Here is a 56,642-nt window from a genome sequence, read left to right as displayed (position 1 = left end):
ATCGTCACGTCGCCGATCACGACCGCGCTCGGGTCGAGGTACGCGGACGGATCGACGCGCGGCCGCATCCCGTTGAATTCGAACAGCGGCATCGTCAGAGCGCCGCGACCGCTTCCGGCACGAGCGTGAACAGGTCGCCGACGACACCGTAATCGGCCACGCTGAAGATCGGTGCTTCGGGATCCTTGTTGATCGCGACGATCACCTTCGAATCCTTCATGCCGGCCAGGTGCTGGATCGCACCCGAAATGCCGACCGCGACGTACAGCTGCGGCGCGACGATCTTGCCGGTCTGGCCGACCTGGTAATCGTTCGGCACGTAGCCGGCGTCGACTGCCGCGCGCGATGCGCCGAGCGCGGCCTGCAGCTTGTCGGCCAGCGGCTCGAGCACCTTCGTGTAGTTCTCGCTGCTGCCCAATCCGCGGCCGCCCGACACGACGATGTTCGCGCTGGTGAGTTCCGGCCGATCCAGTTTCGTCACTTCACGGCTCACGAAGTGCGACGTGCCGACGTCTGCCGCTGCGTCGATCCTCTCGACCGTCGCATTGCCGCCTTCCGCCGAAACCGGATCGAAGCCGGTCGCCCGCACCGTGACGACCTTGACCGGATCGCCCGACTGCACGGTCGCGATCGCGTTGCCCGCGTAGATCGGGCGCTCGAACGTGTCGGCCGATACAACGGCCGTGATCTCGGAAATCTGTGCGACATCCAGTTTCGCGGCGATACGCGGCGCGACGTTCTTGCCGTACGCGGTGGCCGGCGCGAGGATGTGCGAGTAGTCCTTCGCGATGTTCAGCGCAGTCGCTTCGACGTTTTCCGCCAGGCCTTCGGCCAGATGCGGCGCATCGGCCAGCAGCACCTTCGAAACGCCCGCGATCTTTGCCGCTGCATCGGCCGCCGCTTGCGCGTGGTGGCCCGCGACCAGCACGTGAACATCGCCGACGCCCGCGGCATCCAGCGCCCGTGCCGCGGCCACCGCATTCAACGTCGCGGCCTTGATCGACACGTTGTCGTGCTCGGCCATTACCAGAATCGTCATGTCGTTGCGTTCCCTGTTACAGCACCTTGGCTTCGGTCTTCAGCTTGCCGACCAGCGTCTGCACGTCCGGCACCTTCACGCCGGCCGCGCGCTTCGGCGGCTCGCTCACCTTCAGCGTCTTCAGACGCGGCGCGACGTCCACACCGAGGTCTTCCGGCTTCACCGTTTCCAGCGGCTTCTTCTTTGCCTTCATGATGTTCGGCAGCGTCACGTAGCGTGGCTCGTTCAGGCGCAGGTCGGTCGTCACGACCGCGGGCAGTCGAAGCGACAGCGTCTGCGCGCCGCCGTCGACTTCGCGCGCCACCGTCGCATGGCTGTCGGCGATCACGACTTTCGACGCGAACGTCGCCTGCGGCAGACCGGCCAGCGCGGCGAGCATCTGGCCCGTCTGGTTCGCATCGTCGTCGATCGCCTGCTTGCCGAGAATCACCAATTGCGGCTGCTCCCGGTCGACCAGCGCCTTCAACACCTTCGCGACGCCCAGCGGTTCGACGCCTTCATTCGACTCGACGAGAATCGCGCGATCCGCGCCGATCGCCAGCGCCGTGCGCAGCGTTTCCTGCGCCTGCGCGACACCCACCGATACCGCGACCACTTCGGTCGCGACTCCAGCCTCCTTCAACCGCACCGCTTCTTCCACCGCGATTTCGTCGAACGGGTTCATCGACATCTTCGCGTTCGCGATATCGACGCCCGTCCGGTCGGATTTCACGCCGACCTTCACGTTCGCGTCGACCACGCGTTTCACTGCCACGAGCACTTTCAACTGCCTGTCTCCTGTTCCGTTGCGCGAGCGCGCCGTATCAGCGCGCGGTAAACCCGCCGTCGATCACGAGCTCCGCGCCCGTCACGTAGCGGCCTGCCGGCGACACGAGATACAGGATGCCGGCCGCGATATCGCGCGGATTGCCGATCTTCGCCATCGGCACGTGCGTCTGCATGTACTCGAACGCGCGATCGGGGTCCTGGCCCATCTGGCGAAACGCGTCCTCGAGCATCGGCGTGCGGATATAGCCGGGATGCACCGAGTTCGCGCGGATGTTCTTCGCCGCGTACAGCATCGCGTCGACCTTTGCCATCATCCGCACCGCGGCCTTCGACGCGTGATACGCGGGCACGTCGGGGCCGCCGACGATCCCGTACATCGACGACAGGTTCACGATCGATCCGCCGCCGGCTGCGTCGATATGCGGAATCGCCGCGCGCGTGCACAGGAACACGCCGTTGACGTTCACGTCCTGCACGCGCTGCCATTGCGCGAGCGTGAGCTCGTGCGTCGGCACGTTGTGCCCTTCGATGCCCGCGTTGTTCACGAGCACGTCGAGGCGCCCGAAGCGCGCGACGATCTCGTCGAACACGCGCGCCACATCCGCCTCGTGCGTGACGTCGAGCGACCAGAATGCGGCCTGGCCGCCCTGTGCGCGGATGTCCTCGACCAGCGCTTGCGCCGGCTGCGACAGCACGTCGAGAATCGCGACGCTCGCGCCGGCCGCGGCCAGCGTACGCGCCGTCTCGGCGCCGATACCGCGCGCGCCGCCGGTGATCGCGGCCACCTTGCCGCGCAGGTCGAACAGTTCTTCGATGAGTTTCATGTCGTCTCCTTGTATTCGGATGGGCGCCTGCGAGCGCATCCGGCGTTATCGCGTATTCCGCGCCGCAAGAAAATCGAGGCATTCCCGATTGAAATAATCGGCGTGCTCCACCATCACCCAATGGCCGCAGCGGTTCATCAGCACGAAGCGCGCATCGCGGCAGCGTTCGAGGAAGGTCAGCGCGCCGCCGACCGGATTGAAGCGATCGTCCGTACCCCAGAAACCGAGCACCGGGCTGCGCAGATCGCCGAGCGCCGCGGTCAGGTTCGGCACGCTCATCGTCGACAGCACTTCGGTCGGCTGCTCGACGCATACCTTCATCCGCTCGGCGACGAGCGCGTCGGTGACGATCGCCGGATCGTGCACGAGCAGCGTCAGCAGTTCGCGCATCGTGTCGTCATTCATCTGGCGATGGGTGAACAGCTTCACCATCCGCTGAATCCCTTCCATCCGGAAATAGGTGTCGCGATCCTCGACGCCGCCGGGCGCCATCATGATCAGCCCGTCCACTTCGTCCGGGTAGTCGAGTGCGTATTTCAGCGCGATCGCGCCGCCGAGCGAATTGCCGAGCAGGACGGCCGGCCCGATCCCGAGCGCGGCGAGTTGCGCATGCAGCGCACCGACGAAGAAATCGAGCGTATAGGCGACGTCGGACGGCTTCGACGACTGCCCGTAGCCGGGCAGGTCGACGACGATCGCGCGATGGCCGGCCGCCGCGAACGCCGGATAGTTGTGCTTGAAGTTGCTGAAGCCGCTGGCGCCCGGCCCGCTGCCGTGAATGAACACCACCGGCCGGCCCTCGCCCGCCTCGAAATGATGCAGGCGCATGCCGCCCGGTACGTCGGTGAAGATGCCGGCCGGCGGCGTCGTGGGGGTCGTCATCGCGGGTTGTCTCCTTCGTCGTTCGATGGATGCCTGCCACGATGATTGCGCCGCCGGCGCCGGCCGGCATCATCCTTTCAGACTACGAAGCCGCGCGCACTTGTTCCTATCATCGGTCCACCGAAACGGAGGCGACGATGAACGGATTCGACTACAGCGGCAAGACGGTGCTCGTGACGGGCGGCACCAAGGGCATCGGGCGGCGCATCGCCGAACGGTTTCTCGCGGCCGGGGCGCGCGTGTTCGTCTGTGGACGCAGCGCGCCCGATACGCCGCCGTCGGCGAATGGCCGCACGGCTGCCTTCGTCGCGGCCGACCTGCGCGACATCGAGCAGGTCGACGCGATGCTCGCGACGATTCGCGACATGGCCGGCGGCCTCGACGTGCTCGTCAACAACGCGGGCGGCTCGCCGTTCGCGCTCGCGGCCGATGCGTCGCCGCGCTTCACCGAATCGATCGTGCGGCTGAACCTGATCGCGCCGCTGCAACTCGCGCAACGCGTGAACGCGATCATGCAGCCGCAATCCACGGGCGGCGTGATGTTGTTCATCGCGAGCGTCAGCGCATCGCGACCGTCGCCCGGCACGGCCGCGTACGGCGCCGCGAAAGCCGGCCTCGTCAACGCGGTCACGTCGCTCGCGGTCGAGTGGGCGCCGCGCGTGCGCGTGTGCGCGATCAGCCCGAGCCTCGTGCAGACCGACGCGGCGACCGAAGGCCACTACGGCGACGATGCCGCGCTCGACGCGATTCGCGCGACGATTCCCGCCGGCCGGCTCGCGACACCCGACGACGTCGCCGCCGCCTGCCTGTTCCTCGCATCGCCCGACGCGTCGTACACGTCGGGCGCGAACCTGCGACTCGACGGCGGCGGCGAACGGCCCGCGTTCCTGTCGGCCGCACGGACGGACGCGCGCTGAACCATGCGACGCACACGGTGCGCAGCCGGTCGTTGCCGATGCTAGGGAAGTCCTCTAGTTCATTTTGACGATTCCCTGCTACCGCGATCTCCCTACTCTGCCTCTCACGACAACACACAGAGTCGACCGTCGTCGATACCCCAAGAGGAGACACCATGCATCAACGGATTTCGCGCCGTACCGACAAGCGGGCCGCCGCCACGCTGTCGACGCTGGCCGCCGCGCTGCTGACGTGCGCCGTTCCGGACGCACACGCCGGCAGCACGATCGCGCTCGGCGCCGACACGACGCTGGACTCTACGTTCACGCTCAGTTACGGCCTCGGCATGCGCACCCGTGCGCCGAGCGGCAATCTGCTGACGCCGGCGAACATCAACGGTGACGACGGCGATCGCAACTTCGCGAAGAACAAGCTGATCGAGAACCAGGTCAGCCTGCTCGGCGAAGTGAACCTGAAGCATGACGACTGGGGGATATTCGTTCGCGCGGACACGTTCTACGACCAGGCGTATCGGCGCCCGAACTACAACGACGCGCCGGGCACCGTGAACCACTCCGGCCAGTACAACGACTTCACGAGCGACGCGCGCTACTGGTCGGGCGGCCACACGACGCTGCTCGCCGCGTACGCGTACAACACGTTCCATCTCGGTTCGACGAGCCTGAACGTGAAGGTCGGCGATCAGGTGGTCGCCTGGGGCGAAAGCCTGTTCTTCCCGAACATCGCGGGCGCACAGGGGCCGTCCGACGCGACCAAGTCGTACATGGCCGGCGCCGAGGTCAAGGACATCCTGCTGCCGGTGCCGCAGATCTCGACGCAGTGGCAGATCACGCCGAACTTCAGCCTGCTCGGCTACTACCAGTTCTCGTACCAGCAGAACCGGCTGACCGCGCCCGGCACGTACTGGAGCTACTCCGACGTCACGGGCCCCGGCGCGCAATACATCATCGGCCCGGGCGGGATGATCATTCCGCGCGGCCCGGACGACAAGCCGAGCGCACGCAACCAGTGGGGGATCGGCGCGCGCTTTCGCATACTCGGCGACACCGAGCTCGGCGTGTACCACCTGCACTACAACGACATGAACCCGAGCGTCGTCACGACGTACTTCCCGACGCTGCAGTACCAGCAGAAGTATTTCAGCAACATCAAGCTGACCGGCGCGAGCTTCTCGACGCAGGTCGGCCCGGTGAACGTCGCGGGCGAAGTGTCGTACCGCCAGGGCGCGGCCGTGCTGGTCAATACGGCGACCGGCCCGCAGTCGACCCGCGCGAACGTGCTGCAGACCAATCTGTCCGGCATCTACTCGATCGGGCCGAGCTTCCTCGCGAACTCGCAATCGCTGATCGGCGAACTCACGTACGTGCACGCAGGCAGCATCTCGGCGCTCGACGGCTCGACCACGCTGTCGAATTCGCGCAACGCGCTCGCGATGGAGATCGCGTGGACGCTCAGCTACAAGAACGTGTTCAACGGCTGGGATCTCGACGTGCCGCTGACCTACACGCACGACCTGACGGGCACGTCGCCGCTCGCCGGCGCACTCGGCTCGCTGACGGGCCAGGGCGATCACCGCGTGACGGCCGGGCTGACCTTCACGCGCCTGAGCAACCTGCAGCTGTCGCTCGTCTATGCCAAGTTCCTCGGCTCGCCGAACCTGGTCACGCGTCCACTCTCGGATCGCGACTACGTACTGGCCACGGCGACCTATCACTTCTGAGCGGCCCGGCCGCTCGTCACTCAGCAACAAGAGGATTGATATGAAACGCATTCATCTCCCCCTCCTTCGCGCCTCGGTGATGGCCGCGTGCGCGGTCGTCGCGACGGCGTCGTTCCCGAAGGTCACGCCGGACGACCTGAAGGCGCTCGACGGCCCGCTGACGCCGATGGGCGCGCTGCGCGCCGCGAGCAAGGACAACGGCGTGCCGGAGTGGTCGGGCAAGTGGCTCGGCACGCCGCCCGACGTGCAGTACAAGCGCGGCGGCCGCTACCCCGATCCGTTCGCGAACGAGAAGCCGATCGCGACGATCACCGCGGACAACATGGCGCAGTATGCGGAGCATCTGACCGACGGTCAGAAGGCGATGTTCAAGCGCTATCCGGCCACGTTCAAGATCAACGTCTACCCGAGTCATCGCGATTTCCGCTACACCGATTCCGTCTACAAGGACATCCGCACGTACGCGCCCGATTCGACGATGACGTCCGACGCGAACGGGCTGACCAACGCGCCGCCGCAGGTGCCCTATCCGATCCCGAAGACGGCGGCCGAGCTGCTGTGGAATCAGCGCATGTCGTCGGCGATCGGTGCAGAACAGGCAACCTACGACCAGGCGGTCGTCTATTCCGACGGCAACATCGCGTGGGGCAAGGTGCGCTACGACATCTACTCGCCGCGCAACGTCGGCAAGTACGACGTGAAGAATGACCTGAACAACCGCACGTTCTACCGCAACGCGACGGAGCTGCCGCTGTCCGACCGCGGCTCGCTGATCGTCGGCTTCCAGAACTGGGACAAGGCCGGCGCGGACAACGCGTCGCGCACGTGGATGTACAACCCCGGCACCCGGCGCGTGCGCCAGGCGCCGGAATACGGCTATGACCAGCCGCAGGGCCCGGGCGGCTTTCGCACCGTCGACGACGATCGCCTGTACAACGGCCCCGGCGACCGCTACGACTGGAAGATCGTCGGCAAGCGCGAGATCTACGTGCCGTACGACAACTACAAGGCGATGGACAGCTCGGTCAAGTATGCGGACCTGCTGACCAAGGGGCATGAAAACCCGGCGTACATCCGCTACGAACTGCATCGCGTGTGGGTGCTGCAGGCGACGCTGAAGAGCAACTACCGTCATCAGTATGCGAAGCGCGTGCTGTACATCGACGAGGATTCCTGGATGACGCTGCTCGCCGACAACTACGACGCGCGCGGACAGCTGTGGCGCACCAACGTCGCGACGACGCTGTATGCGTACGACGCGAAGACGTTCTATCCGGGCGTCGTGTTCTTCCACGACCTGATCTCCGGCGCATACATGGCCGACCGCCTCACCAACGAAGGCCCGATGCCGAAGCTCGACAACAGCCCGCAGTTCAGCGAAGCGTACTTCTCGCCGGACGCGATCCGTAGTTCGGGTAACTGATCGATCGACGCGGCCTGCCCGCGCTCCACGCGCCGGAGCCCCGCTCCGGCGCACGACGCCGCCCGCGACGGCGGCCTTTTTCCATTCGAGGGCCCTTTCATGTCTTCCCGCCTGCATACGACGCTCGGCGACGAGCTGTACGCCGCGTGGCACGCGCGCGCGCCGGTCGCGCCGCTGTCGAGCCGCCCGCGCCGTCTGTCGCTCGACGATGCCTATCTCATCCAGCAGCGCTTCATCGAACGCCGCGTCGAACACGGCGAAGCGGTCGTCGGCAAGAAGATCGGCGTGACGAGCCAGGCCGTGCAGGACATGCTCAACGTGCGCCAGCCCGATTTCGGCATCCTGCTGTCCGGCATGCACCATGCGGCCGGCGAAGCGATCGCGACCGACTCGCTGATCGCGCCGCGCGCCGAGGGCGAGATCGCGTTCATCCTCGCGCACGACCTGCGCGGCCCCGGCATCGACCGCACCGACGTGATCGCCGCGACGGCCGCCGTCGCGCCCTGCTTCGAGATCGTCGATTCGCGCATCCGCGACTGGGCGATCCGGATCGAGGACACCGTCGCCGACAACGCTTCGTGCGGTGTGTACGTACTCGGCGATGCGCGCGTCGATCCGCGCACGCTCGATCTCGCCGCCTGCGAGATGACGATCGAGAAAAACGGCGAGCCCGTCGCGCGCGGTCGCGGCGATGCGGCGCTCGGCCATCCCGCCGATGCGGTCGCGTGGCTCGCAAACACGCTCGCCGCCTACGACGTGCCGCTGCTTGCCGGCGAGATCGTGCTGTCCGGCTCGCTCGCGAAACTGATTCCGGTCACGGCCGGCGACACGCTGTCGATGCACATCGCCGGCATCGGCGGCTGCGACGTCCGCTTTATCTAAAGGAACACTCCCGATGAAGAAAATCAAATGCGCATTGATCGGGCCGGGCAACATCGGCACCGATCTGTTGTACAAGCTGCGCCGTTCGCCGGTGCTCGAACCCGTGTGGATGGTCGGCGTCGACCCGGCATCCGACGGCCTCGCACGCGCGCGCGAGTTCGGCCTGAAAACCACCGACAAGGGGGTCGACGGGCTGCTGCCGCACGTCGTCGGCGACGAGATCCGCATCGCATTCGACGCGACGTCGGCATACGTGCATCGCGACAATTCCGACAAGCTCACCGCGCTCGGCGTGAAGATGATCGACCTGACGCCCGCGGCGATCGGGCCGTATTGCGTGCCGCCGGTGAACCTCGATGCGCATCTCGACAGCGCGCAGACGAACGTGAACATGGTGACCTGCGGCGGCCAGGCGACGATTCCGATGGTGTATGCGGTGTCGCGCGTACAGCCGGTCGCGTACGGCGAGATCGTCGCGACCGTGTCGTCGCGCTCGGTCGGCCCCGGCACGCGCAAGAACATCGACGAGTTCACGCGCACGACGTCCGGCGCGATCGAACAGGTCGGCGGCGCACGCAAGGGCAAGGCGATCATCGTCATCAACCCGGCCGAGCCGCCGCTGATCATGCGCGACACGATCCACTGCCTGACCGACGGGCCGCCCGACGTCGACGCGATCACCGCGTCCGTGCATGCGATGGTCAAGGAAGTGCAACGCTACGTGCCCGGCTACACGTTGAAGAACGGCCCGGTGTTCGACGGCAATCGCGTGTCGGTGTTCATGGAAGTCGAGGGGCTCGGGGACTACCTGCCGAAGTACGCGGGCAACCTCGACATCATGACCGCCGCCGCGGCCGCCACGGCCGAGCGTTTCGCCGAACAGATGCTGGCCGCGACGGCCGCCACCGCTTGAGCCGAGGAGCCACACGATGTCACTTGCAGGCAAGAAGATCACCGTCCACGACATGTCGCTGCGCGACGGGATGCACCCGAAGCGCCACCAGATCACGCTCGACCAGATGCGCGACATCGCGCGCGGGCTCGACGCGGCCGGCGTGCCGCTGATCGAGGTCACGCACGGCGACGGCCTCGGCGGCGCGTCGGTCAACTACGGGTTTCCCGCGCACACCGACGAGGCGTACCTGAGCGCCGTGATTCCGGAGCTGAAACAGGCCCGGGTGTCCGCGCTGCTGCTGCCCGGCATCGGCACCGTCGAGCACCTGCGCATGGCGCACGCACTCGGCGTCGGCACGATCCGCGTCGCGACGCACTGCACCGAGGCCGACGTGTCCGAGCAGCATATCGGCCTCGCACGCACGCTCGGGCTCGACACGGTCGGCTTCCTGATGATGGCGCACATGTCGTCGCCGGCACAGCTCGTCGTACAGGCGAAGCTGATGGAGTCGTACGGCGCGAACTGCATCTACATCACCGATTCGGCCGGCCACATGCTGCCCGACGACGTGACCGCGCGAATCGGCCAGGTGCGCGACGCGCTGAAGCCGGAGACGGAGCTCGGCTTCCACGGCCACCACAACCTCGCGATGGGCGTCGCAAATTCGGTCGCGGCGGTCGCCGCCGGCGCGAACCGGATCGACGCGGCGGCGGCCGGCCTCGGCGCCGGCGCGGGCAACACGCCGATGGAAGTGTTCGTCGCGGTGTGCGACCGGATGGGGATCGAAACGGGCGTCGACGTATTCGCGATTTCCGACGTCGCCGAGGATCTCGTCGTGCCGATCATGGATGCGCCGATCCGTCTCGACCGCGACGCGCTGACGCTCGGCTATGCGGGCGTCTACTCGTCGTTCCTGCTGTTCGCGAAGCGTGCGGAAGCGAAGTACGGAATTCCGGCGCGCGACATCCTCGTCGAGCTGGGCCGTCAGCGGCTCGTCGGCGGGCAGGAGGACATGATCGAGGACGCGGCGCTGACGATGGTGCGGGCGCGGGAGGTGGCGGCGTAGGCGACGCGGTCGTTCACGGCCAACCAACGGAAACGGGGCGCAAGCCCCGTTCGTCGTTGGATGCACGGGCATGTCGATTGCGCGCGCCCGGGGCGCCCGCCTGCTGACACCACGCTGTCAGCAGGCGGCCCCTAAGCTCGAACGTCCGACACCCGAGGAGCATCGCCCGTGGCCCATACCGGAGAACTGGCCGCACTGGCCGAGCGCGCCGTCAAACGGCGCGGCGTCACCCTGCTGACCCTGTGCCTCGCCGTACTCGTCGCGCAGGTCGACACGGCCGTCGTCAATCTCGCGACGCGCGCCATCGGCGCCTATTTCCACGCCGGTGTCGGTGCATTGCAATGGGTCGTCGACAGCTACAACCTCACGTACGCGGTGCTGCTGCTGACCGGCGGCCTGCTCGCCGACCTGTACGGCCGGCGCCGCATCTTCATGGCCGGCACGGCCGTTTTCACGCTTGCGTCGCTGCTGTGCGCGCTCGCGCCATCGGTATCGGTGCTGATCGCCGCACGTGCGCTGGCCGGCGTCGGCGCGGCGTTGTTACTGCCGGCGTCGCTTGCGATCGTGCGCGTCGTGTGGCGCGATCCGGTCGCGCGCGGCCGCGCGCTCGGCATCTGGGCCGCGTGCAACGGCGTCGCGATGGCGCTCGGCCCGACGCTCGGCGGCGTGCTGATCCGGCACTTCGGCTGGCGCAGCATCTTTTTCGTCGTCGTGCCGCTGAGCGTCGCCGCGATGCTGCTCGCGATTCCGGCCGTGCCCGAATCGTCCGATCCGCACGGCCGTCATTTCGACGGTGCGGCGCAAGTCGCGGGCGCACTCGCGCTCGGCGCGCTCGCGTATGCGGCGATCGTGTTCCGCGACGCACCGGTCGCCGGCACGATCGCCGGCTGCATCGCGGTCGCGTCGTTCGCCGCGTTCGTGGCGATCGAGCGCCGCCACGGCGAATCCGCGCTGGTGCCGCTGGACCTCTTCCGGATCAGCGCATTTCGCGGCGCGATCGCCGCGACCACCGGCATGACGTTCGGAATGTACGGCGTGCTGTTCCTGCTGCCGCTGACGTGGCAAAGCGTCGGCCGCCTCGATTCGACCGGCGCGGGGCTCGCGCTGCTGCCGATGGCGCTCGTGTTCGTCGTCGTGTCGCCGTGGTCGGGGCCGTTGTCGGAGCGTATCGGCACGCGTGCGACGACGGCCGGTGGTGTCGCGGTGATCGCGAGCGGGCTCGCCGCGATCGGCGCATCGGCCGAGTCAGCCAGCCTGCTCGGCGCCGAAATCGGGCTGGCGTTGACGGGGCTCGGGATGGGGATCGCGACGGGCCCGCTGATGACCGTCGCGGTCGGTGCGGTCGACGCGGCGCGTTCAGGCACCGCCAGCGCGCTCGTCAACGTCGCGCGAATGACCGGCGCGACGCTCGGCATCGCGGTGCTCGGCACGGCGTTCGCAGCCGCGCATGGCGGCGCGGCCGGCCTGCGCGTCGCGATGCTCGCCGGCGCGGCGGTTCAACTGACGGGCGCGGCGGTATCGGCGGTCAGCGTGCAGCGGGCGGCATGACGCGACACATGCGCACCCGCCGTTCGCTCAATGGTGCTTCCCGCCATGTTTGCGCGCCCGGTGCTCGGCGCGCTTGCGCAGCAGCACCGGCATCAGTTCCTCGATGTACTGGCTGTACTGGCGCGCCTGCCCGCGCGTGACGATCTCGCTGAAGCGCTGATGCGCGTGATCCTGGCCAACCAGCGCCGCATGCGCTTTCCTCAGGATGTGCAGATAGGCGATCAGGCTCGTGCCATCGCGCACGGGCAGTGCATCGCGCGGGTCCGGCGTCGGGGCGGTACTCATGCTCGGATCCTTTGTGGACAATCGGTCCGGCAGGTTGTCGTGACGAGCCCGCACCGAAGGGATTGAAAGCCGCGTGCGGGCCGCGAATTGCCGACGAGTGTACGACCGCGCCGGCCCGCGCGTAAAGCCGCAGGCGAACGACGTCGCAACGGGTGCGTTCAGTCGCCGGCCGATGCGGACGACGATGCGTTTCGCCCGGCTCGTGCGGTTCGGAACGGGGAGACTTGCTGCAGGACGCGGCCGCCTGAGCGTGGTACACGCACGGCGCCGGCAAAGGCGGGAGAAGCCGCCGCGGCGCGATGGCGCCGCCGGCGACCGGCGAACGGCACACCGTGCGCCGCTCAGCCGGTTCGTCCGGCCGTGCGGCCGGACGGGTGTCGATCGGTGCGCGCTGCGGCGCACCGATGGTGGCCGCTTAGCGGCGCGGCTGCCCGCTTCGCGGCGGACGCGGCGAATTCGCGTCCTTGTGCCGGAAGTTGATGCGGCCCTTGGTGAGGTCGTACACCGACAGTTCGAGCGTCACGCGATCGCCCGCGAGAATGCGGATGTGGTTCTTGCGCATGCGGCCCGACGCATATGCGCCGACCACGACGCCGTTTTCCAGCGTGACACGGTATTTGCTGTCCGGCAGCACTTCGTCGACGATTCCGTCCAGTTCCAGCAGTTCTTCTTTTGCCAAACCAATTCCTCCAGACAAGGTGATTGACCGCGGCCGGCGACTGCCCGGCGCCGATTCCCGCAAACGGGACGGCGGCCGGCAGGCTGCCGGGATCGGTTCGTTCAGACGGGCCTCGGGCCTGTCTTGCGATCGGAGCCCGGCGCGTTGCGACGTTCGGGCGGTCGGTGGCTGCGGCGCCAGCAGCGCCGCGCAAGTCGGGACCGCGCCAGCTACGGCATGGCGGCGGTCTGCTCGGGTTGATGCGTTGAAGCGGTGATGCGCTCGCAAAACGGCTTGCGCTTCGCGAGGGCGTTGCGTCGCATGCGGTTCAGGCATGCGATGAGGGAGGCGTCACGACCGATGCATCGTGAATGTCGCGATGCATCGGTCGTGCGCATCGGAACGCACAGGCCGCCGTCAGGCAGCGCCCCGCGCGATACTCCATCCGGCACCGGCCGCCGATCGGCGACCGCTGCCGATGCGGCTTACTGCGGCGTGATGTTCGACGCTTGCAGACCCTTCGGGCCACGCTTCACTTCGAAGCTGACCTTCTGGCCTTCGGCCAGGGTCTTGAAGCCCGTGCCGCGAATTTCCGAGAAATGGGCGAACAGATCGTCGCCGCCGTTGTCCGGGGAAATGAAACCAAAGCCCTTGGTTTCGTTGAACCACTTGACGGTACCGGTATCCACAAATACTTCCTTAATACAAATGACGAATGGTGAACATGCGCCCGCGACGGGCACAGAAAGAATCAAAGAGGGAGAGACCAACGACTGCCGCACGGTGTGCGGCCAATGATGAGCAATCGAACTTCTTGACGACTTCGGTCTCGGACACTACGCGGTAGCGACCGTTTCGTCAAGTTCTTTTGGTGCGGCGCACAAGCGCAGGCGCCCGGCGCGCCTTCTGCGGCGGGTGTTGCCGGCCGATCGACGCGCTTTCGATGCGCCCCTCTTTTCCGGCCAGCCTGCCCCTTTCTTACTGCGGCTCGAACACGTGATGCAGCGCCGGCGGCGCGTCGCCTTCGCGAATGCGCATCTCGAACGCCTTGCGCGCGACGCTCGCGGGCCGCACGTCGGCCACGTCCAGGTAGAACTGCGAATACCAGTCGCGCATCTGGTACAGCGGGCCGTCGCCTTCGCACAGCAGCGGGTTGTCGATCCGCGTCTTGCTGTGCCAGATGTCCACGTCCTCGTAGAACGCGCGCTGCGCTTCCTTCACGTACGCATTCGCGATCTCCATGTTCTGCTCGTCGGACAGTCCGGCCACCTTCTTCACGATCACGCCGTACCGCAGCTCGAAGCTGTTCATGTCGATCGGCACGTGGCAGTTCAGCAGCACCGAATGGATCGGCTGCCCGTTGCTCTGCCCCGTCATCTGCGTGATGTGCACGGCCGGCCCGAAATAGGTCGACAGCGCGGTCAGGCTGTCGCCGCCGAGCTTCTCGCTGCGGCCGACCAACAACTGCGTCGCCTTGTGGTGCTCGAACAGGTTCGCGAAATAGTCGATCGGCGCACGGTGCACGGTCGCGAAGTGCGCGACGTCCGAGATGTTGTCGACCAGCTCGCGGCAATTCGCGTGGATCACCATCTTGTCGATGACCCAGCCCGACCATTCGTCCGAGAAACACACGTCGAGGCGCGGAATCGCGACCTCGGCCGGCGGCGCATGGCCTTCCGGGTCGTTCCACACGAACAGCAGGTTGTTTTCCTCGCAGGTCGGCCACGCGCCGATGCGCGCCTTCGGCGGAATCCGCTTGCAGTACGGAATCGACGCGCACTGGCCTTCGCCGTTCCACGCCCAGCCGTGGAACGGGCACACGAGGGTGTCGCCCTGGACCGTGCCGAGGCTCAGGTCGGCGCCCATGTGCGGGCAATAGGCGTCGACGACGTTGACCTTGCCGGTCGAATCGGCGAACGCGGCGAGCTTGCGGCCGAAGATGTTCAGCGTATGCGGCTTGCCGTCCTGGTAGTCGCGGGCGAGGCCGAGGCAGTGCCAGCCGCGCGCATAGCGCTGCGCGAGCGGCTGGGCTTCGATCTTGTAAGGGCGTGCGGACATGTGGGTTGACTCCTCTTGTGGAGAGCGCGCGGCGGCCGCCGCGCGCGGGGAAAATCGGCGCGCCGTTCAGCGCACCGGGTTGCCGTGTTCGAGTGCGGGCGCCGGCTGCGGCGGCGCGGGGGTCGCCGGCGACGGCTGCTGCTTCGGCAGGCGGCGCTCGGCACGCTCGACGCCGAGCCACGCGGCGAGCGCGGGCAGCAGGAACACCGCGCCGAACAGGTTCACGAGGAACATGAACGCGAGCAGCACGCCCATGTCGACCTGGAACTTCAGCGCGGAGAACGCCCACGTGCCGACGCCGATGAACATCGTGACGGCCGTGAACAGCGCCGCCGTGCCGCGCTGGCGCATCGCATCGGCGAACGCGTCCGGCAGCCTCGCGCCGTGGCGGAGGTCGTGCTGCAGGCGCTCGTACAGGTAGATCCCGTAGTCGACGCCGACGCCCACGCCGAGCGTGATCACCGGCAGCGTCGCGACCTTCAGCCCGATGCCGAGCCGCGCCATCACCGCGTTGCACAGGATCGACACGAGCGTGAGCGGCACGATGATGCACAGCACCGCGCGCCACGAGCGGAACGTGAGCGCGCAGAGCAGCGCGATCGCGCCGAAGATCGACAGCAGCATCGCGATCTCCGCGTCGCCGACCGCCTCGTTGGTCGCGGCCATCACGCCGACGTTGCCGCCCGCGAGCCGGAACGCGACGTTCGGCGTCGGATTCTCGGCCGCGAAGCGCTTGATCTCGTCGACGATGTGCGCGATGGTCGTGCCTTCGTGGTTCTTCGTGTAGATCAGGACCTGGATCGCCTTGCAGTTCGCGGTGTTCATCCCGTTGTCGGGATCGAACGCGTTGGCGCCCTGCGTGAGCCCGTCGCTGGAACGCGGCAGCGCGGCCCAGCGCGGGTTGCCTTCGTTGAACGCGGCGATGAACACCTTGCCCTGCGACGCCACGCTCGTCACCGACTGCACGCCGGCCACGCCGCGCATGTTCATCTCGAACCGTTCGATCGCGCTCATCACCGGGTAATGCAGGCATGCGTCGTCGAAGCCGGTCGTCTCGACGATCACCGACAGTACGTCCACGCCGATGTTGTACTGGTGCGTGATCGCCGCGTTGTCGACGTTGTAGCGCGAGTTCGCGCGCAGCTCCGGCGCGCCGGTGCCGATGTCGCCGATCTCCAGCCGGCGCGATTCGAGCGTGCCGTACGCGAGCAGCGCGAGCGCCACCGCGAACACGCCGAGCGCCGGCGCCGGCCGCGCGAACACCGCGAAGCGCGACCACATCCGGCTGCCGCCGGCCGCCGCGGTGCGCTGCGCGCGCGCCAGCGTGCCGGGCTCGAGCCGCGTGTACGACAGCAGGATCGGCAGGAACACCTTGTTGGTCACGATCATCAGCAGCACGCCAAGGCATGCGGTGATGCCGAGTTCACGCACGATGTCGATCCTGATCCGCATGATCACCATGAAGCCGAGCGCGTTGGTCAGCAGCGCGACGGTGCCCGGCACGAACAGCTTGCGGAACGCGTCGCGCGCGGCGTCGACCGACGACGCGCCGCGCACCAGCGCCTGCTTCCACGCGTTGGTCATCTGCACCGCGTGCGACACGCCGATCGAGAAGATCAGGAACGGCACGAGGATCGACATCGGGTCGATGCCGAGCCCGAGCAGCGGCAGCGCGCCGAGCAGCCAGACGACCGGCAGCAGCGCGACGACGAGCGCCAGCGCGGTGGTCTTCAGCGAACGCGTATACGCGAACAGCAGCGCGGCCGTGACGAGGAACGCGAGCGCGAAGAACGCCATCACGCCGGCGATCCCGGCTTCGACGTCGCCCACCAGCTTCGCGAAGCCGATGATGTTCACGTCGATGCCCCGTTTCGCGTACTTCGCGCGAATCTCCTCCAGCTGGTGCGCGACCGCGCTGTAGTCGAGCCGCTTGCCGGTCGCGGGATCGGTCTCGCGCAGTTCCGCGCGGATCAGCGCCGACTTCAGGTCGTTGCCGACCAGCCGGCCGATCTGCCCCGATCTCGCGACGTTGCGGCGCACCTTCGCGAGATCGTCCGGGTTCGCGCTCGAGAACTGGCCGGGCACCACCACGTCGCCGCGAAAACCGGCCTCGGTCACCTCGGTGTAGTGGACGTTCGGCGTGAACAGCGAGAACACGCGCGAACGGTTCACGCCGGGGATGAAGAACACGTCGTCGGTCGCGTGGCGCAGCGCGTCCATGAAGGTCTGGTTGTAGATGTCGCCGTCACCCTTCCAGCGCAGGCTCACGAGGATCGTGTTCGCGCCGGGGAACGCCCCCGCGTAGCGTTCGAACACCTGCATGTACGGGTGCTGCATCGGGATCATCTTGTTGAAGCCCGGATCGAGCTTCAGCCGCGTCGCGGACAGCCCGAGCGCGAGCGTCACCGCGACGCACAGCAGCATCAGCAGCCGGCGCCGGCGGATGATCGTGTTGGCGCAGCGCTCGACGAACGTGGCGAGGCGCGACGCGGAAACGGCTTCAGGGGGACGGGACAGGTCGTTCATGGAGTTCTCGTGTCGGGACGGACGGGCGATGCGAAACGAACGGATACGGGCGAAAAACGGCGGCTGCATCGATCGCGGCCGCCGGGCCGCGCGTCAGGACGGCAACACGGCGAGCGGCGCGACGCCGGATTCGCCGCCGAGCAGCAGCGCGCCGTGCCCCATGTCGAGCACGGCCGCGAGGCTCTGCACGCCGCCGAGCTTGCGTACGTCGAAAGTCAGCCCGCCGTCTTTCGACACGACGATCGCGCCGCCCTGGCCGACCAGCACGAGTTCGCCATCCGCGAGCTGCGTCGCGCCGAAATACGACACCGGCACGTGGCTGTCGACGTGCGTCCAGGTCGCGCCGTGATCGGTGCTGCGCACCACGTTGCCGCGCATCCCGTATGCGACCCAGTCGCCGTTCGCGAGCATCAGCGCGCCGAACAGCGAACCCGCGTACGGCGACGGCGGCTTGTCCCACGTGACGCCGTTGTCGGCCGAGCGCAGCAGCGTGCCGCTCTCGCCCGCGACCAGCAGGTTGCCGCGGCCGTCACCGACGATCGCGTTCAGGTGGCGGTCGCCGGCCGGCGTCTTCACCGTCTGCCAGTTGACACCCGCATCGTCCGAGCGCAGCAGCTGGCCGAAGCTGCCGGCCGCGAACAGCGGGCCGTCGGCGGTACCCCAGATCGACAACAGCGGATCGGAATGGTCGTGGTCGATGTGCACCTCGCGCCAGTGCATGCCCGCGTCGTCGCTGCGCACGATCCGCCCGTCGTGGCCGACCGCGACCCCGAGCGTCGGCGTGATGAAGCGGACCTGCGTGAGCGTCGATGCCGGGTCGCGCGCGATCGCCGCCGGCCGCCAGTGCGCACCCGCGTCGTCGCTCAGCAGGATCACGCCGCGCTCGCCGACCGCGACGATGCGCGTCGTGCCGGCACGGGCGAGCCCGTTGATCTGCAATCGGTCGGCATGGATCGCGGTGACCGGGAACGCCGGCAGCGGGCGCGGCGAGAATGCGAACAGCGCGGCGCCGAGCACGAGCGCCGATATCGCGAGTCCGGGCAAGGTTCGTTTCATGCTTGTCTCCTGTGTCTGCGGTCGACGGCGGCAGGCGCCGAAACGCCGGCCACCGTCGGCCGCCAGTCTCCGGGCCGTCGGTCGTTGCCGCGGCCTCGAAGGGTCCTGAATGGATGGCCGCTCGTGCGGCGCGGCTCGTCCGCGTGCCGCTACCGGACGTTATGCGCCGACGTCGAACAGCGCGGCCGCCCCCATCCCGCCGCCGATGCACATCGTCACGACCGCGTGCCGCACACCGCGCCGCGCGCCTTCGAGCAACGCGTGCATCGTCATCCGCGTGCCCGACATCCCGAACGGATGGCCGAGCGCGATCGCGCCGCCGTCCACGTTCAACCGGTCGTCCGGGATGCCGAGCGTGTCGCGGCAGTACAGCGCCTGGCACGCGAATGCCTCGTTCAGCTCCCACAACCCGACGTCGGCCACGGTCATCCCGAAGCGCGCCAGCAGCTTCGGAATCGCGAACACCGGGCCGATACCCATCTCGTCCGGCGCGCAGCCTGCCACCGCGAGGCCGCGGAACGCGCCGAGCGGCGTCAGCCCGCGACGCGTCGCCTCGGCGCGCGACATCACGACCACGGCCGCCGCGCCGTCCGACAGCTGCGATGCGTTGCCCGCGGTCACGAACTCGCCCTGCTCGACGAGCTTGCCGCCGCTCCACGACGGCTTCAGCCCCGCGAGCCGCTCGGCCGTCGTGTCGGCGCGCACGCCCTCGTCGCGCGCCGCGCGCACCGCTTCGTGGCCGGCCGGATTGCCTTCCTTGTCGAACAGCGCGCGCCGCACGTCGAGCGGCGCGATTTCCGCGTCGAAGCGGCCGGCTGCCTGCGCGCCGGCGGTGCGCTGGTGGCTCTGCAGCGCGAATGCGTCCTGCGCCGCGCGCGAAATGCCGTAGCGGCGCGACACGATCTCGGCCGTTTCCATCATCGCGATGTACGCGTCGGGCTGGTGCTCGAGCACGGCCTGCGAACGCGCGCGATACGCGTTCTTGTGCTTGTTCTGCGTGAGCGAGATCGACTCGACGCCGCCCGCGACGACGATTCGCGCATCGCCCGCGCCGATGCTGCGCGCCGCGCTCGCGATCGACATCAGGCCCGACGAGCACATGCGGTCGATCGCCATCCCCGGCACCGACGCCGGCAGCCCGGCCGCCGCGGCCGACAGACGGCCGATGTTGTAGCCCTGCGTGCCCTGCTGCGCGGCGCAGCCGATCAGCACGTCGTCGACGTCGGCCGGCGCGACGCCCGCGCGTTCGAGCGCGGCGCGCACGACGTGGCCGCCCAGCGCGGGCGCCTCGGTGTCGTTGAACATGCCGCGAAACGCCTTGCCGATCGGCGTGCGTGCGACGGAAACGATGACTGCGTCTTCCATGTGCTGGCTCTCTGAATCGGAAACTAGAAGTAATAGCGGCTGATCGTGTCGGCCACGCAGCCGGGCCTGGCCTCGCCGTCGATCTCGACGGTCACGCGAATCCATGCCTGCACGCCGCCGTCGAGCGGCTCGACGCGCAGCAGCTCGCCCACGCCGCGCACGCGTGCGCCGACCTTCACCGGCGCGGGAAAACGGATCCTGTCGCAGCCGTAGTTGACGCCGAGCCGCGCGCCGTCGATGCGCACGATCTGCGGCAGGAAATGATTGACGAGCGCCAGCGTCAGGTAGCCGTGCGCGATGCACGCGCCGAACGGGCCGTCCTTCGCACGCACCGGATCGACGTGCACCCACTGGTGATCGCCCGTCGCATCGGCGAAGCCGTCGATGCGGATCTGGTCGATCGCGAGCCACGCGCTCGCGCCGAGCGTGTCGCCGACGGCGGCCGCGAGTTCGCCGGGATGCGCGAACACGCGCGGCGTCGCGCGGACGGAGTCGAGGGTCGTATCCATCATGCGTGCTGGCTGCTGACCGACAGCACTTCGCCCGTCATGTACGACGCGTAATCGCTTGCCAGGAACACCATCACGTTCGCAACCTCCCAGACTTCGGCGGCGCGCCCGAAGGCTTCGCACGACGCCAGTTGATTCAGCAAATCGGCCGGAGCCGACTTCTTCAGAAAATCGTGCATCGCGATGCTCGGCGCGACCGCGTTGATGCGCACGCCGTACGGCGACGCCTCGAGCGCCGCGCAGCGCGTGAGCGCCATCACGCCCGCCTTCGCCGCCGCGTAGTGCGCCTGTTCCGCCTGCGCACGCCAGCCGAGCACCGATGCGTTGTTGACGATCGCGCCGCGGCCGCGGGCCTGCATGTGCGGCAGCATCGCGCGCGTCATCCGGAACGTCCCAGTGAGGCTAATGTCGATCACGCGCGACCATTCGGCATCGTCCATATCGACGATGCGGGTCGATCCGCCGAGCCCGGCGTTGTTGATCAGCACGTCGACGCCGTCGAGCCTGTCCTGCGCTTCGGCGACCAGCGCCTGCACGTCGGCCTCGACCGCGACGTTGCACAGGCGGCCATGGACCTGCTGCAGCCCGGTTTCCGCGCGCAGCGTCTCGACGGCCTGTGCGAGGCGCTTGTCGTGGATATCCGAAATGAACAGCGCGCGGCAGCCTTCCTCCGCGCAGCGGCGCGCGGCCGCGAAGCCGATGCCGGCGCCCGCGGCAGCCGTGATCAACACCGATTTGCCGGCGAGCAACTGATGGCCGGGAACGTATGCCGGCGCTTTCTGGATCTGGGGTTCGGTCATGCTGTGCCTCGTGGTTCTCTTGGCATGCCGAGCCCGCGCTCGGCCATGATGTTGAGCTGGATTTCGTTGGTGCCCGCGTAGATCGTGTCCGCGCGGGAGAACAGGAATACGCGCTGCAGATGGGTGAGCTTGTCGTCGGCCGGATCGAGCACGTTCGCGCGCGGGCCGAGTGCGTCCATCGCGAGCTGGCCGAGATCGCGGTGCCAGTTCGACCAGAAGTACTTGTAGATGAGCGCCTCGCGCCGCAGCGACGCACCCGAGCCGCCGTCGGCATCGTCCGCGCCGGACAGCATCCGCAGCGCGTTGTAGCGCATCACGCGCAGCCCGGCCCACGCGCGGCCGATCCGCTGGCGCAGCACGGGGTCGCGGTCCGCGCCCGATTCGCGCGCCGCGTCGATCACCCATTCGAGTTCGCGGACGAACTGCATCTGCTGGCCGAGCGTCGACATCCCGCGCTCGAAGCCGAGCAGCGTCATCGCGATCCGCCAGCCGTCGCCGGCCGCGCCGACCAGATCGCGTGCGTCGGCCCGCGCGCCGTCGAAGAACACCTCGTTGAATTCCGCGCCGCCGTTGAGCTGCCTGATCGGCCGGATCTCGATGCCCGGCTGGTCGAGCGGCATCAGCAGGAACGACAGCCCCTTGTTGCCCGTCGACGCGGGATCGGTGCGGGCGAGCACGAAGATCCAGTCGGAATCGTGCGCGAGCGACGTCCATACCTTCTGGCCGTGCACGCGCCACGCGCCGTCCGCGTCCTGCTCGGCGCGCGTGCGCACGTTGGCGAGGTCCGAACCCGCGCCGGGCTCCGAGTAGCCCTGGCACCAGAACTGCGTGCCGGCCAGGATGCCGGGCAGGAAGCGCGCACGCTGGTCGTCGGTGCCGCACGCGACGAGCGTCGGCCCAAGCAGCCCTTCGCCGATGTGGCCCATCCGTCCGGGGCCGCCGGCGCGCGCATATTCCTCGTGAAAGATCACCTGCTCGGCGACCGAGAAGCCGCGGCCGCCCTGGCGGGTCGGCCAGCCGAGGCCGGTCCAGCCGCCGTTGGCCAGTTCGCGCTCCCACGCCTTGCGCAACGCGGGCCACGCTTCCTCGTCGCCGGGGCCGCCGCGGTATTTCAGGCATGCGAATTCGCCGGTCAGGTGCGATTGCACCCAGTCCGCCACTTCGTGCCGCAATTGCCGTTCACGCGTTTCGCTGTTCATTGGAGGGCTCCTGCGCGCGCGACCGATGCACGCGTGGCGATCGAAACCGGCGACGCTGCCCGGGCTTCGTCGCGCGGCGATGCGCCGCCGTCGATCGCACGGGATGCGATCCATTCGAGCAGGTGCGGCGTGCTGCCGAACTGAGCGCTCGACGCCTGTGCGCGCTTGAAATAGAGATGCGGGTCGTATTCCCACGTGAAACCGACACCGCCATGCAGCTGGATCGCTTCCTGCGCGCAGAACGCATACGCATCGTTCGCGGCGGCCTTCGCGGCCGCGATGTCGGCGCGCAACGCGGCGCCCGGCATCGCGCCGGTTTCGGCATCCCATGCGTGCGCGGCGCCGAGTACGGCCGAACGCGCCGCTTCGATCAGCACCATCATCTGCGCGCATCGATGCTTGACGGCCTGGAACGACGCGATCGCCCGGCCGAACTGCACGCGCTGGCTCGTGTAGTCGAGCGTCAGGTCGAGGCATTGCTGCGCGCCGCCGAGCTGTTCGGCGGCCAGCGCGAGCGCCGCGAACCAGGCGGTGCGTTCCATCGTCCGGGCCGCGGCGGCGCCGACGGCGAGCAGCGCGTCGCGGCTCACGCGCGTTTCGTCGAGGACGATGCGCGCGATCGGCCGCGTCGCATCGAGCGTGTCGAGCGGCGTGACGGTCAGGCCCGTTGCCGTTGCGACGTCGATCGCGAACAAACCGATCGACTGCCCTTCGTTCGCGATCCGGGCGGGAATCAGCAGCAGATCGGCGCGCACGCCGTCGATCACCTGCGCGATCTCGCCGGACAGCGCGTAGCCGCTCGCGGCCTCTTCCGCGACGACCGGCAACGACCACGAACCTGCGGGCATCTCGAATGGCAGCGCCAGCGTCGCGCTGCACGCGCCTTCGGCGATCTTTGCAAGCCAGCCGGTGGCGTCGGCCGCCTCGCGGCAGCCAGCCAGTGCGGTCGCCGCCAGGCACGCGGTCGAAAAATACGGCACGCACGCGACGCGCCGGCCGAGCTGCTCCATCAGCACCGTCTGCTCGACCGCGCCGAGCCCGAGCCCGCCCGCCGCTTCCGGCAGCGCAAGCGCGTTCCAGCCGAGCTCGCCCGCGAGCGCGGCCCACAGCGCATCGTCGCGGCCGGCCGATTGCTCGATCGCGCGGCGTACGTCGGCGGACGCGCTGCGTTCGGCGAGCACGTCGGCCGCCGCGTCGCGGATCATCGCCTGTTCGTCGGTGAGCGCCAGATCCATCGGTCAGCTCCCGTACACGCGCTGCGCGGGCCGCGCGTCGGCCAGCAGTCGAGCAACCGCCGGGCCAACCTCTGCCGCCGCCCAGCGCGCGCCGCGATCGACACGGGGGCCGGTGCGCCAGCCTTCGGCGACCGCGATCATCCCGCCCGCGACCTCGAACACCTGGCCCGTCACGTCGGCCGACTGCGCGCTGCCGAGCCACACCACCAGCGGCGCGACGTTGGCCGGATCGAAATAATCGAAGCCGCCGTCCTCGGGCTTCTTCATCATGTCGGCGAACACGCCTTCGGTCATCGACGTGCGCGCGGCCGGCGCCAGCGCGTTCACGCGCACGCCATAGCGCTGGAGTTCCGCCGCCTGCATCAGCGTGAGCGCGGCGATCCCCGCCTTTGCCGCGCCGTAGTTCGACTGGCCGATCGAGCCTTGCAGCCCGGCGCCCGAACTCGTGTTGACGATCCGCGCGTCGACCGGGTTACCGGCCTTCGCGGCGTCGCGCCACGCGCGTGCCAGCACGCTCGACAGACAGAAGTGGCCGCGCAAATGCACGCGCATCACGTCGTCCCAGTCGGTTTCGGTCATGCTCGTGAACATCTTGTCGCGGCAGATGCCCGCGTTGTTGACGAGCACGTGCACGTCGCCGAACGCAGCGCGTGCGGCATCGACGATCCGCTGCGCCGTGTCGACCCGGGTGATGTCGTCCGAATTCGCGAGCGCGCGGCCGCCGCGCCGCGCGATCTCGTCGCACACGGCCTGCGCGGCGTCGTGCCGGATGTCGTTGACGACGACCGCCGCGCCCTCGGCCGCGAACGCGAGCGCGTATTCGCGCCCGAGCCCGCCGCCCGCGCCGGTGATGATGACGGTGCGTCCGTTGCAGATTCCCATGCTGGTGCCTCGTGGGTCCTGAGATGGTGAAAGTGACGCGCTCACAGGCGCTCGATGATCGTGACGTTCGCGAGGCCGCCGCCTTCGCACATCGTCTGCAGCCCGTAGCGGCCGCCCGTGCGTTCCAGCTCGTGCAACAGCGTCGTCATCAGCCGCGCGCCGGTTGCGCCGAGCGGATGGCCGAGCGCGATCGCGCCGCCGTTCGGGTTGGTCTTTTCGTGCGGAAAACGCGTATCGGCCAGCCACGCCTGCGCAACCGACGCGAACGCCTCGTTCAGCTCGACGACGTCGATCCGCGCCAGATCGAGCCCGCTCTTCTTCAACGCAGCCCGGGTCGCCGGAATCGGCGCGGTGAGCATCCACAGCGGATCGTCGCCGAGCACGCTCAGGTGATGAATGCGTGCGCGCGGCGTGAGGTCGTAGCGCTTGAGCGCCTCCTCCGACACGATCAGGAGCGCCGCGGCCGCATCGCAGGTCTGGCTCGCGACGGCGGCCGTCAGCGAGCCGCCCGGCGTCAGCGGTTCGAGCGTCGCCATCTTGTCGAGCGACGTGTCGGGGCGCGGCGTCTCGTCATGCATCACCCCTTCGAACGGCACGATCTCCCGCTTGAAATGACCGGCCTCGATCGCCGCGACCGCGCGGCGGTGACTCTCCAGCGCGTAACGCTCCATCGCGTCGCGCGACAGGTTCCAGTGATCGGCGATCCGCTGCGCGGCGACGAACTGCGACACCGGCGCGTCGCCGAAGCGCGCGCGCCAGCCGGCGCTGCCCGAGAGCGGATCGGTGAAGCCGAGCGGCGCCGCGCAGGTCATCGCGGACGAGATCGGGATCTGCGTCATCGTCTGCACGCCGCCGGCGACGACCACGTCCTGCACGCCGCTCATCACGGCCTGCGCGGCGAAGTGCACGGCCTGCTGCGACGAGCCGCACTGGCGGTCGACCGTCACGCCCGGCACCTGCAGCGGCAGCCCGGCCGCGAGCCAGCAGGTGCGCGCGATGTTGCCCGCGAGCGGGCCGATCGTATCGACGCAGCCGAACACCACGTCGTCGTATTCGTCGGCCGGGATCGCGTTGCGCTCGACGAGCGTCTTCAGCACGAAACCGCCGAGGTCCGCCGCATGCACGTGCGCGAGCCCGCCCTTGCGGCGGCCGGTGGGCGTGCGCAGCGCGTCGACGATATAGGCTTGTTTCATCGGTTCGTTTCCTCGAAATCGAAGGTCTGCGCGGGGCCGATCGGCAATGCGTCGCCGAGGATCGCGTCGGCCACGCGGGCCTTGTGGAACGCGCTGTCGCCCCAGCTGCCGGACAGCGCCCAGATGCGCTTCATGAAGATCTGCAGATCCAGCTCCCACGTGTAGCCGATCGCGCCGTGCACCTGCATCGCGTGGCGCGCGGCCAGTTGCGCGGCCGACATCGCGGCGAGCTTCGCGTGCGACACGAACACCGCGCGCTGCGGGTGATCGTCGGCGATCGCCTGCGCGGCGCGCGCGACCACCGGCCGTGCGAACTCGTAGCGGATGGCGACGTCGGCGAGCAAATGCTTGAGCGCCTGGTACGAGCCGATCGCCTTGCCGAACTGCTTGCGCTGCGCGCTGTAGTCGATCGCGACGTCGAGCACGCGCTGCGTGAGGCCGAGCAGTTGCGCGGCGACCGCGAACGCGCCATGGTCGAGCGCGCGGTTCAGCAGCGGCGCGGCTTCGTCGGCGCTCGCGATGCGGGTGGCCGCCGACGGCTCCCAGTCGAGCGTGAACAGGCGCCGCGACGGGTCGACGCTGTCGACCGTGCGCCATGCGCACTGCGCGGGATCGACGCGGTGCAGCTCGCCGCGGTGTTCGCACAGCAGCGTGTCCGCGACATGCACGTCGGCCGCATACGGGTTCACCGGATGCACGAGCGCGACGCGCGCCCGCCCTTCGGCGATGTCGCGCAGCAGCGCGTCGCGCCAGTCGCTCGCGGGCAGCCGCGCCAGCACGCCGGCCGACACGAGCGCCGTGTCGAGCAGCGGCTCGGGGCTGCCGAAATAGCCGTAGGCCTGCGCGAGCAGCGCCCATTCCGCTTCGGTCAGGCCGAGGCCGCCGTGTGCTTCGGGCACCGACACGGCGGTCAGCCCCTGCGACGCGAACAATGCCCACAGGTCATCCGAGCGCCCGGTCGGCGTCGCCCACAGCTCGCGGATCAGCTCGGGCGTCATCTCGGTCATCAGCAGGCGCTTCACGCTGTCCGCGAGCGCTTCCTGGTCTTCATCGAATACGAAATCCATACGATGTCCGTTCAGTGAGTGTCGCCGGCGCGCTTACGCGCGCGGCATGCCGAGCATCCGTTCGGCGACGATGTTGCGCTGGATCTCGTTGGTGCCCGCGTAGATCGTGCCGGCCTGCGCGAACAGGAAACCGTCGAGCCAGTGGCCGAGCGTCGCGTGCTGCGCGGCCGTCTGCGCGACGACCTCGCCATGCGCGCCGAGGATGTCGAGCGCGGTCTGATGCATGCGCAGGTCGAGCTCCGACCAGAACACCTTGTTGGTGCTCGACTCCGCGCCGATGTGGCCGCCCTTCAGCAGCCGGCTCGCGGTCGCATAGGTCGACAGCGCATACGCCTGCGCGTCCATCCAGGCCTGCACCACGCGTTCGCGCAGCGTCGGATCGCGGTCCGCGCTGTCGCGGTGCGCGAGATACAGGTCGCGCAACGCCTGCGCGGTGCGCTGGAAGCGCGCGGGCGAACGCAGCATCAGCCCGCGCTCGAAACCGGCCGTCGCCATCGCGACCTGCCAGCCGGCGCCTTCGGCCGCGAGCCGGTTCTCGACCGGCACGCGCACGTCGTCGAAGAAAATCTCCGCGAAGCCGGTCTGCCCGTTCAGCTGGCGGATCGGCCGCACCGTGATGCCGGGCGCGGACAGCGGCACCATCAGGAACGTCAAGCCGTGGTGACGCGTCGATTCGGGATCGCTGCGGAACAGCCCGAACAGCCAGTCGGCCCACACCGCGCGGGTCGACCAGATCTTCTGGCCGTTCAGCACGTATTCGTCGCCGATCCGGGTGGCGGTCGTGCGGATCGCGGCCATGTCCGAGCCCGCGTTCGGCTCCGACCAGCCCTGCGCCCACACGTGCTCGCCGGCCGCCATCGCGGGCAGGAAGCGCGCCTTCTGCGCATCCGTGCCGAAATCCATCAACGTCGGCCCGAGCAGGAAGATGCCGTTCTGGTTCACGCGCATCGGCGCATCCGCGCGCCAGTACTCTTCCTCGAAGATCAGCCATTCGATCAGGTCGCAGCCGCGCCCGCCCAGCTCGCGCGGCCACGTGACCATGCTCCAGCGGCCCGAGTGCAGCGTGCGCTCCCATTGGCGGTGCGCGGCGAAGCCTGCCTCGGTGTCGAAGCTCGGCAGCCGCTCGCGCGGCACGTGCGCGGCGAGCCATGCACGGATTTCCGCGCGAAACGCCTGCTGTTGCGGCGTATAGGTCAGGTTCATGCGCGTGCCTCCGCGGCGCTGGCGCGTGCGTCGAAATGCGCGTCGCGCTTCTCGACGAACGCGGCGCGCGCTTCCGTCGAATCGTTCGTCATGTATGCCTGCAGCGTGAAGCCCTGCTCCCAGCGGTACTTGTCTTCGAGATCGCCGTCCTCGACGCCGCTCAGCGCCTCCTTCGCGAGCCGCACCATCGCCGGGCTCTTCGCGGCGATCTTGCGGGCGATCGCGAGCGCCGCGTCGCGCAGCGCGTCGCGCGTCACCACCTGCTCGAGCGCGCCGAGCCGGTACGCTTCGGCCGCGTCGATCATGTCGCCGGTGAAGTACATCGCGCGCACCTTCTGCACGCCGAACAGCCGCTGCAGGTGCGCGCCGCCGCCCATCGCACCGCGGTCGATCTCGGGCACGCCGAAACGCGCGCAGTCGGCCGCGACGACGATGTCCGCCGCGCCGCAGATGCCGATCCCGCCGCCGAGCACGAAGCCGTGCACCGCCGCGATCACCGGCTTCGGATTGCGGTGCACCGCGCGGAACGTCTCGTAGTTGCCCGCGTTGACCGCCACGATCCGCTCCGGATGCGCGGCCAGCTCCTTGATGTCGACGCCCGCGCAAAAGCCGCGGCCTTCGCCGCGCACGACGATCACGCGCACGTCGTCGTCCTCGCCGAGCGCGTCGAGCGCGCGGGACAGCGCCTGCCAGCCGTGCGCGTCGAGCGCGTTCACCGGCGGATGGGCGATCACCAGCTCGGCGATGCCGTCCGCGCGATCGATCCGGAACGGCATCGCGCCGGCCGGTTGATTGGTTGCTGCCATCTCCATTGCCTCCCTGTGATGTTCGTCATGCGGCCTGCGTCGCTGCCGCGCCGCGCAACGCGGCCAGTGCGTCGAGCCGCTCGCCGGCTTCCGCGACGATTCGCGCGATCAGTGCATCGCACGATTCGATCGCGCCGATCATCGCGGCCGCCTGGCCGCTCGGCAGCACGCCTTCGTCGGGGCGGCCTTCGACGATCGCGCGCTGGATCAGGAACGGCGCGTTCGCGGCCATCAGCGTCTGGCTGGCCGTGTAGTCGTGCGAGCGCAGCGCCTTGATCGCGAGGCCGAGCATGTCGGCCCTGCTCAGCCCGTTCTGGCGCCGCCACGCGTCGGCCGTCTTCAGCGCGAACCACGTGCGGCGCAGCGGGCCGAAGCGTTCGAGCTTCAGCAGGTACGGGTTGTCGATCATTCGTTGCGGCAGCCCGTCGAGCGCGTCCGACACGCGGATGCGCGCCGGGTCGCCGACCGCCACGTAGCGCTCGAGCGTCGCGCGCGGCACCGGCGATTCCGCGCTCATCAGGAAGCGCGTCCCCATCGCGATGCCGGCCGCGCCGTACGCGAGCGCGGCCGCCAGTCCGCGCCCGTCGAAGAAGCCACCGGCCGCGACGACCGGCACGCGCACCGCGTCGAGCACCTTCGGCAGCAGCAGCGTGGTCGGCACCGCGCCCGTGTGGCCGCCGCCTTCCGCGCCCTGCACCGTCACGATGTCCGCGCCGAGTTCGACGGCCTTCGCCGCATGCTTCGGCGCGCCGACGGTCGGCATGCAGACGATGCCGGCATCCTTGAAACGGCGGATCGTCTTCGCATCGGGGCCGCGCCCGTAGCTGACCGCGCGCAGCCGGTGCTCGATCGCGAGATCGACCACCTGCGCGGCGTTCTTCTGGAACATGTGGAAGTTGATGCCGAACGGCCGATCCGTCAGCGACTTCACCTTCAGGATCTCGGCCTCGACCTGCTCCGGTTCGAGCGTCGCCCCGGCCAGGAAGCCGAATCCGCCGGCGTTGCTCGTGGCGGCGACGAGCCGCGCGTCGGCCACCCAGCCCATCGCGGTCTGCACGATCGGGTAGCGGCAGCCGAGCAGGTCGCACAGCGGCGTATGCAGCGGGCCGTGAAGTGTCGTGCTCATGCGGCGGCTCCGTTGACGGCGACCGGTGCCGGCGCGTCCGCGCGGTCCGCGCCGTTCGGCTGGCGTTGCGAGCTCGCCATGCTGCGGGCGTCGTAACCGCCGAGGCGGTCGCCGCTGACGAGCTCGTTGTGCGCATGCGCGAAGTGATGCCACGCGAACGCCGCGTCCATCGCCGCGCGCTTGCCTTGCAGTTCCTCGACGTGATTCAGCGCCTGCTTGGTCAGCGTGAGCCCGAGGCGCGGCATCGTCGCGATCTTCGCGGCGATCGCGTAGGTCGCGTCGCGCAGCCGCTCGCGCGGCACCACGCGGTTGACCATCCCCATCTGGTACGCGCGCTCGGCCGGCATCCGCTCGCCGAGAAACAGGAATTCCTTCGCGATGCGCGGATTCAGCTCGTACGCGTGGGCGAAATACTCGACGCCCGGAATCCCCATCCGCACGACCGGATCGGCAAAGAACGCATCCTCCGACGCGACGATCAGGTCGCACACCCACGCGAGCATCAGCCCGCCGGCGATGCACGCGCCCTGCACCATCGCGATCGTCGGCTTCGGCAGGTCGCGCCAGCGCCGGCACATGCCGAGATACACCTCCTGCTCGCGCGCATAGAGGAATTCGCCGCCTGCCTTGTCGACGTGGTCGTACCACAGCGACGCGCGCTCGAACGACTCGTGGATGTCGCGGCCCGGCGTGCCGATGTCGTGACCGGCCGAGAAATGCTTGCCGGCGCCCGCGAGCACGATCGCCTTCACCGCGTCGTCGTGCGCCGCGCGCCGGAACGCCGCGTCGAGCGCATACGTCATCTTCGAGTTCTGCGCGTTGTGGTAGTCGGGGCGGTTCATCGTGATCGTCGCGATGCCGTCCTCGAGCGCGTAGTCGACGACACCGTCGCCGAACGTCATCCGGGTCGCTTCCATGTCGGCCCTCATCCCCGGCGCGGCGCCGGATTGTTGCGCACGATCGTCGCGCGCAGGTTGTGCGGATCGAGCGCGCGCACGATGCGCAGGTCTTCCGCGTTCGGCGCTGCCGTCGTGCCGATGTCCGGCGAGGCAAGCAGCGGGAAACCGGTCGCGTCCTGCACCTCGTCGAAGCTCACGCCCGGGTGCAGCGAGCGCACGCGGATCGCGTGGTCGGGCCCGCCGAAATCCATCACGCACAGGTCTGTGACGATGCTGCGCAGGTCGACGAAGGTCTTCATCCCGGGCAGCCGGCGCGCCGGGTTGTAGCCGACCGTGCACACCATGTCGACTTCGCGTTCGACGAACGTGCGCTTGCCGTGGCCGCTGACGAAGAACGAGTTCGCGTGGTTCGTCGTGTTGCCGGGGAAGCCGCGTGCGCCGAGCAACTGGGTTTTCGGGTGCGCGTAGTCGTCGCCGAGCCACGAAATGTTGGCCTGGCCGAAGCGATCGATCTGCGTCGGCATCACCAGCGCATGGCGGCGCCCGTGCCACAGGCAGTCGAACACGCGCTCGTAGGTCATCCAGCCGCTCGCCTTCACGCGATAGCCGTCGGGGCGCGGGCCGAGCGGCACCGGCTCCTCGACGAGATACGCTTCGCCGTCGGTCAGCATCAACCCGTTGTTGTACGCGAGCCGCGCGAGGCCGGCCGCGAGCCGCGGGCCCGTGCCGATGCCGGTCGCCAGCACTTCGCCGTCGTCGCGCCACAGTCGCGCGGACGCGACGATCATCAGTTCCGCAAGGGAATGGTCGAGAGATTCGCTCACAGGCGCTCCTTTACAGAATCGGCAACGGCAGCGTCGTCACGTGCGACAGCCCGCCGACGCCTTCGAGGTACTGACGTTCGTCCTGGCCGACCACGTCGCGCAGGTACGCCGCCGTCCTGGCGTCGTCTTCCGCGCTGGTGCAGTACGCGCGCAGGTGCGGCAGGTCCCAGCCGTAGGCCGGCCCGCACGACGTCGGATGCGCACCACCCGGTGCGTGCACGACGCCCGTGACGAGCGAGCGCTCGAACGGATTGCGGCGCGCGGCGTCGAGGTCGTCGCTCGCGAGCGACGCATCGACCGTTTCCGCCGATACGTAGCAGCGCCGCGCGGCGCGCGCCATCCACGCATCGAAGAACGGATCGGGGCCGTCGATGCGCGTATTGCCCATCCGGTCGGCCGCGTTCACGTGCAGCAGCGCGACGTCGAGTTCGATCGCCGGCATCGCGAGCAGCGTCTCGCCGTCGTCGTACGGCGACTGCACCGTGCGCAGTTGCGGCGCGTGATCGAGCAGCGCGGTGCCGAGCCCGGCGCGCGTCGGCAGGAACGGCAGGCGTGCGGCGGCCGCGCGCAGGCCGAGCTGCAGCATCCCTTCGTCGAGTTCGAGCACGTCGATGCGGCCCTGCTCGCGGGCGCGGCGGAAATGCGGCTCGAGCGGGATCACGTCGAGCGACACGAAGCCGAACACCACCTTGCGCACCTTGCCCGCCGCGCACAGCAGGCCCACGTCGGCGCCGCCGTACGCGACGATCGTCAGGTCCTTCAGGTTCGAGCGCGCGATTTCGCGCACCAGCGCCATCGGCTTGCGCCGCGGCCCCCAGCCGCCGATGCCGATCGTCATGCCGTCGGCGAGTTGCGCGACCACGTCGCGCGCGGACATCGTCTTGTCGAGAGGTTTCATCGTCATCGTGCTGGCTTACCGGTATCCGATGCTGAAATCGTGGCCCCACTGGCTCACCTTCGTGGCCTCGAACACCGCGTGCTTCGACCAGTCGACCGTGAGGCCGCCGAAGCCGTATTCGAGATCGAAGCCGCCGGGGGTCTTCATGTAGAAAGAGATCATCTGGTCGTTGCAGTGCCGGCCGAGCGTCGCGGACATCTTCACGTCGTGCGCGGCGACGCGGTCCAGCGCGCGGCCCACTTCGTCCATCGAATCGACTTCGGCCATCACGTGCACGCAGCCGGACGGCACGGCCATCTCGAACAGCGCGAGGCTGTGATGGCGCGCGTTGCGGCAGTGCATGAAATGGATGCGCTTTTCCGGTTCGGCCGGGTCCGGCGTGAACTTCACGCGGTAGATGTCGGACAGCTCGAAGCCGAGCACGCCGCGCACGAACGCGTCGGTCGCGTCGAACTGCGGCGCGGGCAGCACCGCGTGGCCGAGCCCCATGTCGCCGGTGACGAAACGCGCGACGCCCAGCGGCGACACGAAGCGGCGAAAGTCGCAGCGTGCGCCCCAGTACAGCTCGTGGCGGTTGCCGGACGGATCGGTGCACCACGCCATCGCCTGCACGCGGCGCAACGCGGCTTCGTCGCGGCTGGCGCGCACCGGCTCGACGCCGGCGCGCTGCAGCGCCGCGAGCGCGGCGTCGAACGCGGCGCCGTCGGGCAATTCCCAGCCCGATGCGAAATAGCGGTCGGCCGCGCCGGGAACGATCACGTAGCGGAAATCGCGCTCGTCCATCTTCAGATAAAGCGCGCCGTCGGGCGCGTCGAGCGCCCGCATGCCCAGCACGTCTTCCGCGTAGCGGCGCCACGCATCGACGCGCGTCGCCTCGACGACGACGTAGCCCAGCGCACGGACATCGATCATGTCGGCCTCCTCCTGGTTCAGAATCCGTTGTTCGTGAAAGGATTCTGGCCGGTCGGAGGTGGCGTTACATCGTCTGTTGGGACGAGAGGACGGGCGGTAAAAGGCGGGGATGGCGGCGCGGAAGCGCGCCGCAGGAGGATTCGGTGCTCGGCGGGTGAAAGGTGGCGGCCGGTCACGGCAGCCAGGGCGGTGCGCTCGCCTGCCGGGCGGTCACCGCCCGCCCCGGCTTCGCGCGACCGGCAGGCCGCCTGTCGCGACGTTACTCGAACGGATTCAGCAACCGGACGCCGGTGCGAGCGAAATCGTCGACGTTGCGCGTGACGACCGTCAAATCGTTGATCAATGCGGTGGCCGCGATCAGCTTGTCGAGTTCGTGCGTCGGATCGGGCACGCGCAAATGCCCCCACATCTGGCCGGTTTCGACATCGACCGGCAGGATGTTCGGCGCATAGCCGGACAGGATCATCGTCAGCCAGGCCTCGAGCGCCGACGCCTGGCTGTGATCGCCGCGATGACGGATCAGGTCGACACCGCGCCGCAGCTCGGCCACCGTCACGACGGACAGGTAAAGCGGGCTCGCGTCGGCTTCGGCCTGCCTGAAGAACGCCCTCACGCCGCGGTTGGTTCGCTTGCCCTTCCTGATTTCGCTGATGACGTTCGTATCAATCAAAAACACGCCTGACCTCGCCTGAATCCTGAACACGTTGGAAATCCGCGTCTTCACCCACCTCCGGCATGCTCATCAGCACTTGCGCGAATGTGCGCCGCTTCGGCCGGCCGAGCGCCTCGGCCAGAATGGCTCGATGTTCGGCCTCGGCGCTCCTGCCGTTGGCCGCAGCCTGCTCGCGCAGGCTTTGAACGAGAGTGTCATCCACGTTACGCACCAGAAGATTTGCCATGATTACCTCCATCCAGATTTGCTATCAATGATAGCGTCATGAAGGTAAATTGCAAGCATTGCTATCACCTTCTTGACCGGACGGACCCTGGAGTCGGCGTGAGCCCGTGGCAGCGGACGACAGGAATTCGTCCCCCTTCCGCCGCTGGCCCGACGCATCGAACTGCTGTCGCTCAAGGTAAGCCGGAGCGGGACGATCCGGAAGCCGGCCAAATGGCCAGTCGGGTGGCGTCGACCACGATGAAGGTCCGGCGGCAAGGAACGGAATTTGCGGCGCGACCCGCCGTTGGCGACATCGGCGACCGATACGCGCGTCGCACCGGTTCGCGCTGAAACATCATGTTGCACAACGAGCCGCGACCGTCGCACATCGTTTGATACCATCGAACGACAAGACCGGCGATCGAACGCCGTGCGAAGCGCGCAGAAGACCTTGCATCGACGCGGACCCTCCGTGCCTGAAATCCCGATCCAAGACACGAGACGCTCTTCAGTGGACCTTGTTACGCCTGCCCTGCAAACCCTGTTCTCCCCGACACCCGACAAACTCTACTTCCCGGCATGCCTGGCGGCCGTGGCGATCCTCGCGTGGCGCGTCGCCCGGCACGTGCCGTTCTACCGGGCGGCCGTCGACAAATCGCTGTCGATGCGCTACCGCAATCTCGACGGCTTCCGCGGCATCCTGGCCACCTCCGTGGTGTTCCATCACTTCGCGTGCAACCAGGCATTGCTGTCGACCGGCGTCTGGGGCGCCGGCACCGATTTCCTGCGCAATCTCGGGACGATTCCCGTCGCGATGTTCTTCATGGTCACCGGGCTGCTGTTCTGGGAGCGCGCATGCAGAGGCACGCTCGACGTGCGGACCTTCTTCGTCGGGCGCGTGCGACGCCTCGCGCCGCTCTATCTGTTTTACGCGGCCGTCATCGTCATCTGCACGCTTTACTGGTTTCCCCGCAACGCCGTCGGCGCACCGGGGCAGTTGCTGGCCGATCTGCTCAAAACCGTTTCGCTCGGCTGGTTCGGCGCGTTCCCGATCAACGGAGCGGCGCGCACGCCCTATCTGAGCGGCGTCTGGTGGACCCTCGCGTACGAATGGCGGTTCTACGTCGCCGTTCCGTTTCTCGCGTGGTTCGTCGCCACGCGTGCATGGCGCAAGCTGCTCGCGCTCGCGATCGTCCTCGCCTGCGCCGCGCTGTTCGGGCCGCCCGGCGGGATGGCGCTGCTGTTCGCGTTCGGCGCCGTGGCCTACGAGGTGTCGCGGCACCCCGCGATCCGCGCGCGGCTCGCCACGAAGGCGGCGGCGACCGTCGCGCTGCTGATCCTCGCGATGTCGCCGTCGCCGGCCGAACGCTATTCGATCGCAGGCGCGCTGCCGCTGCTTCCGGTGTTCTTCTGCATCGCATGCGGGAACACGTTCTACGGCGTGCTCAAGACCCGCCCGCTCGCGCTGCTCGGCACCGCCAGTTTCAGCATCTACATGATCCACATGGTGATCGTGTACATGATCATTCACGCATTCAACAAGTTCGTGTTCCCGATCAATTCGACCGACGACTCGGGCATCTGGGCGCTCGCGCTCGTCTGCGCGCTGGTTGCCGTCCTGTGTTCGCTGCTCACTTACCGCTACGTCGAGCATCCGTTCATCGCGAAGCGCAACGACGCACGCGCAGCACGCCGCGCGGCCGAACCCGCTCGCGAGCGCCAAACGGTCGCGCCGTGACCGGGCGCGTTCAGAAGCGGTACGAGATGCCGATCTGCAGCACCGGATACCACCGGTAGCGCGACATCATCTGCCGCAGCGAGTCGAGCCCGCTCGCGACCAGTACCTGGCTCTTCGCCGGTCCGGCCGCCGCGGCCAGTTCCGGCGACAGCGTGTACGAACATTTCGGTATCCCGTACGCGACGCCGATGTCCGCGACGAACCCGAGCCCTTTCGACGCCGGTCGATGTCCGTAGCCGATCCCGACATACGGCATCACGGTCGGATAGCGCGCTTGCGCGACCGCGTACATCCCCGGCAGCGCCGGATAGCGCTTGCCGCCGAACACGTAGGTTCCGTTGGTCGGCACCGACACGCCGTGAAGCTCGTCGTCGTTGAAGCGCAGCCCGAGCGTCGCGCGAAAGCCGCTGCCTCGCCACGGGAAGATGTCCGCATAGATGCCGCCCTGGCGCAGCTTCAGGTCGTCCTGATAGCGGTTGCCGGCCACCGTGAAGTCATGCGTCAGATTGATCGCGTTGAAATCCGCGTGCGCGCCCAGTATCGAATTGAAGCTCACGGCCGCGCCGATGCCGACGCCCTGCGTGCCGCCCTGCAGGTAGATTTCCTGCGCGTGCGCGCTCGCGACGAACATCACCGCGACCGCTGCCCATTGGTTCGCTGTCGTTTTCACGGGCGTCTCCCCCGACATGTGCCGGGCACGACGCGACGCACACGCGACCTTCGTCGCGATGCGCGATGCGAACCCCGGCACGACACCTTGCAAGCACGCTTGCTGTTCGACGGATCGGGGACGCGTTGCGCGGTGCGCATGACCGATACGACATGCGCTGCGCAGGCGCCGTGGCACACGGCGCGCGCGACCCGATCCGATTCCCCGTCTGTTTCGATGTCGTTACATGCCGCCGATGCGCGGATCGTTCTGGCGAAATGCGTCTGCGCGGGCGACATCGGGGGAACCGCAAAGGGCGTGCCATGCGGCGCGGACCGAAGCGGAAGAAGCGCTACCCATCGGGACAGGGCGTGGCGCGGATCGCAAACGAGGGGAAATGTTTCAGGAACGTATCCGTATTCGGCGAGCGGCGCCGAAACACGCGAAAGGCGGCCTCTCGCGCCGATCGCGCGATGCAGGCACGACGAGGCCGGACGGCCGTCAGCGCACGTGGATCGCCGTTGCGATCACTCGTGCGCGGAGGAATACGTTGAAAAAGCGTTGCAAAAGTGCGACCTCGTGCCGGTCGCAAGCGGCGCTGATGCGCGCTCGTGCGTGACGAGGCAGGGCAAATACCGATGCGTGCGCATGCATCTGGTCGGCGTCACGCGCAACGGAGATACGCGGTTACAACCCGTACCCGCCCGAGACGTTCAACTGCTGCCCGGTGATGTAACCCGCCCGGTCCGACGCGAGAAACACCGCCGCGCGCCCCACGTCGTGCGCCTTGCCCCAGCGCTTGAGCGCGAGCATCTTCCGCGTCTCGTCGATCCACGCCGGGTCGAACTGGCCCTGCTCGAGCAGCACCGGAAACATCCCGGCCTCGATCACGCCGACCAGGATCGAATTCGCGCGAATGTCGTAACGCCCTTCCTCGCGCGCCAGCCCCTTGACCAGCGCCTCGTTCGCTGCCTTCGGCGCGACCGACAGCCCGTCGCGATCGGGCCAGCGCAGATGGCCGGCCGAGCCGAGCGTCACGAACGAGCCACCGCCCGACGCACGGAAATGCGGCAGCGCGGCTTTCGCGGCGACGAAGAAGCCGATCGTCTCGACGTCGATCGCGCGGCGCCAGTCGTCGTGCGTCATGTCGCCGATATGGCGCTGGTTCACGAATGGCCCGGCCGCCCAGACGACCGTATGCACGCGCCCATGCGCGTCGATCGCCGCCGCGAGCGCGGCATCGACCTGCGCCGGATCGGTCACGTCCACGCAGTGCGTGGTGGCCGCGACGCCCTCGCCGCGAATATCGCGCGCCACGCGCTCGGCGACGTCGGCCTTGCTGCGGTAACCGACCGCGACCGGCACACCGGCGCGCGCGAACTCGAGCGCGACGCCCTGCCCGATGCCGCCGCTGCCACCGAACACGAGTACCGCGCCCGCCGGAAATCCGTTGTCGTTCATGCGTTCATCCCGTTCAGGGTTGTGGCTTCTTCGCTCAGGCCGCCGCCTCGGTCGCCGCGCGCAGCCGGTACTTCAGCACCTTGCCGGCCGCGCTCGTCGGCAATTGCGCGACGAACGTGAAATACCTCGGCACCTTGTAGTTCGCCATGTTGCGGCGCGCCCAGTCGTTCAGTTCGTCGGCATCGACGTGCGCGCCGGGCCGCAGCACGACATAGGCGTGCCCGACTTCGCCGAGCCGCGTGTCGGGCACGCCGACCAGCGCGACCTGCGCGATCGCCGGATGCGCGGCGAGCAGCCGCTCGATCTCCGCCGGATAGCAGTTGAAACCGCCGACGATGAACATGTCCTTGATACGGTCGGTGATCTTCAGATTGCCGTTCGCGTCGACGCAGCCGAGATCGCCCGTATGCAGCCAGCCCGCCGCATCGACGGTCTCGCGCGTGGCGTCCGGCTGGTTGAAGTAGCCGCGCATCACGTTGTAGCCGCGCACCCAGATCTCGCCGGTCTCGTCCGGCCCGAGCGGCTCGCCGCCCGGCCCCGCAATGCGCAGCTCGACGTCCGGCATCGGCCGGCCCGACGTACGGGCGACCGTCTCGGCATCGTCGCCCTGGCGGCACAGCGTCGCGAAGCCGCACGACTCGGTGAGCCCGTAGCCGGTCAGCACCGTCTCGAAACCGAGCTCCGCGCGCATCCGCTCGATCAGGCTCGGCGCGATCGCAGCCGCCCCCGTCACCGCGATCCGCAGCGACGACAGATCGCGCGTCGCGCGATCGGGCGCGTCGAGCAGCGCGTAGTACAGCGTCGGCGGGCCGGGCAGCACCGACACGCGGTCGGCGGCGACGCGCCGCAGCACGTCGTCCGGCTGGAACACCAGATGCGGCAGCACGGTCGCGCCGCTCGACAGCGCGGCGAGCCAGCCGGCCTTGTAGCCGAACGTATGGAAGAACGGATTGACGATTAGGTAACGGTCGTCCGGGCGCACGCCGGCGATCGCCGCCCACGCCTGCGCGGCACGCAGGTTCTGGCCGTGCGCGGTCATCACGCCTTTCGGGCGCCCCGTCGTGCCGGAGGTGAACATCAGGTCCATCACGGTGTCGGGCGTGACCTGCGCCTCGCGTTCACGCACCGCGACAAGCGGCACCGCCGCGCCGCGCGCGAGAAACGCGTTCCAGGTCTCGTCGTGCGCCCCCGAAGGCGGTTCGCCGTCGAACACGACGACGCGCTCGAGCGTCGCCGGCCGATGCGGCGCGAGCATCGCCGGATAGGATTCGCCGAGGAAGGTGCCGCAGCAGAACAGCAGCCGCGCACCGCCGTCGTGCAGGATGCCGCCGACCTCCATCCCCTTCATCCGCGTATTGACCGGCACGAGGACCGCGCCGACGGTATGGATCGCGAGCGCCGCGACGATCCATTGCAGCAGGTTCGGCGCCCAGACCGCGATGCGGTCGCCGGGATCGATGCCGCTCGCGAGCAGCGCGCGGGCCGCATCGATGCGCGCGGCGTCGAGTTCCGCGTAGGTCAGCCGGCCGTGCTCCGACTCGATCGCCGGATGCGCGCCGTGGCGCGCGGCTGCCCGCGCGATCAGCGCGGGCGTGGTCAGGATTTCGTTGTCCATCGTCATAGATCAGGTTGCCGCGCGCGCCGCCGGCGCGCCACGGCTCAGTCGGGAAACACCACGCGCAGCGCATCGCTCGCGGGCCGCGCGCAACAGGCGAGCGTCCAGCCGGCCGCGATCTCGTCGTCGTCGAGCACGTGGTTGCGGTCGAGCGCGACCGCGCCGCGCTCGATCCGGCACATGCACGCGCCGCATTGCCCCATCCGGCACGAATTCGGCGCCGGGACGCCCGCGCGCAGCATCGCGTCGAGCAGCGTTTCGCCGGGCGCGCCGTCGAACGCGAATGCGTCGCCGTCGAGCACCGTCTCGATCGCGGCAGCTGCACCGGACGTCGACGTTGCCGGCGCCGCGTCCACCGGCGCGCCGCCTGCCTGCGCCGGCGCATCGGGCAGCGACGCGAACCGCTCGACGTGCACGCGCGCACGCGGCAGCCCGAGGCCGAGCATCGCGGCCAGCGCGTTCTCCATGAACAGCGCGGGCCCGCAGATGAACGTCTCCTGCTGGCTGAACGGCCGCGCGAGCTCCTCGAGATGGCGCTGTTGCGGGATGCCCTGCACGCTGTCGAGCCAGTGCATCACGCGCAGGCGGCCCGGATGGCGCTGCGCGAGCTGCTGCAGTTCGTCGCGGAAAATCACCGCACGCTCGTCGCGATTCGCATAGATCAGCGTCAGCATCCCGCGGCCGTGCACGAGCGCCGATTTCAGGATCGACAGCACGGGCGTGATGCCGCTGCCGCCCGCGAACAACAGCAAATCGGCGTCGAGCGTGCGCGGCGTGAACACGCCGGCCGGCGGCAGCACGTCGAGCGCGTCGCCCGCCTTCACGCGATCGCACAGCCAGTTCGATGCGCGGCCGTCACGCACGCGCTTGACGGTGATCTTCGGCGCCGCATCGATGCCGGGTGCGCTGGACAGCGAATAGCAGCGCGCGACGGCCGCATCCGCGCACGGCACGTTCAGCGTCAGGAACTGCCCCGGCCGGTACGCGAACGCGTCGCGCAACGCGGCCGGCACGTCGAACACGAACGAGCACGCGTCGTCGCTCTCGGCAATCACGTCGGCCACGGTCAGCCGATGGAAGCGTGAATCGCTCATCGCCGGTTCCTTGCGTCACGCGGCCGCATGGGCCACCGGCGCGCCGGGTGTCGTATAGGCGCCGTCGAGATAGACGAGCGGATCGACGTCGCCGCTCATCAGCACCTCGCGGATGCGCCCGATGAACACCGTATGCGTACCGTATTCGAAGCGGCCGTCCTGCTCGCACACGAGGCTCGCCTGCGAATCGCGCAGATACGGCACGCCGTGCGGCGACGTGTGCCAGTCGCCGGTCGTGAAGCGCGCTTCGCCCTTCAGGCGGCCGCTGCAGTCGATCGCGATGCCTTCGTGGCGCGCGGACAGCACGTTCACGCAGAATGGCGCGCCCGCATCGAGCGGCGGATACAGCGACGCGGTGCGGTTGATGCAGATCAGCAGCGACGGCGGATCGGTCGACAGCGAATCGACCGCCGTCGCGGACATCGAGTAGCGCCGGCCGTCGTGCGCGCTGCTGATGACCGTGACCGAACGCGCGAGGCGACGCATCGCGAGCAGCATGTCGGTGCGCAGCGGATGGGGGGTGAGATCGCTCATGATCGGACTCCGTCAGGTTCTGTCGTGGATGGCCGGGCGGACCGCCCGCCGGCGTCGGCCGCGCGGGCGGCCAGGTGATCGGCGGCGAGATACCCGAAGGTCATCGCCGGACCGAGCGTCGAGCCCGCGCCGGGGTAGCTCGCGCCCATCATCGATGCGCTGGTGTTGCCGATCGCATAGAGGCCGTCGATCGGTTCGCCGTCGGCGCGCAGCACGCGGGCGTGCGCGTCGGTGACGAGCCCGCCCTTCGTGCCGATGTCGCCGGCGTCGATCCGCACCGCATAGAACGGCGGCTGGTCGACCGGCCCCAGGCACGGGTTCGGCTGGTTCCGCGGGTCGCCGTAATACGTGTCGAACGCGTTGTCGCCCTTGCCGAACGCTTCGTCGACACCGGTGATCGCGTAGCGCGCCATGTCGCGCAGCGTGTCGTGCAACCCTGCCGCGTCGACGCCGATCCGCGCGGCCAGCGCGTCGATCGTGTCGGCCTTCACGAGCACGTCGCGAAACGCATCCGGGATCCGCGAATCGGGCATCATCGACGCCGGCATGATCGGCCCGCACGGATACTTGCGGCGAAAGCGCGCGTCGAACACCATCCATGCCGGCACGCTCGCGCCGGTGCGCGCATGATCGCGATACATCGCTGGCACGAATTCGGAATACGGCGCGGCCTCGTTGACGAAGCGCCGGCCGAGGCCGTTGACGATCACGCAGCCCGGCAGGTTGCGTTCGACGAACAGCGCGCGCTGCTTCTCCTCGCCCGCGACGCCGACGGTCGGCGCACCCCACACGTGCTCCATCAGCGCCAGCGCGCCGCCGAGCCGGTGACCTTCGGCAATCGCATCGCCCGTGTTGGACGGCGGCGTCGCGCTCCACTGCGTCCGGGTCGGCTGCGGCAGGTAACGTTCGCGCATCGGCTGGTTGCGCTCGAAACCGCCCGCGCCGAGGATCACGCCGCGCCGCGCGGCGATCGTCACCGGCTGTCCGAAGCGCTGCACGCGTACGCCCGTCACGCGGCCGTCCACCTCGAGCAGGTCGCGCATCGGCGTCTCGAGCCACACGGGCACGTGACGGTCGAGCAGTGCGCGACGCAGCCCGCCGATCAGCGCATTGCCGAGCGTCAGGCGCCGGTCGCGCCGCGTGCGGCGGCGCATGCCGACATCGAGCCAGTAGCGGCCGAACTGCGCGATCGCGAGCCGCATGAAACCGGGGCCGCGCGAGAACAGCGTATGCGCTTCCTTCGACGTCACCGCGACGCGCCCGCCGATCAGCGTGCCGGGCGACGGCGGCCGCAGCCGCTCGAACTCGTCGCCGAGCAGCCCGCCGTCGAATGGCAGCGGATCGAGCGCGCGATACCCCGGCATCGCGCCCGGCAGCTTCTGGAAATAGTCCGCATACATCGGCAGCGCCTGATAGCGCACGGGCGTCTTCGATTCCAGATAGCGCAGCATCTCCGGCGCGCGGTCGAGATACGCATCGAGCTTGTCGGGCGTCGAGGCGCCGGCCGTGCACGCGTCGAGATAGCGGCGCGCGGCGTCGCGCGAGTCGGTCGCGCCGAGTTCGGCGATATGGTGATTGCACGGCACCCAGATGCCGCCGCCCGATACCGCCGACGTGCCGCCGTACCGCGCCGTCTTCTCGATCACCACGACGGACAGCCCGTGGTCGGCCGCGCGGCACGCGGCGAGCAACGCGCCCGCGCCCGAGCCGACGACCACCACGTCGAACGCGTATTGCCGTGCTTGCGTGTCGTTCATCCTGGCCCCGTCAGATGAAGAAATCGGTGTTCTCGCGGCCGAGCATCACCGCGCCGAGGTTCTGGCCGAAGCGGTCCACGTTGTTCGCGTAGTGCGCGCGGGCCGCATGCAGGTCGAGGAAGCGGCGCACCAGCGGATTGCGGTGATAGATGCCGTTGCCGCCCGCATAGCGCAGCAGCGCGTTCGCGGCCTGCGCGCAGCGTTCGGCGACCTGCGCGGACTGGTAGCGGAAATGCACGCGGCGCTCGATCGACACCGCCGGGCCGCCGGTCACCGACGCCATCAGTTCCGCGAAATTGCGCTGGAGCAGCACCTTCATCTCGTCGATCGCCACCGCCGCGTTCGCGCATGCGTGCTGCGCGCCCGGATCGTCGGTCGTCTTCGCGCCGCTGTTGGCGGACACGCGCGTCGTCGCATAGCCGGTGAAATCGTCGAGCGCACCCTGCAGCGCGCCGATGCACGACGTGCACACCGCACGCACGAAAATCTGCGCGAACGGCAGCTTGAACAGCGGCGCGTCGTTGACCGCCAGCCCGGGGCTCGTGCCCATCATCCCGTCGATCGCCTTGTGCGTGCGGTACGCGGGCACGAACGCGTCGTCGACGACGATGTCGTGGCTGCCCGTCGCGCGCAGGCCGAGCACGTCCCAGTCCTGCTCGATCCGGTAGTCGGCTTTCGGCAGCAGGAAGGTGCGGTATTCGGGCGGCTGGCTGGCCTCGGCCGGCGGCACCAGCGCGCCGAGGAACACCCATTCGCACAGTTCGCTGCCGCTCGAGAACTTCCAGTGGCCCGACAGCCGGAAGCCGCCGTCCACCGGCGTCACGCGGCCGACCGGCATGTAGGTCGACGCGATCAGCGTCGCCGGATCGTTGCCCCACACGTCCTGCTGCGCGCGTTCGTCGAACAGCGCGAGCTGCCAGTTGTGCACGCCGACGACGCCGTACACCCACGCGGTCGACATGCAGCCGCGCGCGAGCGCCATCTGGATCTCGAAGAAGGTCTGCGGATCGAGCTCGTAGCCGCCGTAACGCTTCGGCTGCAGCACCTTGAAGAAGCCGGCGGCCTGCATGTCGGCGATCGTCTCGGCCGGGATGCGGCCCTGCGCTTGCGCGTGCGCGGCGCGGCCGGCCAGCGTCGGCGCCAGCGCCTCGGCCCGGGCGATCAGCGTGGCGGCCAATGCGTTCGAATCGTTGTCGCGATGCACGAATGTCTCCTGTGGAACGGGGCGGCGCCGCGGCGCCCGCCCCGCTCCCGTTCAAAGTTGTTCGGCGCGGCCTGGCCGCGGGCGATGCTCGCCACCACCGATGGTCGGCTTCGCGCGAGCGCGCCGCATCGTCCGACCGGACGACGGGCGCGGCCCGGTGCGTCACGCGCAGGCCCGTTCCTTCTCGCGATTGAAGAACGGGATCACGTGCTCGCCGATGTTGCGGATCGTCTCCATCTGCGCTTCGTGCGGCACCGTACCCATCTGGCACAGGAACAGCACTTCGTCGACACCGGCTGCCTGCAGGCGGCCGACATAGCCGATGCAGTCGTCCACCGTGCCGTACGCGTGGTTCGGGTTCATCATCGCGAGCGCCGGGTCGGCGAAGTTCACGACGACTTCCTCCGACGCGAAGCGCGAGCGGATCACCATCTCGCCGGTGTCGGCCTGCACGAGGTCGTCGCCCCACTTCGCCGGGTCCGGCCGCTCGCCGCCCGTGTACCAGTACGCGAGCGATTCCATGAAGTAGCGCTGGCCGCGGATGCCGATCTTGCGGGCCGCCTGGCCGTCCGCCATCACCACCGTCGGGCACAGCGCGGCGAGGTGCTGCGTCGGGCGGAAGCCGACCTGGTCTTCCGGCTTGCGGTTCGCCCATGCGTCGCGGTACACCGCGTTCTTCTTCGCGACTTCGTCGGGGCCGCCGAAGCCGAGCACCAGCGCGCCCATCCCGCGCTGGCCGGCGCGCAGCAGCGCGTCGGTGTTGGTGCATGCGAGGTACATCGGCGGGTGCGGGTCCTGGAACGGCTTCGGGTGGATCGGGCGCTTCGGAATCTTGATGTACTGGCCGTCGTGCTCGATCTCGTCCTGCACGAACATCTTCGGCACGAGGTACATCGATTCGTCGATCATCGGCTGCAGCGCGTCGAGGTCGTAGCCGAACGCGCCGGCTTCCTGCTGGCTGCCGCCCTTGCCGACGCCGAAATGCACGCGGCCACCCGACAGGATGTCGAGCAGCGCGACCCGCTCGGCCACCTTGATCGGGTGATTCATCGCCGGCGGCAGGCACACGACGCCGTGACCGAGGCCGATGCGCGTCGTGCGGCCGGCCAGGTACGCGAGGAAGGTTTCCGGCGCGCTCATGTGCGCATAGTTGGTCAGCGACGTGTGTTCCACGCACCAGATCGTGTCGAAACCGACCTGCTCGGCGAGCAGCGCCTGTTCGACCGTTTCCTTGAACACCCGGTGGTCGCCCTCGCGCGACGCGTCGGTGGTCTGGGCTTCGTAGATGAGGGAAAACTTCATTGCGTGCGTCTCCATGTCTGTTGGACGAATCGGGGTCGCGCAGGCCGCCCGCACGATACGGACGAATAGCGACGGTCCACGAATGGGAGTGTCGGCGCGCCGGCTGGCGCGGGCATCATCTGTTCGGAGTAGCCGGACGCCCGCGGCGACAGAGGGGTTTCACGGTCATCCGATCGGACTGCGTGAGCACGCGAGCGGCGCGCTAGCATCGGACGACGGCGCATTGCACGCCGCCCACATCAAGACAAGGGAGAACCGGGATGAAGGTATCGATGCTGCTGTATCCGGTCGACGACATCGACACGGCGTTGCCGCTGTTCGTCGACGGGCTCGGCCTGAACGTGAAGTTTCGCGACGGCGACCGTTATTGCGCGCTCGACGGCGGCCCGCTGACGATCGCGCTGGTCGCGGGCGACGAGCAGATCGTCGAGCGCGCGGCGCTCACGCTGCGCGTCGACGAGGACGACGACCTGTATGCGGCGATGGCGCGGGTCGTGAAGGCCGGCGCATCGGTGCGCGTGCCCGTGCAGGCCGGACCGCACGAATACCGCGCGGTGCTGGAGGACAGGAACGGCGCGTTGCTGGTGATTTCGCAGAAACGGTCGGCATGACGATGCACGGCGCGGTCGCCGGATGCACGCGCGCCGGATGCCGCGCGGGCGTAGCCGGCGTCACGCGTCCGCGCCCGACGCGCGCAGATCGCTGGTTTCCAGCAGCTCGAGCAACGTGCCGGCCGGCTGGCTGAGCCGCTTCGCGGCCAGCGCGATGAATTCGACGTCGGGCAGCGCGGGCAGCCCGTCGCCGTTCACGGGCGGCGCCAGGCCGCGCGCGGACAGGTACTGCGACGTCGCGGTCAGCCCGAGCCCCGCGCGCGCGGCCGCGATGCAGCCCGGCTGGCTGCTGCTCGAACACACGACTTCCCAGCCGATGCCCTTTTCCGCGAGCGCATTCAGCACCACCGCGCGCGTGACGCTCGGCTCGGCCACCAGCACGAGCGGCAGCGGGCGCTCCAGATCGACGACGGTGCCCGGCCGCGCGACCCATTCGAGCCGCGCGCGCAGCAGCGGCGTGCCGCGCCGTTCGCCGAGCCGCCGCTTGCCGATCATCAGGTCGAGCGCGCCCGCGTCCATCAGTGCGTAGAGCCGGCTCGTCATGCCGGTGGTGATTTCCAGCGCGACATCGGGATGCGCGGCGCGGAACCCGGCCAGCACCTCCGGCAGCGCGACGAGCGCGAGATCGTCCGACGCGCCGAGCCGCACGCGCCCCTGCAGCCGCGGCTTGCGAAATTGCGATTCGGCGCGGTTCAGCGCCTGCAGGATCACGTTCGCGTGCACGAGCAGCGCCTCGCCGTCGGCCGTCATCGCGATCGAATGGGTATCGCGCACGAACAGCCGGCGGCCGACGCTCTCTTCGAGGCGACGGATGTGTTCGCTGACGCTCGACTGGTTGAGCCCGAGCTGCCGGCCCGCTTCGGTGAAGCTGCGGCAGTTCGTGACGGTCGCGAACGTCTTGAGCCAGACGGGATTGAGCATCCCGCATTGTCATCGTCATTTCCGATGACAGTCAATGCCTTGAGGCGGCTTCCCGATGACCAGCGGAATCGGTACCATCGAGCGCTCGACGTCCGGCACGCGCCGCGCGACCGCGCAGCGGCGCCGCCTGCCGGACCTTCGCCCCACCGATTTCGCCATGTCCCGGGAACCCACACACTCCGCGCTGCTCTGGATCGTCGCCGCTGCGTTCTTCATGCAGTCGCTCGACACGACGATCGTCAACACCGCGCTACCGTCGATCGCCCAAAGCCTGCAGGCGTCGCCGCTCGCGATGCAGCCCGTCGTGGTCGTCTACACGCTGACGATGGCGATGCTCACGCCGGCGTCCGGCTGGCTCGCCGACCGGTTCGGCACGCGCCGCGTGTTCTCGGTCGCGATCCTCGTGTTCGTGCTCGCGTCGATCGGCTGCGCGGCGTCGCATACGCTCGGCCAGTTGGTCGTCGCGCGCGCCGTGCAGGGCATCGGCGGCTCGATGCTGCTGCCGATCGGGCGGCTTGCCGTGCTGCGTCGCGTGCCGGGCGAACAGTACGTCGCGGCGATCGCGTTCGTGTCGATCGCCGGCCAGCTCGGCCCGATCGTCGGGCCGACGCTCGGCGGCTGGCTCACGCAGGCGATTTCGTGGCACTGGGTGTTCATCGTCAACGTGCCGGTCGGCGTGGTCGGCTTCATCGCCGTGCAGCGCTACCTGCCGCACGACCAGGCGACGCAGCCGCCGCCGTTCGACTTCGTCGGCTGCGCGCTGCTGTCGGCCGCGATGATCGCGCTGTCGCTCGCGATCGACCCGCCGATGTCCGCGCACCGCGCCGCGTGGGCGGCCGGGCTTGCGGCGCTCGGGCTGGCAAGCGCGCTCGCGTACCTGCCGCACGCGCGGCGACGCGCGCAGCCGCTGTTCCGGCTCGGGCTGTTCCGCGAGCCGAACTTCGGGTCCGGGCTGCTCGGCAACCTGCTGTGCCGGATCGGCACGAGTTCGGTGCCGTTCATGCTGCCGCTGTTGATGCAGGTGCAGCTCGGCTATACGCCGCTGCAGTCGGGGCTGATGATGCTGCCGGCCGCGATCGCGGGCGTCGTCGCGAAACGGTGGATCGCGCCGCTCGTGAAGCGCTTCGGCTATGCGACGTTTCTGGTCGTGAATACGGGGATCGTCGGCTGCGCGATCGCGGGGTTCGCGCTGGTGTCGGCGCGGCCCGCGCCGGTGCTGGAAGGCGTGCTGCTGATCGTGTTCGGCGCGGCGAATTCGATGCAGTTCGCGGCGATGAACGGCGTGACGCTCAAGGGGCTGTCGCATGCCGACGCCGGCAGCGGCAACAGCCTGTTCACGATGATGCAGATGCTCGCGATGGGTCTGGGCGTCTCGATCGGCGGCGGGCTCGTCAACCTGTTCGCCGCCTATCGCGGCTCGATGGCGCACGGGTTCATGCTGTCGTTCGCGTGCATGGGCGCCGTGACGCTGCTGTCGTCCGTCGTGTTCCGGCGGATCGATACGGCCGCGCCGCCGGCCCATGCGGCGGCGCGCCCTTCCGCGTGATCGCGGCCGTCAGTTCACCGGGCGGCGCTCGACGACGCGCTTGAGCACCCAGCGGATCGACGAACCGTCGGCCGGCGGCTGCGCGACGCGATATTCGTCGACTTCGAGCGTGTACAGGTAGCCGGGCTGGTACGCAAAGCCTTCGATACCCGCGTACCACAGGCTCCACGGCTCGCCCGGGCTGCTGCGCACCTGCAGGCACTCCATCGGCGCGACGCCCGTGCAGCGCGCGGACTGCGGCGCGACGTAGACGGTCCGGGTCACGGGCTTGCCGTCGGCCGGGCGGGCCGCGGCCGGCGCGGTGGCCGCCGCATCGGTCTGGCATCCGGCGAGGAGCGTGCTGCCGGCAAGGATGGCCGCGCCAAGCAGCGTTCGGGAAGGGCGAATCATCTGATGTTCCTCTGGGAGCGTTGGAGGGCCGATTAGACGAGCCGCCCGGCGCGAAAGTTCACAAATACCTTACAAAACCGGTTCGACCACCCTCATTTATGGGATGTCGCGCGCGCGCCGATACGTTACCGTGTTCCGGTTCCGCTCTGCGCAGCCGCCGGCGGTCCGCACGTGCACGCCGAGCGCATCGCGACCCGGCGGCCGCAACAGGAGACAACCCGAATGACCACGGCGACCGCGGCCCTGCCGCCGCATCTTGCCCAGTCGAAACTGACGCTCGAGCAGTTCGACGCCTTGCTCACGAAGATCTACGAAGGCCCGCTCGAGGACGTCCCGTGGGGCGGCGCGCTCGAACAGATCCGCGTGCACCTGCACGCGAACTACGCGACGATGATCCTGCGCTGGCCCGCCAGCGGCCATGCGGGGCTGATGATCAATGCGTCGGAAAACAGCGCGCCGCTGCCGGGCGTCGCGTCGTACAACAGCTACTACTACGCGCTCGACCCGTTCGTGAACCTGCCGACCGATCGCGTCGTCACGGTCGACGAGTTGCTCGGCGCCGGCGTCTGGCGCAACAGCGCGATGTATGCCGAATTCCTGAAGCCGCTCGACGTCGGCCATCTGATGGGCGCCGACCTGCGCACGCACGACGGCGTCGAGTGCCGCTTTCGCGTGTGCCGTTCACATCGCGACCACGCATTCTCGGCGACCGACAAGGCCGTGTGCAACGCGCTGCTGCCGCACCTGAAGCGCGCGGTGCGGCTGCACGCGAAGTTCGGGATGGTCGAATCCGAGCGCACGCTGTATGCGAGCACGATCGACCGCATGCTCGTCGGCACCGCGATCCTCGACGAGCGCGGCGCGATCATGAAGACCAATTCCGTCGCCGACGAGATCTTCGCCGAATGCGACGGCCTGCGCGTGCGCGGCGGCGCGCTCGAAGCGTCGTATCCGCTGGAGGACCGCAAGCTGCAGAAGCTGATCCGCCAGGTGCTCGCGGAACGCACGGGCAGCACGCCGTCGGTCGCGCACGCGATCGCGGTGCCGCGCCCGTCCGGCAAGCCGCGGCTCGGCGTGCTGATCCGCGCGGTGCCGCTCAGCGAGTGGTCGGAGGACAATCCGCGCCGGCCGGCGTGCGCGATCTTCATCCGCGATGCCGAGCGCAAGTCGCAGGCGTCGCACGAGATCGTGCGCAAGCTGTTCGACCTGACGCCGGCCGAGACCGCGCTGGCGCTCGCGCTCGTCAACGGACAGACGCTCGAGGAAGCGGCCGACGAGCTGGCGATCAGCAAGAACACCGCGCGCTCGCATCTGCGTGCGATCTTTTCGAAGACCGGTGTCACGCGGCAGGCAACGCTGGTGCGGCTGTTGTTGAACAGCGTGCTGTCGCTGGGGTGAAGCGTTCGCCGCAATGCCGCCACCGCCGAATCCGCCTAGTCCGTTTCAACGTCGAAGCATCGGCGCAGCCCGCCTAACCTGTCCGTCCGACCCGCGCTTCAGGAGACAGGAATGGAACGCTTCGCAGGACAAGTCGCCGTCGTGACCGGCGCGGCGACCGGCATCGGACGCCAGGCCGCGCTGTGCTTCGCCGAAGCCGGCGCGCAGGTCGCGCTGCTGGACACCGCCGTGGCGGCCGCGGAAGACACCGCGCACGAGATCGAGCGCCTCGGCGCGAAGGCGATCGTGCTGCGCACCGACGTGTCGCGCGACGCCGACGTGCGCCATGCGATCGACACGACGGTCGACACCTTCGGCCGCCTCGACCTCGCGTTCAACAACGCGGGCATCGCGCCGCGCGGCGCACCGGCCGCCGAATTCGACGAGGACGAATGGGACCGCACGATCGCGGTCAACCTGAAAGGCGTGTGGCTGTGCATCCGGCACGAATGCCGGCACATGCTGCAATCGGGCGGCGGCGCGATCGTCAACACGTCGTCGATCATGGGGCTCGTCAGCGGCCCCGGGCTCGCCGCGTATTCGGCGTCGAAAAGCGGTGTCGTCGGCCTCACGAAAGCGGTGGCGCTCGACTATGCGAGCCGCGGCATTCGCGTGAACGCCGTGTGCCCCGGCGGCATCGCGAACACGGCGATCACCGACCGGCCGGACAACCGCGACGACATGGCGCGGCTGATGCAGGCCACGCCGATGGCACGGCTCGGCGAGCCGCGCGACGTCGCGGAAACGGTGATGTGGCTGTGCTCGCCCGCCGCACGCTTCGTGACCGGCCAGACGATCGCCGTCGACGGCGGCTTCACCGTGTGGTGATCGTGTACCATCGGCGCTTCCCGATACGCTTTGGCGCGCTGCCTTCGTCCGCCCGGCCACGCCCGCGCGGTTCGCGCAGCGCGTTTCCTTCGCATGACCTCATCCGCTTCGTCCAACGACACCGCGCTGCGCCCGCTGCCGATCGATACGCTGGCCGTGCCGGCCGCGCTCGACGGACGCACGGGCACCAACCGCTCGGGCAGCGCGCATCCGCAGATCGCCGCGACCCATGACCTCGACGCCGTGCGCGCCTGGCTCGCGCGCTTCGTCGATACGCCGACCACGTTCCAGAACTACCGCAAGGAAGCCGAGCGCCTGCTGCTGTGGGCCGTGATCGCATGCGGCAAGCCGCTGTCGTCGCTCACGCACGAGGATCTCGTCGTGTACCGGCAATTCCTGCTCGCGCCCGCGCCGGCCGAGCTGTGGTGCGCGAACGGCGGCCGCAAGCATCCGCGCGACGATCCGCGCTGGCGGCCGTTTTACGGGCCGCTGTCGGCAGCCAGCCAGCGGCAGGCGCTGGTGATCCTGAACGTGATGTTCTCGTGGCTCGTGCAGGCCGGCTATCTGGCCGGCAATCCGCTCGCGTTGTCGCGGCAGCGGCAGCGCCGGCCCGCGCCGCGCGTCACGCGCCATCTCGGGCAGCCGCTGTGGCAAGCGGTGAAGGATGCGATCGCCGCGATGCCGCGCGACGATGCGCGCGCCCGCTTCCATGCGGATCGCGCGCGCTGGCTGTTCACGTTGCTGTATCTCGGCGGGCTGCGCATCACCGAAGCGGCCGATACGACGATGGGCCGGTTCTTCTGCCGCCGCGATGCGGACGGGCACGAACGCTGGTGGCTCGACGTGACGGGCAAAGGCGGCCGGCAGCGGCTCGTGCCGGCCACCGACGAGATGATGACCGAGCTGGCGCGCTACCGGCGTGCGCACGGCCTGCCCGCGCTGCCGGTCGACGGCGAGCCGACGCCGCTCGTGCTGCCGGTCGGCTAGGCGCGCAAGCCGCTCACGCGTGCGGCGCTGCACCGGATCGTGAAGCAGGTGTTCCGGCACGCGGCCGACCGGCTGCGCGCGAACGGCGAAGCCGGCGAGCAAGCGGCGCGCGTGCTCGAACAGGCGTCCGCGCACTGGCTGCGTCACAGCGCGGGCTCGCACATGGCCGACGGCCGCGTCGATCTGCGGCTCGTGCGCGACAACCTCGGCCATGTGTCGCTCACGACGACGAGCCAGTATCTTCACGCGGACGACGACTGGCGCCATCGCGAGACGCAAGCGAAGCACCGGATCGGGTGGGACTAGACTGCGTTGCGCCGCTCGACGGACGAGGTCGATCCCGCCGAGATCCGCCGTGGCTGCGGCACTTCGCATCGCCGCTTGCTCCGGCGCGTCGATCCCGCCGCGCGACACGTCGACACGCTTGCCGTGTCAGTACACCGCCACCCAGTGCCCGGGCACCCACGCCCAGTGATTGCCGGCCCACCGGTAATGCCCCCTGGCCCAGCGATAGCCGGGTGCGGGCGGTGGCGGCGCCACCTCGGCGACGGGCGCGGGCTGCGGCGGCCGCACGGGCTCGACCACGCACGCGGACATCAGCACGGCGCTCGCGCTCACCAGCATGGCGAGCGAAACAGACCGGATCTTCATTGTCGATGCTCCCTGTTGTGTCATCGGTTGTCGGCCGATCGCGGCGACACGACGCGTCACGCGGCTCCGTGAATCAGGCCGCTCATCGGCCGTGTCGTACCGCTTTCCGCGAACAGCGCGGATGCGGTGCGGCGCGGGTCGAGCCGCAGGCTGTCGGCGGCGGCGCCCGCGATCAGCGCATCGAGCGACGCAGTCGGCTTCAGGTCGCGCCCTTCGTACAGGTCGCCCGGCCGCAGCCCCGGCCAGTCGGCGATCACGCGGCCGCCTGCCACCGCGCCGCCCGCGAGCATCGCGACCGACGCCTGCCCGTGATCGGTGCCGCCCGTGCCGTTCACCGCGGCCGTGCGGCCGAACTCGGTCGCGACCAGCACCGTGGTCTGCTGCCACGCGGGCCCGAGGCCGTCGCGCAGCGCGGCGAGCATCGTGTCGAGCGCCTTCAACTGATTCGCGAGCCGCGCGTTCTGCGCGCTATGGGTATCCCAGCCGCCCGTCTCGATCATCGCGATCCGCGGGCCGTCGTCGCGCGCGAGAAACGTCGCGGCGAGCTTGCCGACGCCGGCCGGGTCCTGTCGCGCATGCGCGTCGCCGGCGAGGCCGCGTGCTTCCATCGCGGATTGCCACAACGGGCCGAGCTGCGCATCGGCTTCGTAGAGCGCCGACACGCGCGTGAGCAGATCGTCCGGCGCGGCCGGCAAACCGGACGGCGCATACGACGCGGCCTGCACCGCGCCGCGCAGCGCGAGCGGTACGGTCGGCGCGAACGCGATTGCGTCGTCGCGCGTCGCCGGCAGCAGCGCGGCGAGCCGGTTCAGCCAGCCGTCCTTGACCTGGTACGGCGCCCGGCCGCCCGTTTCGAGCACGTTCTGGCCGTCGAAATGCGAGCGGTCGCGATACGGCGACGCGATCGCATGGACGAACAGCGCCTGGCCGTCGCGGTACATCTGCGCGGTTTGCGCGAGCGACGGATGCAGCGCGAACGTGCCGTCGAGCCGCGTCGCGGCCGTCGTGTCGATCGCGAGCGGGCCGCGCAGCGACGCATACGCGGGCTCCGCATACGGGACGACGATGTTCAGGCCGTCGGCCGCGCCGCGCTGGATCACGAACACGAAGCGCCGGTCGGTCTCGACATTCGCGAACACGAGCCGCGGCGCGACGAGCATCGCGCCCGCGCCGGCCGCGGCCACACTGAGGAATCGTCGGCGGGATAGTGCCATGGTCATCTCCGTTGGAAATCGGGCGAAACGAGCAGCAGTGCGAGCGACGTCGTCGCGCTTTCGGCGCGCGCGAGCGCGGTCGCGGTCGGCGCGCTCAGCGAACCGGCGAGCAGCGTGTTGCCGAGCGTGCGCGGATCGAGCCGGTCGCCCGTGCGTGCGGCCAGACGCTGCGCGATCTCGACGCGGCGCACCAGCGCATCGGGCGCGGCCCAGCTCGCGGCGACGTCGTCGTAGCCGGCCGGTGAACCCGGCCGCCACACCGGCTGGCCGAGCTGGGCGAGCAGCGGCGCGGCCTTGAGATCGCCGGTGTCGCGCCAGCCGAGCCCGCGCAGCGACGACACGGCCCACTCCCACGGCGTCTTGAACTTGCGGTTGACCGGCGACCACGCGTCGGGCGCGTCGACGAGCGCGCGATAGACGGTCGGCAGGTCGCCGCCGCTCGCATCGAAGGCGCGCGCGAGCCGCTCGGTCAGCGCGGGCGGCGGATTGTCGGCGACGACATGACGGGCGAGCTGGAACGCGACGTGTCGGCCGGTCGCCGACGATCGCGCGAGGTCGCGCAGGATCGCGCGCGCCTGCGCTTCACCCGGTTGATCGTAGGTGCGCCCCATCACCGTGCGCGTGCCGGGTTCGTGCAGATTCGGCCGGAACACGAATGCGCCCGGCGCCGCATCGCCCGGTTGCACCCCGCGCCCGCCGGCGATGCTCCAGCCGGTCAGCGCGCGGGCGAATTCCGTCACGTCGGCCTGCGTGTAGCCGGTGCGCACGCCGAGCGTGTGCAGCTCCATGATTTCGCGTGCGAGGTTCTCGTTGAGCCCGCGCTTCGCGGACGGATCGCGTGCCTGCGCACGCAGTGCGGCCGGGCTGTCGGGACCGACCGAGCGCGCCTGGTCGAGGAACACCTGCATCGCGGGATGCTGCTCGACGGCGACGAGCATGTCCTCGAAACGGCCGAGCACGTGCGGACGGATCGCGTCGCGTTCGAATGCGCCCGCGTACGCGGCCACCTGCCCCTTGTCGACCGACACCGCGAAATGATTCGCCCAGAAATGCACGAGACGCTCGACGAACGGCGTGGACGTGTTCAGCGCGCTGTTCATGCGCGCGGCGACGGCGCCGCGATACGCGTCGTAGCCGTCGCGGCGGATCGACTGCGCGGTGGCGCGCTTCGCGGCCGCGTCGTCGCCCGTCATCGCGTTGCGGGTGTTCGCGAAGCGCGTGGCGAGCGTGACCGCGTCCGGCTCGCCGGCCCATGCGGCGGGTCGCGCATCGTAGCGGTCGAACTGGGCGAGCAATGCGGCCTTCGGGTCGGCGGGAGGGGCTTCGTCGGCGCGCGCGCCGAGACCGAAGCGGTTCAGCGCGATCGCGGCCGGCGTGGCGTCGTTCGGGTGGTCCATGACGGGCTCTCTTGCGGTGCGTATTCACGTTCAACGCAAGCACGCCGGGAAATCCGTCGCGGGGCGGGAAAATATTTTTTGCTGTGGAAGCGCCGGGCGGAAATCGCGCAACACGGCGGCGTGGATCGTCAGCGGACAACGACCGCGCGATTCGCCGGAACCGGCGCACGCATGACGCACGAGCGGCGCACGAGCGGCGCGCAGATCGCGCGCCGCCCACGCGCGGCTTACTCGCTCGTCGACGCGTCCGGTTTCTTCTGCAGCCTCGGCGGCAAACGCCAGTTGCCGCTGTGCTGCAACCCGTCGACGAACTTCGCGCGCTCGTCGGGCGTCAGCGTCGCCGCGAAATCGACGACGCTGCGCTCGACCTGCGCACGCATCGCAGTGTCGGCCGCGCGCGTGCGGTCGAGCGCCGCATCGATCGCCGCGCGATCGAGTTGCGGCGCGGCGAGCAGGTCCAGCACGGTGATCCGGCCGTCGCGCCCTTCGCGCGCGAAGTCGCGACCGCTCTTGCGAGCCGCCTTCAGCGCCGCGGCGAATTCGCGCTGCCGCGCATCGGGCAAGCCGTCCGCCGCGAAACGCAACGCGGTGCGCGATGCGGGCGCGCCCGCCGCGTGCCCGTCGCGGTGAGTCGAGAACCATTGATACGCGCCGCCGCCGATCGCGCCGAGCATGAACACGTTCAGCACGACCGAGCCGACGAGGGTGAATTTCCAGCCGCGTTCGGTCATTCGTCACTCCCGTCCACGCTCGGACCGCCAAACGTCGTCGTCAGATAGCCCGGCTCGTGCTGCGCCGGCGACGCGCTGCCGAGCATCAGCATCGACACGGCCACCGCCCCCGCGAGCGCGCCGGCCAGGCCGACGCCCGCGAACGCCGCGCCCGACCACCATACGGCGCCGCGCCGGCGGGCGCGCTGCGGCGCGGGCGCCGTCGCGACGATGCGCTCGACGAGCGCCG

The 56,642-nt window shown here is 69.2% G+C and carries 54 protein-coding genes and 2 pseudogenes (1 of these 56 running past the window's edge); 13 read left to right on the top strand and 43 right to left on the bottom strand.

Annotated features, from left to right (window positions below; all coding sequences use genetic code 11):
* The 5 genes in view from MMB92_RS24720 to MMB92_RS24700 are tightly spaced (at most 45 nt apart) and all read right to left on the bottom strand, a layout consistent with a single transcriptional unit that may run on beyond the window.
* On the bottom strand, window positions 1-92 hold the 5' end (the start) of the coding sequence (locus MMB92_RS24720) for a transferase hexapeptide repeat family protein (protein ID WP_034202303.1). The gene continues 436 nt to the left of window position 1, outside the view; 92 of the gene's 528 nt are visible here — the first part of the coding sequence; the start codon lies at window positions 90-92; the stop codon falls past the left edge of the window.
* Between the two features lie 2 nt (window positions 93-94).
* Window positions 95-1,039 carry an FAD-binding protein gene (locus MMB92_RS24715; RefSeq protein WP_058903157.1) on the bottom strand — a complete coding sequence of 315 codons (945 nt, stop codon included), beginning with the start codon at window positions 1,037-1,039 and terminating at the stop codon, window positions 95-97.
* Between the two features lie 16 nt (window positions 1,040-1,055).
* Window positions 1,056-1,805: an electron transfer flavoprotein subunit beta/FixA family protein gene (locus MMB92_RS24710; protein WP_058903158.1), complete on the bottom strand. Its 750-nt coding sequence runs from the start codon at window positions 1,803-1,805 to the stop codon at window positions 1,056-1,058.
* A gap of 37 nt (window positions 1,806-1,842) precedes the next feature.
* Window positions 1,843-2,631, bottom strand: coding sequence for an SDR family NAD(P)-dependent oxidoreductase (locus MMB92_RS24705; protein WP_006483065.1), 789 nt, complete (start codon window positions 2,629-2,631; stop codon window positions 1,843-1,845).
* 45 nt (window positions 2,632-2,676) lie between these two features.
* Window positions 2,677-3,513, bottom strand: a complete 837-nt coding sequence (locus MMB92_RS24700; RefSeq protein ID WP_006483031.1) for an alpha/beta fold hydrolase — start codon at window positions 3,511-3,513, stop codon at window positions 2,677-2,679.
* A 137-nt stretch (window positions 3,514-3,650) separates the two neighbouring features.
* On the opposite strand from MMB92_RS24700, the gene MMB92_RS24695 reads away from it, so the two are divergent.
* The 7 genes from MMB92_RS24695 to MMB92_RS24665 all read left to right on the top strand — a co-directional run bounded on the left by MMB92_RS24695 (window position 3,651) and on the right by MMB92_RS24665 (window position 11,965).
* Window positions 3,651-4,430: an SDR family oxidoreductase gene (locus tag MMB92_RS24695; RefSeq protein WP_006483021.1), complete on the top strand. Its 780-nt coding sequence runs from the start codon at window positions 3,651-3,653 to the stop codon at window positions 4,428-4,430.
* A 155-nt stretch (window positions 4,431-4,585) separates the two neighbouring features.
* Window positions 4,586-6,151, top strand: coding sequence for a DUF1302 family protein (locus tag MMB92_RS24690; RefSeq protein WP_084751473.1), 1,566 nt, complete (start codon window positions 4,586-4,588; stop codon window positions 6,149-6,151).
* 40 nt (window positions 6,152-6,191) lie between these two features.
* Window positions 6,192-7,574, top strand: a complete 1,383-nt coding sequence (locus tag MMB92_RS24685) for a DUF1329 domain-containing protein (protein WP_062910464.1) — start codon at window positions 6,192-6,194, stop codon at window positions 7,572-7,574.
* 99 nt (window positions 7,575-7,673) lie between these two features.
* Entirely contained in the window at window positions 7,674-8,456 is a 783-nt protein-coding gene (gene dmpE, locus MMB92_RS24680) for a 2-oxopent-4-enoate hydratase (RefSeq protein ID WP_034202299.1), read from the top strand.
* Between the two features lie 13 nt (window positions 8,457-8,469).
* Window positions 8,470-9,369 carry an acetaldehyde dehydrogenase (acetylating) gene (locus MMB92_RS24675; RefSeq protein WP_006483009.1) on the top strand — a complete coding sequence of 300 codons (900 nt, stop codon included), beginning with the start codon at window positions 8,470-8,472 and terminating at the stop codon, window positions 9,367-9,369.
* 16 nt (window positions 9,370-9,385) lie between these two features.
* Complete coding sequence (dmpG, locus tag MMB92_RS24670; RefSeq protein WP_006483010.1) at window positions 9,386-10,417, top strand: 4-hydroxy-2-oxovalerate aldolase; 1,032 nt, start codon at window positions 9,386-9,388, stop codon at window positions 10,415-10,417.
* A 168-nt stretch (window positions 10,418-10,585) separates the two neighbouring features.
* Window positions 10,586-11,965 carry an MFS transporter gene (locus MMB92_RS24665; RefSeq protein ID WP_084751475.1) on the top strand — a complete coding sequence of 460 codons (1,380 nt, stop codon included), beginning with the start codon at window positions 10,586-10,588 and terminating at the stop codon, window positions 11,963-11,965.
* Window positions 11,966-11,992: 27 nt separating this feature from the next.
* Here MMB92_RS24665 and MMB92_RS24660 read toward each other — a convergent pair whose 3' ends face one another.
* The 23 genes from MMB92_RS24660 to MMB92_RS24550 all read right to left on the bottom strand — a co-directional run bounded on the left by MMB92_RS24660 (window position 11,993) and on the right by MMB92_RS24550 (window position 34,365).
* Window positions 11,993-12,250, bottom strand: coding sequence for a hypothetical protein (locus tag MMB92_RS24660; protein WP_058903164.1), 258 nt, complete (start codon window positions 12,248-12,250; stop codon window positions 11,993-11,995).
* A gap of 415 nt (window positions 12,251-12,665) precedes the next feature.
* Window positions 12,666-12,929 carry a translation initiation factor IF-1 gene (gene infA / locus MMB92_RS24655; protein WP_006483034.1) on the bottom strand — a complete coding sequence of 88 codons (264 nt, stop codon included), beginning with the start codon at window positions 12,927-12,929 and terminating at the stop codon, window positions 12,666-12,668.
* Window positions 12,930-13,393: 464 nt separating this feature from the next.
* A complete protein-coding gene (locus MMB92_RS24650; RefSeq protein ID WP_006483056.1) occupies window positions 13,394-13,597 on the bottom strand; it encodes a cold-shock protein in 204 nt (67 codons plus the stop codon).
* A 289-nt stretch (window positions 13,598-13,886) separates the two neighbouring features.
* A complete protein-coding gene (locus MMB92_RS24645) occupies window positions 13,887-14,966 on the bottom strand; it encodes a Rieske 2Fe-2S domain-containing protein (RefSeq protein WP_006483025.1) in 1,080 nt (359 codons plus the stop codon).
* A gap of 66 nt (window positions 14,967-15,032) precedes the next feature.
* Window positions 15,033-17,492, bottom strand: coding sequence for an MMPL family transporter (locus MMB92_RS24640; protein ID WP_277563004.1), 2,460 nt, complete (start codon window positions 17,490-17,492; stop codon window positions 15,033-15,035).
* Window positions 17,493-17,585: 93 nt separating this feature from the next.
* Entirely contained in the window at window positions 17,586-18,548 is a 963-nt protein-coding gene (locus tag MMB92_RS24635) for a sialidase (protein ID WP_058903166.1), read from the bottom strand.
* Window positions 18,549-18,707: 159 nt separating this feature from the next.
* Window positions 18,708-19,913, bottom strand: a complete 1,206-nt coding sequence (locus tag MMB92_RS24630; protein ID WP_060263952.1) for an acetyl-CoA C-acyltransferase — start codon at window positions 19,911-19,913, stop codon at window positions 18,708-18,710.
* 23 nt (window positions 19,914-19,936) lie between these two features.
* On the bottom strand, window positions 19,937-20,422 hold the full coding sequence (locus MMB92_RS24625; protein ID WP_060263954.1) for a MaoC family dehydratase: 486 nt from the start codon (window positions 20,420-20,422) through the stop codon (window positions 19,937-19,939).
* Window positions 20,422-21,222, bottom strand: coding sequence for an SDR family oxidoreductase (locus MMB92_RS24620; protein ID WP_084751477.1), 801 nt, complete (start codon window positions 21,220-21,222; stop codon window positions 20,422-20,424). The genes MMB92_RS24625 and MMB92_RS24620 overlap by 1 nt, the downstream gene beginning before the upstream one ends.
* A complete protein-coding gene (locus MMB92_RS24615) occupies window positions 21,219-22,421 on the bottom strand; it encodes an acyl-CoA dehydrogenase family protein (protein ID WP_006481541.1) in 1,203 nt (400 codons plus the stop codon). The genes MMB92_RS24620 and MMB92_RS24615 overlap by 4 nt, the downstream gene beginning before the upstream one ends.
* Complete coding sequence (locus MMB92_RS24610; protein WP_277563003.1) at window positions 22,418-23,656, bottom strand: acyl-CoA dehydrogenase family protein; 1,239 nt, start codon at window positions 23,654-23,656, stop codon at window positions 22,418-22,420. Before MMB92_RS24610 ends, MMB92_RS24615 begins: the two co-directional genes overlap by 4 nt.
* Before the next feature lie 3 nt (window positions 23,657-23,659).
* A complete protein-coding gene (locus tag MMB92_RS24605; protein ID WP_006494776.1) occupies window positions 23,660-24,538 on the bottom strand; it encodes an SDR family oxidoreductase in 879 nt (292 codons plus the stop codon).
* 41 nt (window positions 24,539-24,579) lie between these two features.
* Complete coding sequence (locus MMB92_RS24600; RefSeq protein WP_084751481.1) at window positions 24,580-25,731, bottom strand: acetyl-CoA C-acetyltransferase; 1,152 nt, start codon at window positions 25,729-25,731, stop codon at window positions 24,580-24,582.
* A complete protein-coding gene (locus MMB92_RS24595; RefSeq protein ID WP_034202289.1) occupies window positions 25,728-26,798 on the bottom strand; it encodes an acyl-CoA dehydrogenase family protein in 1,071 nt (356 codons plus the stop codon). Before MMB92_RS24595 ends, MMB92_RS24600 begins: the two co-directional genes overlap by 4 nt.
* Window positions 26,799-26,831: 33 nt before the next feature.
* The gene (locus tag MMB92_RS24590; RefSeq protein WP_058903170.1) at window positions 26,832-28,001 is read right to left on the bottom strand and encodes an acyl-CoA dehydrogenase family protein; all 1,170 of its coding nucleotides are present in this window, start codon (window positions 27,999-28,001) and stop codon (window positions 26,832-26,834) included.
* Window positions 27,998-28,813 (bottom strand): enoyl-CoA hydratase family protein, encoded by an 816-nt coding sequence (locus tag MMB92_RS24585; RefSeq protein WP_084751483.1) that lies wholly within the window; start codon window positions 28,811-28,813, stop codon window positions 27,998-28,000. The genes MMB92_RS24590 and MMB92_RS24585 overlap by 4 nt, the downstream gene beginning before the upstream one ends.
* A gap of 19 nt (window positions 28,814-28,832) precedes the next feature.
* Entirely contained in the window at window positions 28,833-29,933 is a 1,101-nt protein-coding gene (locus tag MMB92_RS24580) for a nitronate monooxygenase (RefSeq protein WP_084751485.1), read from the bottom strand.
* The gene (locus MMB92_RS24575; RefSeq protein WP_006481536.1) at window positions 29,930-30,850 is read right to left on the bottom strand and encodes an enoyl-CoA hydratase; all 921 of its coding nucleotides are present in this window, start codon (window positions 30,848-30,850) and stop codon (window positions 29,930-29,932) included. Before MMB92_RS24575 ends, MMB92_RS24580 begins: the two co-directional genes overlap by 4 nt.
* 8 nt (window positions 30,851-30,858) lie before the next feature.
* The gene (locus MMB92_RS24570; protein ID WP_006481539.1) at window positions 30,859-31,656 is read right to left on the bottom strand and encodes a hypothetical protein; all 798 of its coding nucleotides are present in this window, start codon (window positions 31,654-31,656) and stop codon (window positions 30,859-30,861) included.
* A gap of 10 nt (window positions 31,657-31,666) precedes the next feature.
* Window positions 31,667-32,560, bottom strand: coding sequence for a CoA-transferase (locus MMB92_RS24565; RefSeq protein WP_048988182.1), 894 nt, complete (start codon window positions 32,558-32,560; stop codon window positions 31,667-31,669).
* Window positions 32,561-32,569: 9 nt separating this feature from the next.
* Entirely contained in the window at window positions 32,570-33,466 is an 897-nt protein-coding gene (locus MMB92_RS24560) for a VOC family protein (RefSeq protein WP_084751486.1), read from the bottom strand.
* 259 nt (window positions 33,467-33,725) lie between these two features.
* A complete protein-coding gene (locus MMB92_RS24555) occupies window positions 33,726-34,142 on the bottom strand; it encodes a type II toxin-antitoxin system VapC family toxin (RefSeq protein ID WP_006481544.1) in 417 nt (138 codons plus the stop codon).
* On the bottom strand, window positions 34,129-34,365 hold the full coding sequence (locus MMB92_RS24550; RefSeq protein WP_006481537.1) for a DNA-binding protein: 237 nt from the start codon (window positions 34,363-34,365) through the stop codon (window positions 34,129-34,131). The genes MMB92_RS24555 and MMB92_RS24550 overlap by 14 nt, the downstream gene beginning before the upstream one ends.
* Window positions 34,366-34,857: 492 nt before the next feature.
* Between MMB92_RS24550 and MMB92_RS24545 the strand changes: the two genes are divergently transcribed.
* On the top strand, window positions 34,858-36,084 hold the full coding sequence (locus MMB92_RS24545; protein WP_058903176.1) for an acyltransferase: 1,227 nt from the start codon (window positions 34,858-34,860) through the stop codon (window positions 36,082-36,084).
* Window positions 36,085-36,094: 10 nt separating this feature from the next.
* On the opposite strand, the gene MMB92_RS24540 is transcribed toward MMB92_RS24545, so the two are convergent.
* The 8 genes from MMB92_RS24540 to MMB92_RS24505 all read right to left on the bottom strand — a co-directional run bounded on the left by MMB92_RS24540 (window position 36,095) and on the right by MMB92_RS24505 (window position 45,700).
* Window positions 36,095-36,772 carry a hypothetical protein gene (locus tag MMB92_RS24540; RefSeq protein WP_084752133.1) on the bottom strand — a complete coding sequence of 226 codons (678 nt, stop codon included), beginning with the start codon at window positions 36,770-36,772 and terminating at the stop codon, window positions 36,095-36,097.
* Window positions 36,773-37,420: 648 nt separating this feature from the next.
* On the bottom strand, window positions 37,421-38,194 hold the full coding sequence (locus MMB92_RS24535) for an SDR family oxidoreductase (RefSeq protein WP_006481545.1): 774 nt from the start codon (window positions 38,192-38,194) through the stop codon (window positions 37,421-37,423).
* A 34-nt stretch (window positions 38,195-38,228) separates the two neighbouring features.
* Window positions 38,229-39,815 (bottom strand): FadD3 family acyl-CoA ligase, encoded by a 1,587-nt coding sequence (locus tag MMB92_RS24530; RefSeq protein WP_084751488.1) that lies wholly within the window; start codon window positions 39,813-39,815, stop codon window positions 38,229-38,231.
* Between the two features lie 38 nt (window positions 39,816-39,853).
* Entirely contained in the window at window positions 39,854-40,903 is a 1,050-nt protein-coding gene (locus MMB92_RS24525) for a ferredoxin--NADP reductase (protein ID WP_059720821.1), read from the bottom strand.
* Between the two features lie 15 nt (window positions 40,904-40,918).
* On the bottom strand, window positions 40,919-41,437 hold the full coding sequence (locus tag MMB92_RS24520) for a flavin reductase family protein (RefSeq protein ID WP_006483126.1): 519 nt from the start codon (window positions 41,435-41,437) through the stop codon (window positions 40,919-40,921).
* Window positions 41,434-43,194 carry an FAD-dependent oxidoreductase gene (locus MMB92_RS24515; protein ID WP_048988167.1) on the bottom strand — a complete coding sequence of 587 codons (1,761 nt, stop codon included), beginning with the start codon at window positions 43,192-43,194 and terminating at the stop codon, window positions 41,434-41,436. Before MMB92_RS24515 ends, MMB92_RS24520 begins: the two co-directional genes overlap by 4 nt.
* A 10-nt stretch (window positions 43,195-43,204) precedes the next feature.
* Window positions 43,205-44,398, bottom strand: a complete 1,194-nt coding sequence (locus tag MMB92_RS24510; protein ID WP_277563002.1) for an acyl-CoA dehydrogenase family protein — start codon at window positions 44,396-44,398, stop codon at window positions 43,205-43,207.
* A gap of 162 nt (window positions 44,399-44,560) precedes the next feature.
* The gene (locus tag MMB92_RS24505; protein ID WP_006493091.1) at window positions 44,561-45,700 is read right to left on the bottom strand and encodes an LLM class flavin-dependent oxidoreductase; all 1,140 of its coding nucleotides are present in this window, start codon (window positions 45,698-45,700) and stop codon (window positions 44,561-44,563) included.
* A 260-nt stretch (window positions 45,701-45,960) separates the two neighbouring features.
* Between MMB92_RS24505 and MMB92_RS24500 the strand changes: the two genes are divergently transcribed.
* Window positions 45,961-46,311, top strand: coding sequence for a VOC family protein (locus MMB92_RS24500; protein WP_006483121.1), 351 nt, complete (start codon window positions 45,961-45,963; stop codon window positions 46,309-46,311).
* Between the two features lie 60 nt (window positions 46,312-46,371).
* Here MMB92_RS24500 and MMB92_RS24495 read toward each other — a convergent pair whose 3' ends face one another.
* The gene (locus MMB92_RS24495; RefSeq protein ID WP_006483122.1) at window positions 46,372-47,232 is read right to left on the bottom strand and encodes a LysR substrate-binding domain-containing protein; all 861 of its coding nucleotides are present in this window, start codon (window positions 47,230-47,232) and stop codon (window positions 46,372-46,374) included.
* 157 nt (window positions 47,233-47,389) lie between these two features.
* Between MMB92_RS24495 and mdtD the strand changes: the two genes are divergently transcribed.
* A complete protein-coding gene (gene mdtD / locus MMB92_RS24490; RefSeq protein WP_241277169.1) occupies window positions 47,390-48,778 on the top strand; it encodes a multidrug transporter subunit MdtD in 1,389 nt (462 codons plus the stop codon).
* Window positions 48,779-48,787: 9 nt separating this feature from the next.
* On the opposite strand, the gene MMB92_RS24485 is transcribed toward mdtD, so the two are convergent.
* On the bottom strand, window positions 48,788-49,168 hold the full coding sequence (locus MMB92_RS24485; protein WP_034202277.1) for a DUF4377 domain-containing protein: 381 nt from the start codon (window positions 49,166-49,168) through the stop codon (window positions 48,788-48,790).
* A gap of 222 nt (window positions 49,169-49,390) precedes the next feature.
* Here MMB92_RS24485 and MMB92_RS24480 point away from each other — a divergent pair, with 222 nt between their 5' ends.
* The 3 genes and pseudogenes from MMB92_RS24480 to MMB92_RS24470 all read left to right on the top strand — a co-directional run bounded on the left by MMB92_RS24480 (window position 49,391) and on the right by MMB92_RS24470 (window position 52,726).
* Window positions 49,391-50,566 (top strand): LuxR family transcriptional regulator, encoded by a 1,176-nt coding sequence (locus MMB92_RS24480; protein ID WP_006483696.1) that lies wholly within the window; start codon window positions 49,391-49,393, stop codon window positions 50,564-50,566.
* A gap of 111 nt (window positions 50,567-50,677) precedes the next feature.
* Complete coding sequence (locus tag MMB92_RS24475; protein WP_084751491.1) at window positions 50,678-51,433, top strand: SDR family NAD(P)-dependent oxidoreductase; 756 nt, start codon at window positions 50,678-50,680, stop codon at window positions 51,431-51,433.
* Between the two features lie 93 nt (window positions 51,434-51,526).
* Window positions 51,527-52,726: pseudogene (locus MMB92_RS24470) on the top strand (tyrosine-type recombinase/integrase).
* 126 nt (window positions 52,727-52,852) lie between these two features.
* Here MMB92_RS24470 and MMB92_RS24465 read toward each other — a convergent pair.
* The 5 genes and pseudogenes from MMB92_RS24465 to MMB92_RS24445 all read right to left on the bottom strand — a co-directional run.
* Window positions 52,853-53,071: a YXWGXW repeat-containing protein gene (locus MMB92_RS24465; protein WP_006483699.1), complete on the bottom strand. Its 219-nt coding sequence runs from the start codon at window positions 53,069-53,071 to the stop codon at window positions 52,853-52,855.
* Between the two features lie 56 nt (window positions 53,072-53,127).
* Entirely contained in the window at window positions 53,128-54,291 is a 1,164-nt protein-coding gene (locus MMB92_RS24460) for a DUF1501 domain-containing protein (protein WP_171984039.1), read from the bottom strand.
* Window positions 54,288-55,682 (bottom strand): DUF1800 domain-containing protein, encoded by a 1,395-nt coding sequence (locus MMB92_RS24455; protein ID WP_084751492.1) that lies wholly within the window; start codon window positions 55,680-55,682, stop codon window positions 54,288-54,290. The genes MMB92_RS24460 and MMB92_RS24455 overlap by 4 nt, the downstream gene beginning before the upstream one ends.
* A gap of 227 nt (window positions 55,683-55,909) precedes the next feature.
* Window positions 55,910-56,413, bottom strand: coding sequence for a periplasmic heavy metal sensor (locus tag MMB92_RS24450; protein WP_006483702.1), 504 nt, complete (start codon window positions 56,411-56,413; stop codon window positions 55,910-55,912).
* Window positions 56,410-56,642, bottom strand: a pseudogene (locus MMB92_RS24445) (hypothetical protein); the annotation flags it as partial. The gene MMB92_RS24450 and the pseudogene MMB92_RS24445, both read right to left, overlap by 4 nt.

Source organism: Burkholderia sp. IO2 (genome assembly GCF_029522185.1).
Classification (GTDB): Bacteria; Pseudomonadota; Gammaproteobacteria; order Burkholderiales; family Burkholderiaceae; genus Burkholderia; species Burkholderia cenocepacia.
Note: the sequence above shows the minus strand (reverse complement) of the source record. Positions and strands in the feature narration are given on the sequence as shown.

Coding starts and splice junctions, on each gene's coding strand:
- MMB92_RS24715 (WP_058903157.1), bottom strand. CDS start 1,039: ATGACGATTCTGGTAATGGCCGAGCACGACAACGTGTCGATCAAGGCC.
- MMB92_RS24705 (WP_006483065.1), bottom strand. CDS start 2,631: ATGAAACTCATCGAAGAACTGTTCGACCTGCGCGGCAAGGTGGCCGCG.
- MMB92_RS24700 (WP_006483031.1), bottom strand. CDS start 3,513: ATGACGACCCCCACGACGCCGCCGGCCGGCATCTTCACCGACGTACCG.
- MMB92_RS24695 (WP_006483021.1), top strand. CDS start 3,651: ATGAACGGATTCGACTACAGCGGCAAGACGGTGCTCGTGACGGGCGGC.
- MMB92_RS24690 (WP_084751473.1), top strand. CDS start 4,586: ATGCATCAACGGATTTCGCGCCGTACCGACAAGCGGGCCGCCGCCACG.
- MMB92_RS24685 (WP_062910464.1), top strand. CDS start 6,192: ATGAAACGCATTCATCTCCCCCTCCTTCGCGCCTCGGTGATGGCCGCG.
- dmpE (WP_034202299.1), top strand. CDS start 7,674: ATGTCTTCCCGCCTGCATACGACGCTCGGCGACGAGCTGTACGCCGCG.
- MMB92_RS24675 (WP_006483009.1), top strand. CDS start 8,470: ATGAAGAAAATCAAATGCGCATTGATCGGGCCGGGCAACATCGGCACC.
- dmpG (WP_006483010.1), top strand. CDS start 9,386: ATGTCACTTGCAGGCAAGAAGATCACCGTCCACGACATGTCGCTGCGC.
- MMB92_RS24660 (WP_058903164.1), bottom strand. CDS start 12,250: ATGAGTACCGCCCCGACGCCGGACCCGCGCGATGCACTGCCCGTGCGC.
- MMB92_RS24645 (WP_006483025.1), bottom strand. CDS start 14,966: ATGTCCGCACGCCCTTACAAGATCGAAGCCCAGCCGCTCGCGCAGCGC.
- MMB92_RS24640 (WP_277563004.1), bottom strand. CDS start 17,492: ATGAACGACCTGTCCCGTCCCCCTGAAGCCGTTTCCGCGTCGCGCCTC.
- MMB92_RS24635 (WP_058903166.1), bottom strand. CDS start 18,548: ATGAAACGAACCTTGCCCGGACTCGCGATATCGGCGCTCGTGCTCGGC.
- MMB92_RS24630 (WP_060263952.1), bottom strand. CDS start 19,913: ATGGAAGACGCAGTCATCGTTTCCGTCGCACGCACGCCGATCGGCAAG.
- MMB92_RS24625 (WP_060263954.1), bottom strand. CDS start 20,422: ATGGATACGACCCTCGACTCCGTCCGCGCGACGCCGCGCGTGTTCGCG.
- MMB92_RS24620 (WP_084751477.1), bottom strand. CDS start 21,222: ATGACCGAACCCCAGATCCAGAAAGCGCCGGCATACGTTCCCGGCCAT.
- MMB92_RS24615 (WP_006481541.1), bottom strand. CDS start 22,421: ATGAACAGCGAAACGCGTGAACGGCAATTGCGGCACGAAGTGGCGGAC.
- MMB92_RS24610 (WP_277563003.1), bottom strand. CDS start 23,656: ATGGATCTGGCGCTCACCGACGAACAGGCGATGATCCGCGACGCGGCG.
- MMB92_RS24605 (WP_006494776.1), bottom strand. CDS start 24,538: ATGGGAATCTGCAACGGACGCACCGTCATCATCACCGGCGCGGGCGGC.
- MMB92_RS24600 (WP_084751481.1), bottom strand. CDS start 25,731: ATGAAACAAGCCTATATCGTCGACGCGCTGCGCACGCCCACCGGCCGC.
- MMB92_RS24595 (WP_034202289.1), bottom strand. CDS start 26,798: ATGGATTTCGTATTCGATGAAGACCAGGAAGCGCTCGCGGACAGCGTG.
- MMB92_RS24590 (WP_058903170.1), bottom strand. CDS start 28,001: ATGAACCTGACCTATACGCCGCAACAGCAGGCGTTTCGCGCGGAAATC.
- MMB92_RS24585 (WP_084751483.1), bottom strand. CDS start 28,813: ATGGAGATGGCAGCAACCAATCAACCGGCCGGCGCGATGCCGTTCCGG.
- MMB92_RS24580 (WP_084751485.1), bottom strand. CDS start 29,933: ATGAGCACGACACTTCACGGCCCGCTGCATACGCCGCTGTGCGACCTG.
- MMB92_RS24575 (WP_006481536.1), bottom strand. CDS start 30,850: ATGGAAGCGACCCGGATGACGTTCGGCGACGGTGTCGTCGACTACGCG.
- MMB92_RS24565 (WP_048988182.1), bottom strand. CDS start 32,560: ATGACGATGAAACCTCTCGACAAGACGATGTCCGCGCGCGACGTGGTC.
- MMB92_RS24560 (WP_084751486.1), bottom strand. CDS start 33,466: ATGATCGATGTCCGTGCGCTGGGCTACGTCGTCGTCGAGGCGACGCGC.
- MMB92_RS24550 (WP_006481537.1), bottom strand. CDS start 34,365: ATGGCAAATCTTCTGGTGCGTAACGTGGATGACACTCTCGTTCAAAGC.
- MMB92_RS24540 (WP_084752133.1), bottom strand. CDS start 36,772: ATGTCGGGGGAGACGCCCGTGAAAACGACAGCGAACCAATGGGCAGCG.
- MMB92_RS24535 (WP_006481545.1), bottom strand. CDS start 38,194: ATGAACGACAACGGATTTCCGGCGGGCGCGGTACTCGTGTTCGGTGGC.
- MMB92_RS24530 (WP_084751488.1), bottom strand. CDS start 39,815: ATGACGATGGACAACGAAATCCTGACCACGCCCGCGCTGATCGCGCGG.
- MMB92_RS24525 (WP_059720821.1), bottom strand. CDS start 40,903: ATGAGCGATTCACGCTTCCATCGGCTGACCGTGGCCGACGTGATTGCC.
- MMB92_RS24520 (WP_006483126.1), bottom strand. CDS start 41,437: ATGAGCGATCTCACCCCCCATCCGCTGCGCACCGACATGCTGCTCGCG.
- MMB92_RS24515 (WP_048988167.1), bottom strand. CDS start 43,194: ATGAACGACACGCAAGCACGGCAATACGCGTTCGACGTGGTGGTCGTC.
- MMB92_RS24505 (WP_006493091.1), bottom strand. CDS start 45,700: ATGAAGTTTTCCCTCATCTACGAAGCCCAGACCACCGACGCGTCGCGC.
- MMB92_RS24500 (WP_006483121.1), top strand. CDS start 45,961: ATGAAGGTATCGATGCTGCTGTATCCGGTCGACGACATCGACACGGCG.
- MMB92_RS24495 (WP_006483122.1), bottom strand. CDS start 47,232: ATGCTCAATCCCGTCTGGCTCAAGACGTTCGCGACCGTCACGAACTGC.
- mdtD (WP_241277169.1), top strand. CDS start 47,390: ATGTCCCGGGAACCCACACACTCCGCGCTGCTCTGGATCGTCGCCGCT.
- MMB92_RS24485 (WP_034202277.1), bottom strand. CDS start 49,168: ATGATTCGCCCTTCCCGAACGCTGCTTGGCGCGGCCATCCTTGCCGGC.
- MMB92_RS24480 (WP_006483696.1), top strand. CDS start 49,391: ATGACCACGGCGACCGCGGCCCTGCCGCCGCATCTTGCCCAGTCGAAA.
- MMB92_RS24475 (WP_084751491.1), top strand. CDS start 50,678: ATGGAACGCTTCGCAGGACAAGTCGCCGTCGTGACCGGCGCGGCGACC.
- MMB92_RS24465 (WP_006483699.1), bottom strand. CDS start 53,071: ATGAAGATCCGGTCTGTTTCGCTCGCCATGCTGGTGAGCGCGAGCGCC.
- MMB92_RS24460 (WP_171984039.1), bottom strand. CDS start 54,291: ATGACCATGGCACTATCCCGCCGACGATTCCTCAGTGTGGCCGCGGCC.
- MMB92_RS24455 (WP_084751492.1), bottom strand. CDS start 55,682: ATGGACCACCCGAACGACGCCACGCCGGCCGCGATCGCGCTGAACCGC.
- MMB92_RS24450 (WP_006483702.1), bottom strand. CDS start 56,413: ATGACCGAACGCGGCTGGAAATTCACCCTCGTCGGCTCGGTCGTGCTG.